The sequence below is a fragment of the Streptosporangium sp. NPDC002544 genome (genome assembly GCF_040295965.1).
Lineage (GTDB): Bacteria > Actinomycetota > Actinomycetes > Streptosporangiales > Streptosporangiaceae > Streptosporangium.
The window spans coordinates 1-56653 of sequence record NZ_JBEOWJ010000044.1 but is presented as its reverse complement, the minus strand read 5'-3'; the positions used below and the strand labels follow the sequence as shown (position 1 = coordinate 56653).

Annotated in this window: 51 protein-coding genes and 1 riboswitch (1 of these 52 cut by a window edge); of the genes, 21 read left to right on the top strand and 30 right to left on the bottom strand. The window is 70.3% G+C overall.

The window, feature by feature from the left end; genetic code table 11:
• The 6 genes from ABT061_RS42650 to ABT061_RS42625 form a co-directional block, all read right to left on the bottom strand.
• Nucleotides 1–407: the start of a DnaJ C-terminal domain-containing protein gene (locus ABT061_RS42650; protein WP_350929054.1), read on the bottom strand. It extends 559 nt beyond the left edge of the window; the window shows 407 of its 966 coding nt (coding positions 1–407); the start codon lies at nucleotides 405–407; the stop codon falls past the left edge of the window.
• The gene (locus tag ABT061_RS42645; protein ID WP_350929052.1) at nucleotides 404–1063 is read right to left on the bottom strand and encodes a nucleotide exchange factor GrpE; all 660 of its coding nucleotides are present in this window, start codon (nucleotides 1061–1063) and stop codon (nucleotides 404–406) included. Before ABT061_RS42645 ends, ABT061_RS42650 begins: the two co-directional genes overlap by 4 nt.
• Entirely contained in the window at nucleotides 1056–2963 is a 1908-nt protein-coding gene (gene dnaK / locus ABT061_RS42640; RefSeq protein ID WP_350929050.1) for a molecular chaperone DnaK, read from the bottom strand. The genes ABT061_RS42645 and dnaK overlap by 8 nt, the downstream gene beginning before the upstream one ends.
• A gap of 153 nt (nucleotides 2964–3116) precedes the next feature.
• The gene (locus ABT061_RS42635) at nucleotides 3117–3599 is read right to left on the bottom strand and encodes a YflT domain-containing protein (RefSeq protein WP_350929048.1); all 483 of its coding nucleotides are present in this window, start codon (nucleotides 3597–3599) and stop codon (nucleotides 3117–3119) included.
• 192 nt (nucleotides 3600–3791) lie between these two features.
• Complete coding sequence (locus tag ABT061_RS42630) at nucleotides 3792–4433, bottom strand: response regulator (RefSeq protein WP_350929046.1); 642 nt, start codon at nucleotides 4431–4433, stop codon at nucleotides 3792–3794.
• Between the two features lie 181 nt (nucleotides 4434–4614).
• Nucleotides 4615–5715: a sensor histidine kinase gene (locus tag ABT061_RS42625; protein WP_350929044.1), complete on the bottom strand. Its 1101-nt coding sequence runs from the start codon at nucleotides 5713–5715 to the stop codon at nucleotides 4615–4617.
• A 155-nt stretch (nucleotides 5716–5870) separates the two neighbouring features.
• Here ABT061_RS42625 and ABT061_RS42620 point away from each other — a divergent pair, with 155 nt between their 5' ends.
• Both ABT061_RS42620 and ABT061_RS42615 read left to right on the top strand, forming a co-directional pair.
• Nucleotides 5871–6557: an ATP-binding cassette domain-containing protein gene (locus tag ABT061_RS42620; RefSeq protein WP_350929042.1), complete on the top strand. Its 687-nt coding sequence runs from the start codon at nucleotides 5871–5873 to the stop codon at nucleotides 6555–6557.
• On the top strand, nucleotides 6554–7285 hold the full coding sequence (locus ABT061_RS42615) for an ABC transporter permease (protein WP_350929040.1): 732 nt from the start codon (nucleotides 6554–6556) through the stop codon (nucleotides 7283–7285). The genes ABT061_RS42620 and ABT061_RS42615 overlap by 4 nt, the downstream gene beginning before the upstream one ends.
• 48 nt (nucleotides 7286–7333) lie before the next feature.
• On the opposite strand, the gene menD is transcribed toward ABT061_RS42615, so the two are convergent.
• The 3 genes from menD to menB form a co-directional block, all read right to left on the bottom strand.
• On the bottom strand, nucleotides 7334–8992 hold the full coding sequence (menD, locus tag ABT061_RS42610) for a 2-succinyl-5-enolpyruvyl-6-hydroxy-3-cyclohexene-1-carboxylic-acid synthase (RefSeq protein ID WP_350929038.1): 1659 nt from the start codon (nucleotides 8990–8992) through the stop codon (nucleotides 7334–7336).
• A gap of 192 nt (nucleotides 8993–9184) precedes the next feature.
• Entirely contained in the window at nucleotides 9185–10492 is a 1308-nt protein-coding gene (gene iscB, locus ABT061_RS42605; RefSeq protein WP_350929036.1) for an RNA-guided endonuclease IscB, read from the bottom strand.
• Nucleotides 10493–10958: 466 nt separating this feature from the next.
• Nucleotides 10959–11813: a 1,4-dihydroxy-2-naphthoyl-CoA synthase gene (gene menB / locus ABT061_RS42600; protein WP_350929102.1), complete on the bottom strand. Its 855-nt coding sequence runs from the start codon at nucleotides 11811–11813 to the stop codon at nucleotides 10959–10961.
• Nucleotides 11814–11929: 116 nt separating this feature from the next.
• On the opposite strand from menB, the gene ABT061_RS42595 reads away from it, so the two are divergent.
• The 3 genes from ABT061_RS42595 (at nucleotide 11930) to ABT061_RS42585 (ending at nucleotide 15056) form a co-directional block, all read left to right on the top strand.
• Nucleotides 11930–13105, top strand: coding sequence for an AMP-binding protein (locus ABT061_RS42595; protein ID WP_350929034.1), 1176 nt, complete (start codon nucleotides 11930–11932; stop codon nucleotides 13103–13105).
• Between the two features lie 49 nt (nucleotides 13106–13154).
• Nucleotides 13155–13520, top strand: coding sequence for a hypothetical protein (locus ABT061_RS42590; protein WP_350929032.1), 366 nt, complete (start codon nucleotides 13155–13157; stop codon nucleotides 13518–13520).
• 192 nt (nucleotides 13521–13712) lie between these two features.
• Nucleotides 13713–15056, top strand: coding sequence for an RNA polymerase sigma factor (locus ABT061_RS42585; RefSeq protein ID WP_350929030.1), 1344 nt, complete (start codon nucleotides 13713–13715; stop codon nucleotides 15054–15056).
• A 122-nt stretch (nucleotides 15057–15178) separates the two neighbouring features.
• On the opposite strand, the gene ABT061_RS42580 is transcribed toward ABT061_RS42585, so the two are convergent.
• On the bottom strand, nucleotides 15179–15388 hold the full coding sequence (locus tag ABT061_RS42580; protein ID WP_350929028.1) for an MbtH family protein: 210 nt from the start codon (nucleotides 15386–15388) through the stop codon (nucleotides 15179–15181).
• Between the two features lie 391 nt (nucleotides 15389–15779).
• On the opposite strand from ABT061_RS42580, the gene ABT061_RS42575 reads away from it, so the two are divergent.
• The 3 genes from ABT061_RS42575 to ABT061_RS42565 all read left to right on the top strand — a co-directional run bounded on the left by ABT061_RS42575 (nucleotide 15780) and on the right by ABT061_RS42565 (nucleotide 18586).
• Entirely contained in the window at nucleotides 15780–16547 is a 768-nt protein-coding gene (locus ABT061_RS42575; protein WP_502991602.1) for a 2,3-dihydro-2,3-dihydroxybenzoate dehydrogenase, read from the top strand.
• Nucleotides 16548–16567: 20 nt separating this feature from the next.
• Complete coding sequence (locus ABT061_RS42570; protein WP_350929024.1) at nucleotides 16568–17734, top strand: isochorismate synthase; 1167 nt, start codon at nucleotides 16568–16570, stop codon at nucleotides 17732–17734.
• 192 nt (nucleotides 17735–17926) lie between these two features.
• Complete coding sequence (locus ABT061_RS42565) at nucleotides 17927–18586, top strand: isochorismatase family protein (RefSeq protein WP_350929022.1); 660 nt, start codon at nucleotides 17927–17929, stop codon at nucleotides 18584–18586.
• Nucleotides 18587–18605: 19 nt separating this feature from the next.
• Here ABT061_RS42565 and ABT061_RS42560 read toward each other — a convergent pair whose 3' ends face one another.
• Nucleotides 18606–19004 (bottom strand): hypothetical protein, encoded by a 399-nt coding sequence (locus tag ABT061_RS42560; protein ID WP_350929020.1) that lies wholly within the window; start codon nucleotides 19002–19004, stop codon nucleotides 18606–18608.
• Between the two features lie 213 nt (nucleotides 19005–19217).
• On the opposite strand from ABT061_RS42560, the gene ABT061_RS42555 reads away from it, so the two are divergent.
• A complete protein-coding gene (locus ABT061_RS42555) occupies nucleotides 19218–19805 on the top strand; it encodes a TetR/AcrR family transcriptional regulator C-terminal domain-containing protein (RefSeq protein ID WP_350929018.1) in 588 nt (195 codons plus the stop codon).
• A 405-nt stretch (nucleotides 19806–20210) separates the two neighbouring features.
• Nucleotides 20211–20402 (top strand): DUF5999 family protein, encoded by a 192-nt coding sequence (locus tag ABT061_RS42550; RefSeq protein ID WP_350929100.1) that lies wholly within the window; start codon nucleotides 20211–20213, stop codon nucleotides 20400–20402.
• A 17-nt stretch (nucleotides 20403–20419) separates the two neighbouring features.
• Here ABT061_RS42550 and ABT061_RS42545 read toward each other — a convergent pair whose 3' ends face one another.
• The gene (locus ABT061_RS42545) at nucleotides 20420–21034 is read right to left on the bottom strand and encodes an alpha/beta hydrolase family protein (protein WP_350929098.1); all 615 of its coding nucleotides are present in this window, start codon (nucleotides 21032–21034) and stop codon (nucleotides 20420–20422) included.
• Nucleotides 21035–21164: 130 nt separating this feature from the next.
• Here ABT061_RS42545 and ABT061_RS42540 point away from each other — a divergent pair, with 130 nt between their 5' ends.
• Entirely contained in the window at nucleotides 21165–21485 is a 321-nt protein-coding gene (locus ABT061_RS42540; RefSeq protein WP_350929016.1) for a hypothetical protein, read from the top strand.
• A gap of 117 nt (nucleotides 21486–21602) precedes the next feature.
• Here the strand turns inward: ABT061_RS42540 and ABT061_RS42535 are convergent, their stop codons facing one another.
• From ABT061_RS42535 to ABT061_RS42495, 9 genes are all read right to left on the bottom strand, one after another.
• Nucleotides 21603–22385, bottom strand: a complete 783-nt coding sequence (locus ABT061_RS42535) for a tetratricopeptide repeat protein (RefSeq protein ID WP_350929014.1) — start codon at nucleotides 22383–22385, stop codon at nucleotides 21603–21605.
• 115 nt (nucleotides 22386–22500) lie between these two features.
• The gene (gene gcvP / locus ABT061_RS42530; RefSeq protein ID WP_350929012.1) at nucleotides 22501–25356 is read right to left on the bottom strand and encodes an aminomethyl-transferring glycine dehydrogenase; all 2856 of its coding nucleotides are present in this window, start codon (nucleotides 25354–25356) and stop codon (nucleotides 22501–22503) included.
• A 170-nt stretch (nucleotides 25357–25526) separates the two neighbouring features.
• A riboswitch (glycine riboswitch) is annotated at nucleotides 25527–25619 on the bottom strand.
• A gap of 15 nt (nucleotides 25620–25634) precedes the next feature.
• Nucleotides 25635–26255: a MerR family transcriptional regulator gene (locus tag ABT061_RS42525; RefSeq protein WP_350929010.1), complete on the bottom strand. Its 621-nt coding sequence runs from the start codon at nucleotides 26253–26255 to the stop codon at nucleotides 25635–25637.
• A gap of 144 nt (nucleotides 26256–26399) precedes the next feature.
• Nucleotides 26400–26870 carry a bifunctional nuclease family protein gene (locus tag ABT061_RS42520; protein WP_157594447.1) on the bottom strand — a complete coding sequence of 157 codons (471 nt, stop codon included), beginning with the start codon at nucleotides 26868–26870 and terminating at the stop codon, nucleotides 26400–26402.
• Nucleotides 26871–26949: 79 nt separating this feature from the next.
• Nucleotides 26950–27600 (bottom strand): transcriptional regulator FtsR, encoded by a 651-nt coding sequence (ftsR, locus tag ABT061_RS42515; RefSeq protein ID WP_386271103.1) that lies wholly within the window; start codon nucleotides 27598–27600, stop codon nucleotides 26950–26952.
• 26 nt (nucleotides 27601–27626) lie between these two features.
• Nucleotides 27627–28139, bottom strand: a complete 513-nt coding sequence (locus ABT061_RS42510) for a double zinc ribbon and FHA domain-containing protein (RefSeq protein WP_343978377.1) — start codon at nucleotides 28137–28139, stop codon at nucleotides 27627–27629.
• 227 nt (nucleotides 28140–28366) lie between these two features.
• Nucleotides 28367–30868 carry a sugar phosphate nucleotidyltransferase gene (locus ABT061_RS42505; protein WP_350929008.1) on the bottom strand — a complete coding sequence of 834 codons (2502 nt, stop codon included), beginning with the start codon at nucleotides 30866–30868 and terminating at the stop codon, nucleotides 28367–28369.
• Nucleotides 30869–30871: 3 nt separating this feature from the next.
• Nucleotides 30872–31468, bottom strand: coding sequence for a cardiolipin synthase ClsA (clsA, locus tag ABT061_RS42500; protein ID WP_030915014.1), 597 nt, complete (start codon nucleotides 31466–31468; stop codon nucleotides 30872–30874).
• A 222-nt stretch (nucleotides 31469–31690) separates the two neighbouring features.
• A complete protein-coding gene (locus ABT061_RS42495) occupies nucleotides 31691–32110 on the bottom strand; it encodes a hypothetical protein (RefSeq protein WP_350929006.1) in 420 nt (139 codons plus the stop codon).
• A gap of 216 nt (nucleotides 32111–32326) precedes the next feature.
• Between ABT061_RS42495 and ABT061_RS42490 the strand changes: the two genes are divergently transcribed.
• Entirely contained in the window at nucleotides 32327–32935 is a 609-nt protein-coding gene (locus ABT061_RS42490; RefSeq protein ID WP_350929004.1) for a class I SAM-dependent methyltransferase, read from the top strand.
• 80 nt (nucleotides 32936–33015) lie between these two features.
• Nucleotides 33016–34197, top strand: coding sequence for an acyl-CoA dehydrogenase family protein (locus ABT061_RS42485; protein ID WP_350929002.1), 1182 nt, complete (start codon nucleotides 33016–33018; stop codon nucleotides 34195–34197).
• Between the two features lie 45 nt (nucleotides 34198–34242).
• Here ABT061_RS42485 and ABT061_RS42480 read toward each other — a convergent pair whose 3' ends face one another.
• The gene (locus ABT061_RS42480; RefSeq protein WP_350929000.1) at nucleotides 34243–35157 is read right to left on the bottom strand and encodes an alpha/beta hydrolase; all 915 of its coding nucleotides are present in this window, start codon (nucleotides 35155–35157) and stop codon (nucleotides 34243–34245) included.
• Between the two features lie 407 nt (nucleotides 35158–35564).
• Here ABT061_RS42480 and ABT061_RS42475 point away from each other — a divergent pair, with 407 nt between their 5' ends.
• Both ABT061_RS42475 and ABT061_RS42470 read left to right on the top strand, forming a co-directional pair.
• Nucleotides 35565–36680 (top strand): globin domain-containing protein, encoded by a 1116-nt coding sequence (locus tag ABT061_RS42475; RefSeq protein ID WP_350928998.1) that lies wholly within the window; start codon nucleotides 35565–35567, stop codon nucleotides 36678–36680.
• Between the two features lie 368 nt (nucleotides 36681–37048).
• Nucleotides 37049–37378, top strand: coding sequence for a ubiquitin family protein (locus ABT061_RS42470; protein ID WP_350928996.1), 330 nt, complete (start codon nucleotides 37049–37051; stop codon nucleotides 37376–37378).
• A 73-nt stretch (nucleotides 37379–37451) separates the two neighbouring features.
• Here the strand turns inward: ABT061_RS42470 and thyX are convergent, their stop codons facing one another.
• The 3 genes from thyX to ABT061_RS42455 all read right to left on the bottom strand — a co-directional run bounded on the left by thyX (nucleotide 37452) and on the right by ABT061_RS42455 (nucleotide 42003).
• Nucleotides 37452–38144, bottom strand: a complete 693-nt coding sequence (gene thyX, locus ABT061_RS42465; RefSeq protein ID WP_350928994.1) for an FAD-dependent thymidylate synthase — start codon at nucleotides 38142–38144, stop codon at nucleotides 37452–37454.
• 126 nt (nucleotides 38145–38270) lie between these two features.
• Nucleotides 38271–39590, bottom strand: a complete 1320-nt coding sequence (locus ABT061_RS42460) for an amidohydrolase family protein (RefSeq protein ID WP_350928992.1) — start codon at nucleotides 39588–39590, stop codon at nucleotides 38271–38273.
• A gap of 271 nt (nucleotides 39591–39861) precedes the next feature.
• Nucleotides 39862–42003, bottom strand: coding sequence for an anthranilate synthase component I (locus ABT061_RS42455; protein ID WP_350928990.1), 2142 nt, complete (start codon nucleotides 42001–42003; stop codon nucleotides 39862–39864).
• Nucleotides 42004–42330: 327 nt separating this feature from the next.
• On the opposite strand from ABT061_RS42455, the gene ABT061_RS42450 reads away from it, so the two are divergent.
• Together ABT061_RS42450 and ABT061_RS42445 are read left to right on the top strand one after the other, a co-directional pair.
• Nucleotides 42331–43953 carry a CocE/NonD family hydrolase gene (locus ABT061_RS42450; RefSeq protein ID WP_350928988.1) on the top strand — a complete coding sequence of 541 codons (1623 nt, stop codon included), beginning with the start codon at nucleotides 42331–42333 and terminating at the stop codon, nucleotides 43951–43953.
• A gap of 145 nt (nucleotides 43954–44098) precedes the next feature.
• Nucleotides 44099–45139: a helix-turn-helix transcriptional regulator gene (locus tag ABT061_RS42445; RefSeq protein WP_350928986.1), complete on the top strand. Its 1041-nt coding sequence runs from the start codon at nucleotides 44099–44101 to the stop codon at nucleotides 45137–45139.
• 16 nt (nucleotides 45140–45155) lie between these two features.
• On the opposite strand, the gene ABT061_RS42440 is transcribed toward ABT061_RS42445, so the two are convergent.
• Nucleotides 45156–46070, bottom strand: coding sequence for an SDR family oxidoreductase (locus tag ABT061_RS42440; RefSeq protein ID WP_350928984.1), 915 nt, complete (start codon nucleotides 46068–46070; stop codon nucleotides 45156–45158).
• Nucleotides 46071–46215: 145 nt separating this feature from the next.
• Complete coding sequence (locus ABT061_RS42435) at nucleotides 46216–47247, bottom strand: LacI family DNA-binding transcriptional regulator (RefSeq protein ID WP_350928982.1); 1032 nt, start codon at nucleotides 47245–47247, stop codon at nucleotides 46216–46218.
• Nucleotides 47248–47693: 446 nt separating this feature from the next.
• On the opposite strand from ABT061_RS42435, the gene ABT061_RS42430 reads away from it, so the two are divergent.
• From ABT061_RS42430 to mctP, 4 genes are all read left to right on the top strand, one after another.
• The gene (locus ABT061_RS42430; protein ID WP_350928980.1) at nucleotides 47694–48248 is read left to right on the top strand and encodes a VOC family protein; all 555 of its coding nucleotides are present in this window, start codon (nucleotides 47694–47696) and stop codon (nucleotides 48246–48248) included.
• Nucleotides 48248–48889 carry a carboxymuconolactone decarboxylase family protein gene (locus ABT061_RS42425; protein WP_350928978.1) on the top strand — a complete coding sequence of 214 codons (642 nt, stop codon included), beginning with the start codon at nucleotides 48248–48250 and terminating at the stop codon, nucleotides 48887–48889. Before ABT061_RS42430 ends, ABT061_RS42425 begins: the two co-directional genes overlap by 1 nt.
• Before the next feature lie 134 nt (nucleotides 48890–49023).
• Nucleotides 49024–49233: a DUF3311 domain-containing protein gene (locus ABT061_RS42420; RefSeq protein ID WP_350928976.1), complete on the top strand. Its 210-nt coding sequence runs from the start codon at nucleotides 49024–49026 to the stop codon at nucleotides 49231–49233.
• 4 nt (nucleotides 49234–49237) lie between these two features.
• Complete coding sequence (gene mctP / locus ABT061_RS42415) at nucleotides 49238–50845, top strand: monocarboxylate uptake permease MctP (RefSeq protein WP_350928974.1); 1608 nt, start codon at nucleotides 49238–49240, stop codon at nucleotides 50843–50845.
• A 56-nt stretch (nucleotides 50846–50901) separates the two neighbouring features.
• Here the strand turns inward: mctP and ABT061_RS42410 are convergent, their stop codons facing one another.
• The 3 genes from ABT061_RS42410 to ABT061_RS42400 form a co-directional block, all read right to left on the bottom strand.
• Nucleotides 50902–54222 (bottom strand): PQQ-dependent sugar dehydrogenase, encoded by a 3321-nt coding sequence (locus ABT061_RS42410; RefSeq protein ID WP_350928972.1) that lies wholly within the window; start codon nucleotides 54220–54222, stop codon nucleotides 50902–50904.
• A 118-nt stretch (nucleotides 54223–54340) separates the two neighbouring features.
• Nucleotides 54341–55519 carry a sugar phosphate isomerase/epimerase family protein gene (locus ABT061_RS42405; RefSeq protein WP_350928970.1) on the bottom strand — a complete coding sequence of 393 codons (1179 nt, stop codon included), beginning with the start codon at nucleotides 55517–55519 and terminating at the stop codon, nucleotides 54341–54343.
• Between the two features lie 621 nt (nucleotides 55520–56140).
• Complete coding sequence (locus ABT061_RS42400; RefSeq protein ID WP_350928968.1) at nucleotides 56141–56479, bottom strand: DUF6285 domain-containing protein; 339 nt, start codon at nucleotides 56477–56479, stop codon at nucleotides 56141–56143.
• Nucleotides 56480–56653 lie beyond the last annotated feature (174 nt).

Here is a 56653-nt window from a genome sequence, read left to right as displayed (position 1 = left end):
CGCGCTCCCCGTCCGGAGAACAGCCCTTCGAGAAGGTCGTCGAGGTCGATCCCCTCCCCGAAGCCGGCCTGCTCTCCGGCCCTGCCCCAGCCGGCACGGCCCGCCCCCGCCCCCGCGCCGGCACGCGCACGGCGGCCCTGGGCGCGCGCCCACGTCTCGGGGTCCACGTCCTCGGGCACCTGGCGGAAGTTCGGCCCGAACGCGTCGTAGCGGCGCCGGGTCGCGGGGTCGGACAGCACGCTGTAGGCCTCGGAGACCTCCTTGAAGCGGTCCTCGGCGGCCGGGTCCTTGTTGACGTCGGGGTGGTTGACCCGCGCCAGCTTGCGGTAGGCGCGCTGGATCTCCTCCTGGCTCGCGCCCCTCTGCACTCCGAGGATCTCGTAGAAGTCGCGGTCGGGGGGCATCATTCCCCCTTGGCCACCACGACCAGCGCGGGCCGTAGCTGTTGCTCGCCGTCTCCGTAGCCGGGCCGCACCACCTGCAGGACCGTGCCGTCGGGCACGCCCTCCTGCGGGAGCACGGCCACCGCCTCGTGCCTGGCCGGGTCGAACGTGGCGCCGGCGTCGTCGCGGCGTGGGTAGCCGAGGCGGGAGAGCACCTCCTGCGCCTGGTCCCTGATCGCCCGCATCCCGTCGACGATGGAGGCGGGGTCGGTCTCCGCGTGCTCCAGCGCGCGATCCAGGTTGTCCAGCACGGGCAGCCACTCGGCGGCGGCCCGTGCCCGCTCCTCCTCCCGCATCCGCCCGGTGTCCCTGCTGACGCGCTTGCGCAGGTTGTCGAGGTCGGCGAGGGCGCGCCGCCAGCGGTCCTGCAGGTCGGTCACCAGGGCCTGGAGCTCCTCGACCCGGGCCTGGAGGTCGGCCGGGGCGGCCCCTGCCTGCCCGCGCGCCTCCTGGGCATGCTGCTCTTGACCATGCGCTTCCTTGCCGCGCGTCCCTCGCGCATGGGCCTTCCTGCCGTGTTCCTCCTGGCCGTCGTGCCGGCCCTGGGCCCGTGGCTCCTGGCCACGCGGATCCGGCTCATGACCGGGGACGTGGCCGCCCTGCCCGGCTGCCTCACTCATCGGTCGTGAACTCCGCGTCGATGACGTCGTCGTCCCTGCCGCCACCCGCCTGGCCGCCCGGAGCCCCGGACGCGCCCTCCCCCCGGGCTCCCGGGCCGGAAGCACCGGAGGCCGACGCGCCGAGGCTGTGGTAGACCTGCTGGAGCTCGGCGGTGAGCGAGCGGACCCGGTCGAGCGGGGCCTCCTGCTTGATCGCCTCACGGGCGTCGTTCACCAGCATCTCGCCCCGCGCCTTCTCATGGACGGGCACCGACTCGCCCAGCTCGGCCAGGCGGTGCTCCACCTGGTAGGCGGCGCTGTCGAGCTCGTTGCGCGCGTCGATGACCTGCCGCATCCGCTGGTCCTCCTCGCGGTGCCGCTCGGCGTCGGCGACCATCCGCTCGACCTCGCCGGTGTCCAGGTTCGAGCTCTCACTGATCGTGATGCGCTGCTCGGCGCCGGTGTCCTTGTCCTTGGCGGAGACGTTCAGGATCCCGTTGGCGTCGATGTCGAAGGTCACATCGACCTGCGGCACGCCGCGCGGGGCGGGCCTGATGTTCTCCAGCCGGAACCGGCCGAGGGAACGGTTGTCGGCGGCGCGCTCGCGCTCGCCCTGCAGCACGGCGACGTCCACGGCGGTCTGGTTGTCCTCCGCGGTGCTGAACACCTCGGACCGGCGGGCCGGAATGGTGGTGTTGCGCTCGATGACCTTCGTCATGACCCCGCCGAGCGTCTCGATGCCCAGGGAGAGCGGCGTCACGTCCAGCAGCACGACGTCCTTCAGCTCGCCCTTGATGACGGCGGCCTGGACCGCCGCGCCCAGCGCCACGACCTCGTCGGGGTTGACCGTCATGTTCGGGTCCTTGCCACCCGTCATGCGGCGTACCAGGGTCTGCACCGCGGGCATCCTGGTCGAGCCGCCCACCAGGATCACCTCGTCGATGTCGTCGGCGGTGAGCTTGGCGTCGGCCATGGCCTGCTGGATGGGGGGCTTGCACCGTTCGAGCAGGTCGGCGGTGATCTCCTCGAAGGTGGAGCGCCGCAGCGTGGCGTTCAGGTGTTTGGGGCCCGAGGCGTCCGCCGTGATGAAGGGCAGGCTGACCTGCGTCTGGCTGACCGCCGACAGCTCGACCTTGGCCTTCTCCGCGGCCTCGAAGAGCCGCTGCAGGGCCTGGGGATCCTGGCGCAGGTCGATGCCGTTGTCCCGCTGGAACTCGTCGGCGAGGTGGTCGACGATGCGCCGGTCGAAGTCGTCACCGCCCAGATGGGTGTCGCCCGCGGTCGCCCGTACCTCGACGACGCCGTCGCCGATGGCGAGGATGCTGACGTCGAAGGTGCCGCCGCCCAGGTCGAAGACGAGCACGGTCTCGTTCTCCTTGCGGTCGAGGCCGTAGGCGAGAGCCGCCGCGGTCGGCTCGTTGACGATCCGCAGGACCTCCAGGCCGGCGATCTTCCCCGCGTCCTTGGTGGCCTGGCGCTGGGAGTCGTTGAAGTACGCGGGCACGGTGATGACCGCCTCGGTGATCTTCTCCCCCAGGAACTTCGAGGCGTCGTCCACCAGCTTGCGCAGCACGGCCGCGGCGATCTCCTCCGGCGCGTACAGCTTCTCGTGGATCTTGAAGCGGACGGCACCGTCCGGACCTGGGACGACGTCGAACGAGACGGCGTTCATCTCGCTGGTGACCTCGTCGTAGCGGCGGCCGATGAAGCGCTTGGCCGAGTAGATCGTTCCCTTGGGGTTCAGGATCGCCTGGCGGCGGGCAAGCTGCCCGACCAGGCGCTCACCGTTCTCGGTGAACGCCACGACCGACGGCGTCGTCCGCACCCCCTCGGCGTTGGGGATCACCGTGGGCTTGTCGCCCTCCATCGTGGCGATCACCGAGTTGGTGGTGCCGAGGTCGATTCCAACTGTTTTAGGCATGCTGAACTCCTGTGCGACATGACGGGAACGACACTCGCCGGACGGCATCGCCCGCCCCGACCCTCGGGCCTGATCACTCCACGCCCCGGTGAGGCCGGTGATCCAGCTGGCGGGCACGGCACGGCGGTGCGGGCCCTGCTCAGGGAGCGCCGATCAGATCTGCTGCGGCATCTGCGGGGACATGCCCACGTTGAGCAGCCTGCGCGCCTCGGCCGCGTACGGGGTCTCGACCAGTACCTCGTAGCGGTCGGCGACGATCGAGCTCGACGAAAGAAAGTCACGCTTGCCCCCGGTGAGCGCGTGGCCGATCAGTCCGAAGATCGCGCCGGCCACGGCACCCCAGATCAGGCCCCACAGGACCAGGACGAAGGGGAAGCGGCCCGGAGTGAAGATCGCGAAGAACAGGCCGATCAGCAGGCCGAACCAGGCACCGGCACCGGCTCCCATCCACGCGGCGCGAAGGTAGGTCAGCCGCCCGAGCACCCTCTCGACGAGCCGGAGTCCGACTCCGACGATCAGGGTGTGCTCGACCGGGAACTTCTGGTCGGAGAGCTGGTCCACGGCACGCTGGGCCTCGGCGTAGGTGCCGAAACCCGCCACCGCCTCGTGGGCCTTCAAGGTGATATCCGATGGCATGGCACTTCCCTTCAACGGGTACCCGCGAAGTGGATCCTTACCCGCTCACCGTGCCTCTCGGGACGGCGCCCCCACATCCCCAGATCTGACAGTCATCTCCGTCGTACCCCGCCCCGCCACCCTGCCGGCCATCCCATCCGTCACCGGTGCCCCACCTCCTCACCGTCGTCTCCGGCCCCCGCGCCGTCGCGGTCAGTCAGGTCCCAGACCGTGCCGGAAGGCGTACGTCACGGCCTGGGCACGGTCGCGCAGCCCCGCCTTGGCGAAGAGGTTGTTGATGTGGGTCTTGACCGTCGCCTCGGAGACGAACAGCTCTTCGGCGATCTCCGCGTTCGAGCGGCCCGCCGCTATCAGCCGCAGCACCTCGCTCTCCCGGCGGGTGAGCCCGTCGGGCAGGTCCGGCGCGCGGCGGTTCACGGTCACCGCCTCGGCCAGCCGCCGCTGGATACCCGGGTCGAACTGGGCCTGCCCCTCGACCACGGTCGCGATGGCCGAGGCCAGGGACTCGGCGTCGGTGTCCTTGGTCAGATAGCCCCGCGCCCCGGCGCCCAGCGCGGCGAAGACCGACTCGTCGTCGGAGTAGGTCGTCAGGACCACCACATGGACCTCCGGGTGAGCCGCCCTGATCCTGCGGGTCGCCTCCACCCCGTCCATGCGGGGCATCCGCAGGTCCATCAGGACCACGTCGGGCCTGAGCTCGCCGACGAGCCGGACCGCCTCCCCACCGTCGGCCGCCGCGCCGGCGACCTCGATACCGGGCAGCAGCCCCAGCAGCAGCACCAGCCCCTCGCGCACCACCGTCTGGTCGTCGGCCACCAGCACCCGCACGGTCACCTCGGCACCCCCGCGTCCCTCGAACCCGCTCGCGCTCCCCGGCACCTCTCCCGCCGGGGCGGGACCGGATCGCGGTCGCGTGCCGCCTCCCCCGTATCCGCCCCGGCACCGGCATCGGCACCGGCATGAGTCGTCCACGGCGCGGTGCCCGCCCCCGCGGCGGCGCCGCGCCGTGGGCGACTCATGCCGGGACCCGCAGGAGGACCCTGAAGCCCTCCGTACCCGGCCTCGCGGCCAGCGACCCGCCGATCAGCTCGGCCCGCTCGCGCATCCCCACCAGCCCGTATCCTCCTCCCGACGACGCCAGCCGGCCCGGCCGGCCACCGGTGTCGCACACCTCCAGCTCACACCAGCCCTCGACGCGGCGCAGCGCCACCGAGACCGCGGCGCCCGGCGCGTGCTTGCGCACGTTCGTCAACGCCTCCTGAGCGGTCCTGGCCACCGCCAGCCGGGCTCCGGCCTCCAGCGAGTCGAGGTTCCCGGTGACCGAGACCGTGCAGGACACCCCGGTCACCGACCGGAACTCCACAGCCAGCCGCTCCAGCCGCTCGGCCAGCGGCAGCTCCTCGCCGCGCAGCGCGTCGAGCGCCCGGCGGGTCTCCTCCAGCCCGGTCCGCGCCAGCCGCACCGCCCGCTCGACCCGGTCGAGCGCCGCCGCCGGATCGTCGCCCCGCTCCAGCAGCAGCCGCGCCCCCTCCAGATGGACGATCTGCGCCGACTGCGAGTGAGCCAGGATGTCGTGGACCTCCCTGGCCAGCCGCGCCCGCTCAGCGAGCACGGCCTCGCCCGCCCGCGCCTCGGCGAGTGCCGCTCCGTGCTCCCTGGTCGTCTTCACATGCCGCAGCAGGAAGACGAAGACCGCGGAGTAGGCGAGCCCGGCGGTGTTGCCCCAGACTTCCCCGGAAGGGATGCCCAGAGCGAAGGAGAGCGCCGTCGCGCCGACGAGGTCGGCCGTGACCAGCGTCGCCCCCGGCCAGAAACGAGTCTTGAACGGTGCGGCGAAGACGACGACGTACAGGAATCCCATCCCGCTGTAGAGGCTGATCGCGTGCAGGGCAAGCCCCCCGGCCAGGGTGAGGGCGAGCAGCGGGACGTTGCGCCGGAGGTCTTCACCGCACAGCGCCCACAGGCAACAGCCCACGGTGAGAGCGCCGATCGGGATCACCGCGAACAGCCCGGGCGGTCCCACCTCGACGGCGGCGGCCACCGGGCCGAAGAACAGGTATCCCACCAGCAGGACGGCGAGAAGCCTGCGCACGGGCGGGCTGCGGAGGATGGCCACGACGACAAGCTACCGGTGCCCGCCGGAAGGGACCATGGACCCCAGGGTGGAGATGCCTCCACCCGACCGCACGACGCTCCCCTCCCGGGTGGAGGTTGCCGGCTCCACCTCCGGAACCATGCGCCGGCACCTGCCGACGGGTCATTGTCGAGGCCATGTCAGCAATCAGCGTCACTCATCTCGGGAAGTCGTTCGGTGAGGTGCGCGCCGTGGACGATCTGTCCTTCACCGTGGAGCGAGGAACGCTCACGGCCTTTCTCGGCCCCAACGGGGCGGGCAAGACCACCACCCTGCGCATGATCCTCGGCCTGGTCGCGCCCACCGGCGGCACCGCCACGATCGGCGGCACGGCCTACCGTGACCTGGACCGGCCCGTCGCCACGGTCGGCGCGGTACTGGAGTCGACGGCCTTCCACCCCGGGCTGAGCGCCCGCGCGCACCTGGAGGCGCTCCGCCTCGCCGCGGGACTGGATCCCGCGTGCGTGGCGCACGCGCTGGAGCAGGTCGACCTCACCGCCGCGGCCGACCGCAGGGTACGGGGTTTCTCCCTGGGCATGCGCCAGCGGCTCGCCCTGGCCTCCGCCCTGCTGGGAGACCCGGAGATCCTCATCCTCGACGAGCCCGCCAATGGCCTGGACCCGGCGGGCATGCGCTGGCTACGGGGCTTCCTGCGGGCCTACACCCACCAGGGCCGCACGGTCCTGGTCTCCACACACGTGCTCGCCGAGATCCGGCAGATCGCCGACCACGTGATCATCCTTACCGCGGGCCGCCTCGCCTGGCAGGGCCCGCTGACCCCGCAGACCGACCTGGAGGAGCTGTACGTGAAGGTGACCGAATGAGCCGCCTGATCCGCGCCGAGCTGTTCAAGGCCCGCGCGAGCCGCGTCACCTGGATCCTCGTCGCCCTGGCACCCCCGCTGTGCGTGCTCTGGGCGGGGCTGATGGTCGCGCTGGCGGGATCGGGCGGCGCGACGGCGCCGCAGATCGAGAACGTCTACAACATGGCCCAGCAGTCCTATGTCTTCGCCCTGATCCTCGGTGTCCTGGGCATGGCCGGGGAGAACCGCCACCAGACGATCACCTGGCAGTTCCTGGTCACCCCTCGGCGGGAGCGGGTGGTGGGGGCGAAGCTGGCCGCGTACGGGATCGTCGGGCTGCTCGTCGGCGCCGTGTCGGCGCTGGTCACGCTGGCGGCGGGCCTGGTCATGCTCGGCCTGGCCGGTCATCCCGTGTGGACCCCCCGGGTGCCGGTGGTACTGCTCGGCTCGGTGCTCAGCGTCGTCCTGTACGGCCTGCTCGGAGTGGGCCTCGGAGCTCTGGTCCGCAACCAGGTCGCGGCGGTGGCGGTGGCGCTGGTCTGGTTCATGTACGCCGACTACCTGCTCACCATGCTCCTGCCCGGCCTGGGCCGGTGGCTGCCGACCGGGGCGGCCCGCGCCCTGGGCGGCATGCACATGCAGGGCGGTGAGCTGCTGCCCGCCTGGGGGGGCGGGCTGCTGTTCGCCGGCTATGTCGTGGTGATCGTGCTCGCCGCCCGCGCGCTGACGCTCCGCCGCGACATCACCTGACCTCGCCGCACACCGGCACCGGCACTGGCGCGGGGGCGGGGGCGGGCGTCAAGACATGACATCGCGGACGGCGGCGTGGGCCGCGTCACGCATCATGCCGTGCAGCGTCGCGTTGGACTCCCGCTCCGTCCGCACCTCGACGATGCGCAACCCCTCACCGCGCAGCGCCTTCACCAGCTGGCCCGGCTCGTTCACGAAGGTGTACGGCGTGCCGGTGGCGGCTGCCACGTAGCCCAGGTCCACCCCGTGCGCGGTGCCGAAGATCCGCTCGAAGGGGTCGCGGAGCGTGGCCTGGGGAAGCAGCGAGAAGATCCCGCCGCCGTCGTTGTTCACCACGACCAGACAGAGGTCGGGACGGGGCTCGCGAGGGCTGAGGACCAGCCCGTTCTGGTCGTGCAGGAAGGTCAGATCGCCCATCAGGGCGTAGGAGGGACCGTTGTGGGCGAGGGCCGCGCCCATCGCGGCCGACACCACGCCGTCGATTCCCGCCGCTCCCCGGTTGGCCAGGATCCGCAGTCCCCGCCGGGAGCGCATCGCCTGGTCGAGGTCGCGGATCGGCATGGAGGAGCCGGAGAACAGCAGGGACCCGTTGGGCAGCGCGTCCACCAGGTCGCGGGCCAGGCGTGGCTCGCTGAGCCCGGTCCCGTCCAGCACGTCGTCGATCGCGGTCCTGGCCGCCGTCTCGGCCCGGCGCCAGGAGTGCAGCCACGTGTCGTCGCCCGCCGGGATCGGGATCTCCACCACCTGGGCGGCCTGGGTGGCCGAGCGGGTCGGGTCGGGCCAGCGGGTCATGTCGGCGGCGACCACGATGTGCTCGTCCGCGTGCCTCAGCCAGTTGAGCAGCGGCCGTGACAGCCCGGGACGACCCAGGGTGACCACCACGTCCGGCCGGTGCCGGTCGGCGAACTCCGGGGTGCCCAGGAGGAAGTGGTAGGTGGACATCGCGTGGTCGCCGTAGCGGGCGCCGCCGTTGGGCTCCGACAGGACGGGCCACCCGGCCATGCCCGCCGCCGCCACGTATCGGCGCACGTTGGTCGCGCCGTCGCCGACGACGAGCACGCCCCGCCGGGTCGGCGGCAGGTGCAGCGCCACCGACGGGGAGCCCATCCTGGCGCGGATCCACGGTCCTGGCGCGTCGCTCTCCAGGGACTCGCACCAGGAGAGGTCGCCGTCAGGGATCAGTGGTTCCCGGAAGGCCACGTTGAGGTGGACCGGGCCTGGGTCGTACGGGCCCAGCGCGCGCTGGTAGGCGCGGCAGGCCAGCGACCGCCAGTAGGCGACCTGCCCCGGCCGTTCCTCGGGCACGCCGACCTCGCTGAACCAGCGGACGGCCGTGCCGTACAGCTTGATCTGGTCGACGGTCTGGCTCGCGCCGGTGTCGCGCAGCTCGGGCGGGCGGTCGGCGGTGAGCACCAGCAGCGGCACCCCCGATTCGTGCGCCTCGATGACGGCCGGATGGAAGTTGGCCGCTGCGGTGCCGGAGGTGCAGATCAGGACGACCGGCCGCTCGCTGCGGCGGGCCAGCCCCACCGCGAGGAAGGAGGCCGAGCGCTCGTCCACCCGCACGTGCAGCCGGATGCGGCTGTCGGCGTGCACGGCCAAGGCGAGCGGCGCCGAGCGCGACCCCGGCGCGAGCACCACGTCCGTGACACCGCAGCGGGCGAGCTCGTCGACCAGCACGGTCGCGAGCGCGGTCGCGGGATTCACCAGAACCTCCCGGGGATGCTCCGGCCTTCAGGATTCCGTTGCCCAATTCGTTTTCGATCTCCGCGACCTGCGTGCCCGGCACCGGATAACGACGCTAGACGTCGACCAGCGGCAATTAAGCGACGGAGTCCTTCAGGTCGGGGAGGAGTCGGGAGCGGGAGGGCCGTCAAGGCCCGAGCGTGCCCTGACCGGTCAGTCATGTCGATCGGCTTCTTTCCGGGTCGTGTAGCCGTAGCCGTCCGCGCGCTGAAGATGGCGGACATGCCGGTGGTTGATCCCGGTGATGCGACCGTGCCGGGTGGTGATGTCGAACGAGCCACAGGAGCGGACCAGGACTCGCCCGGCGTGAACCCCGGCTTTCTTGCCTGCCGGGACGTTCGCCCGGACCAGGTCGCCGGTTTGGAAGCCGTGGTGCAGTTTGCTCCGTGGCCGGGCAAGACGGGGGAACCCGTATCGGTCGGGGGTGGTGCGGGCGTAGGTGCCACGACCGGTCGCCTTGGCCACGAGGACCGTGGACGGCCAGGCGGTCACGCTTTCCAGTTCGCCGACGTGCAACGCGTCCAACGTGTGCGACTTGGCGGCGCCGGTGCGGGAGCGGTTCCACTTCGTGCGGCCGCCCGAGGTGGTGTGAACGGGCAGGCCGGTCGCTTCCAGGGCCCGCCACAGCGCCCACCGGGTGGCGTTGACGGCGGCGGCATCTCGCAGCGGAGCCTTCGCCTGCTTGAGGATCTTCGCCAGCAGGGCGGGCCTGCCTTTGAGGAATTCCTCGATCGGGGTGGCGTTCTTCGCCTGGTTACAGCCGATGCACGCCAGGGTCAGGTTGCTGATCCGGTCCGAGCCGCCCCGGGAACGCGGGTGGATGTGATCGATATTCAACGGCACGTCCTGCTTGCCGCAGTACGCGCACGCCCGCCCCCACTTGGTCAGCAGATATTCGCGGACCTCGTATCCGGCGAGGGTGCCCTGCTGATACTCAGCGCCTTCCAACGGCTTGCCCGCCGACAGGGCGTGGGTGTCGAAGGAGACCTTCTCCACGTGGACGGCGGTGACGGGTGCCCACCGGGTCAGCCGTGCCATCCACGACAGGGTGGTGTCGACGCGGTGTCGCAGGGACGGCGCGAGCCACCCTTTCGGCTTGGTGCGGTTGAGGAACCGGGGGGAGCGGTAGCGCAGGTTCGCGCCACGGCGTCGCCGTCGATACCGCGAGCGGGCGGTGAGCTTGTCGCGGATCGCTGCGCCCCGGTGGTCGAGCTGGATCGCATACCGTCCGGCCCGGCTCCCGGCCTGGCCGGTGAACACGGCCAGGCCGGTGTGCTTGCTGCCGGGGTCGATGCCCACGTGCACGCCCTCGACGGTCGAGGTCGCCGCGTCGCGGTCCTTGAGGCGGATGACGAACGGGGTGTGACGGTGAACCACCGCCCGCCCGGCCGCCAGCAGGCGACGGGCACGAGCGGGGTGACACGGGTCAAGCGGGTGGCCGTGGCGGTCGAGGACGAACACGGCCGGGGGAACCTCACGGTTCGCTCCCTCCGGCGCCGAAGCGCCCTCGGGGTGACGCCGGTCCGGCGGTGCGACCGGACCGATCTCCCCTCGCCCAGGTTGAACACCAGGTACCGCCTGGCGGCGGTGTCCGTGAGCCGTTTCGTGCCCACCCTCGGGCGTGTCTGCTCCCACGGATTCCAGAGCGGCAGGCTGAGGAAGCACCCGCCGGTGGGTCTGCGATCTCGTGTTCAACGTAGCCATCAAAACGCACCTCCTTGAGCTGACGGCCAGGGCTGGTCAACGCGGGGCTTCAAAGCGCGTTACCGCTCCTCAAGCCCCCTCCTTCAGGAGGGGGTCGTTGACCGCATCGCCTCCTTAACTCCGCACCCCGGGGGGGTAGGTCCATCCCGAGGCGCGCGAAACCGGCCTCGCCTACGCGGGACGGTGCGCCTCGGGACCGAACCCGTTCAGATCTTCGCTGCCCCTAGGGGCGGCGCGGGAACCTGCCGAAGTCGGGGGCGCGCTTCTCCTTGAACGCGTCGCGGCCCTCCTGCGCCTCCTCGCTCATGTAGTAGAGCAGGGTGGCGTCGCCGGCGAACTGCTGCATCCCGGCGGCACCGTCGGTCACCGCGTTCAGCGCGCCCTTGAGCATGCGCAGTGCCAGCGGCGACTTCTCCAGCATCTCCCTGGCCCATCTGACCGTCTCGGCCTCGAGCTCGGCGAGCGGAACGACCGCGTTGACCAGGCCCCAGTTCAGGGCGGTCTGCGCGTCGTACTGGCGGCAGAGGTACCAGATCTCGCGAGCCCGCTTCAGGCCCACGGTCTCGGCCAGCAGCCAGGAGCCGTAGCCGCCGTCGAAGGAACCGACCTTGGGACCGGTCTGGCCGAAGACCGCGTTGTCGGCGGCGATGGACAGGTCGCAGCACACGTGCAGCACGTGGCCGCCGCCGATGGCGTAACCGGCGATCATCGCGATGACCGGCTTGGGGCAGCGGCGGATCTGGACCTGCAGGTCCAGAACGTTGAGCCTGCCCACGTGCGGAGTGGACTTGTCGACGTAGCCGTCGTCACCGCGGATCTTCTGGTCGCCGCCGGAGCAGAAGGCCTTGTCGCCCGCACCGGTGAAGATGATCACACCGACCTCGGAGTCCTCCTGAGCGGTGTTGAAGGCCTCCTTGAGCTCGAAGAGCGTGGTCGGACGGAACGCGTTGTGCCGCTCCGGACGGTTGATCGTGATTTTGGCGATGCCCTCGCCGGTCTCGTAGACGATGTCCTCGTACTGGCCGGACCTCTTCCAGTCGACCGCACCATCCCGCTCGGGAGTCGTCTCCGCCGCCACCTGCTCGTTCGCGCCCGGCTCGACTCTCTCCGTGCCCACGATTGCTTCGCCCCCTCCGCTGCGCCGGGGCCGTCCCCGGCCGTTGTCCGGCTTTCGGCACTAACCTTACGACTGTGATGACCATTCCTGTGCACGAGGAGTGGCTTTCCGTGCAACGAGAACTGCACGCCGTGGTGTCCGCGGCGGGTCCGGAGCTGTTCCGGGCCGTCGGCTCGGCACTGGACGGCCAGGGCCCGGCCATCCTGCCCCTCTCCCCCTCCCTGCCCGCCCCCGCACTGCGGGCGACGCTGGAGGCGCTGCGCCCGACCCACGTCGACGGGGTCCGCCGCGAGGACGGCGTCGGCGTGCCCGCCGAGGTGGCGGTGGTCATCGCCACCAGCGGTTCGACCGGCACTCCGAAGGGCGTGCAACTGTCGGCCGAGGCGCTGAGGGCTTCGGCGTCGGCCTCGCTGCGGCGCCTGGACGCCGAGGCGGGTGAGCGCTGGCTCTGCTGCCTGCCCCCCTCCCACGTGTCCGGCCTGCAGGTTCTGGTCAGGTCGCTGCTGGGCGGGACCGAGCCGATCACGCACGAGGGGTTCTCCCCCGAGGCGGTGCTCGCCAGCGGTGCGGACCATGTCTCGCTGGTGCCCACCCAGCTGCGCCGCCTGCTCCACGCGGATCTGTCGGTGTTCAAAACGATCCTGCTCGGCGGTGCCGCCGCTCCCCCCGACCTGCTCGACGCGGCCCGCGCGGCCGGCGCACGGGTGGTCACCACGTACGGCATGAGCGAGACCTGCGGCGGGTGCGTCTACGACGGCGAGCCCCTCGACGGGGTGGGCATCGGCATCGGCGGCGACGGCCGGATCCGCCTGAGCGGGCCGGTGCTGTTCTCCGGCTACCGGCTCCAACGCGGCCTCACCGAGGCCGCGCGCGACGGCGACTGGTTCCTCACCTCGGATCTGGGCGCCCTGGACGACGGGCGGCTGCGCGTGCTGGGGCGGGCCGACGACGTCATCAACACCGGGGGCGAGAAGGTCGTCGCCGCGGCGGTGGCCGCCGCGGTGGCCGAGCATCCCGCGATCACCGACGTCGCCGTGGTCGGCCGCCCCGATCCCGAGTGGGGCGAGCGGGTGGTGGCCTTCGTCGTTTCGCAGGCCCCGCCGTCCCTGGCCGAGTTGCGCGCCTTCACCAAGGAGCGGCTACCCGCCTACGCGGCCCCCGCCGAGCTGATCGTAATGACCGAAATACCGCTTTTGGCCAACGGCAAGCCGGACCTGGAAACTCTCCGTTATGGTCGTGACCGGGAACCGTGAAGACGCTGTCACACGTCCAAGGGATAGCCGAAGCAGGAGGACAATCTCGATGAACGTCACCCGGAAGACATGGGTCTCGGCTGGAATCGTGAGCCTGGTCCTGGCCGGTGGCATCTCCGTCACGGCGGCCGCCGCGGCGGGAGGCATCGGGAAGACCGGGAGAACATCAGGCGAGCCGGTACCGGTCGCTCCGCACGACCCCGCCCCGTCCGGCCCGCCCTCGCAGGTGCCGTCGCCGACGGCACCGCCCCCGCCCTCGGAGGGCTATGTGATCTCCGAGAAGGTCAACCCGGATCCGGAGAAGGTCATCGGCTACTGGACGGAGCACCGCATGGAGGAGGCCGAACCCTTCCCGATGCCCATGGTCGAGGGCCCTCTGGACGTGATCGAGGATTCCTCGGACGTGACCGAATAGGGCCGTACCAGGCACTCATACATGGGTGGATCGCCGAGAGGACGGTCCACCCATCATATTTTCCGAGTCAAGTCGGGAACAGAAAGTTCTTGGCTGTGGTTATTGGTACTGGTGCGCCGAGCGGCCCCAGACCGCCCCACCCGACGACTGAAAACCGTAATCAGACGACTCCGTGATGGAGGAGGTGTCCTCATGCCCCCGACCGCCGTGGCGGCCTCATCTGAAGCCCCGACGACCCTCGAACAGCTCATTGACCGAGGGCGAGTTCAGGGCCACCTTTCACTCGCGGAGCTGCGTCACGCCTTCGCCGAGGCGGGCATCAGCCCCACCGAGGGCAGGGCGATCCTGCGAGAGCTCACCGAGGCCGGCGTCAGCCTGGCCGCCGAGAACGAGCCCGTGTCCCCCACTGCCACCGCCAAGGCGGCGAAGACCACCCGCAAGAGCACCGCCCGCAAGGCGAAGCCCGCACCCGCGAAGAAGGCGTCGGCCAAGACCGAGGCCGAGGCCAAGGACAGGGCCAAGGGCAAGGACGCCGCGGCGGAGGCGGACGACGAGTGGAACCCCCCGGAGGAGCCGGAGGCCGAGACGGAGGCCGAGTCGACCCTTGACCTGGACGACCACTCCTCCGTGATGGGCGACTCCGTGCACACCTATCTGAAGTCGATCGGCCGTCGCACCCTGCTCACCGCCGCCCAGGAGGTCGAGCTGGCCAAGCGCATCGAGGCCGGCCTGTACGCCGAGTCCAAGCTGGAGGCCGAGCCGGGCCTGTCCGCGGTCATGCGCGACGACCTGGAGTGGATCGCCGAGGACGGCCGCCGGGCCAAGGACCACATGCTGGAGGCCAACCTCCGCCTGGTCGTCTCCGTGGCGAAGAAGTACACGGACCGGGGCATGGCCCTGCTCGACGTGGTCCAGGAGGGCAACCTCGGCCTGATCCGCGCGGTGGAGAAGTTCGACTACACCAAGGGCTACAAGTTCTCCACCTACGCCATGTGGTGGATCCGCCAGGCCATCCAGCGCGGCTTCGCCGACTCGGCCCGCACCATCAGGCTGCCGGTGCACGTGCTGGAGATGCTCTCCAAGCTGTCGCGCATCGAGCGCGACATGCACCAGCGCCTGGGCCGCGAGCCCACGCCGGACGAGCTTGCCGTGGAGCTGGACAAGACTCCCGACCAGATCGAGGAGCTGCTGCGCACCAGCCGCCAGCCGATCAGCCTCAACGCCACCATCGGCGAGGACGGCGAGACCACCATCGGTGACCTCATCGAGGACATCGACTCGCCCGAGGCCTCGGAGGTCGTCGACCGCCAGCTGCTGGGCGAGCAGTTGCGCGGTGTGCTCGGCAACCTCTCCCCACGGGAAGCCAAGATCATGGCCTTGCGCTTCGGTCTCATCGACGGTAAGCCCCACACTCTCGACGAGATCGGCAAGCACCTCGGCCTGACCCGCGAGCGCATCCGCCAGCTGGAGAAGGAGTCGCTCTCCAAGCTCCGCCACCCCAGCAACACACGCCCGCTGCTCGACTGGGCCAGCTGACCCGCCTCGAAGGGCGCCCCGCGAGACCTCCCGGTCCGTGAGGGCGCCCTCCGCCGTCTCCTGGACCGCCGCGAGGGCCCTCGCGACCCCGAGGATCCACGGGGCCGCGAAGGGGCCGGAGCTCAGCCGCCCATCGCGCCGACAAGGCTCCTGGGGCGCATGTCGGTCCAGGAGCCTTCGACGTAGGCCAGGCACCCGGCGCGGGAGTCCTCACCGTGGGCGACCTCCCAGCCCCCGGGGACGTCGGCGAACGCGGGCCACAGCGAGTGCTGTCCCTCCGCGTTCACCAGCACCAGGAACGGCGCGCTCTCGTCGTCGAACGGATTGGTCATCGAATACCTCCAGCGGGAACATCCCGGGCAGCCGGCCCGGGGATCGGAATCGTGTGCCCCTCTCAGGGAGGGGAGGCGAGCGACGCGCACGGAGGTCACCTGCCGGATGGACACGTGACGACCGTCGCTCCCCTCCCGGATCCAGGCATCCGGGGGCGCGGATGAAGGATCACTCGGCACTCTCGGAGGAAGACCTGGCCACGGCGCCGAACGAGTGACCGGAGAGACCCCTGAGACAGGTTTTAATTAGGCAAGCCTCACCTAAGATTCCCCTTATTGACGCCGACGTCAAGAGGCATATCATCATGACCAGATCACCTTCCACTCTCACCTGACCCACTCCTGACACACGATGCAAGTAAGGTAAGCCTAACCTAAACATTTTAGTGAGGTGTATGTGACCAACAGGCAAGACCATCCCGGCCTCCCCGGGGCGGTGGCCCTTGTCACGGGCGCCGCGGGAGGCATCGGAGCCGCCGTCGCGACGGCTCTCGCCCGTGCCGGGATGATCGTGGCCGGAGTCGATGTGCGCGACGAGCCCTGGGAGAGCCGGCCAGAGCCGATCGCCCGCCACCTGGCCGACGTCAGGGACCCCGGCCAGGTTGACGCCGTCGTCAGCAGAGTCGAGAACGAACTGGGACCGATCGGCGTCCTGGTCAACGTCGCGGGCGTGCTGCGTACCGGCGCGGTGACCGATCTGAGCACCGATGACTGGGAGCACGTGTTCGCGGTGAACGCCGGCGGGGTCTTCCACGCCGTCCGCGCCGTGACCCGCCGCATGATCCCCCGCGGTCGCGGGACGGTCGTCACCGTGGCCTCCAACGCCGCAGGCGTGCCGCGCGTCGGCATGGCGGCATACGCGGCCTCCAAGGCCGCCGCGGTCATGTTCACCCGATGCGCCGGACTGGAACTCGCCCGCCACGGCATCCGCTGCAACGTGGTCTCACCCGGATCGACGGACACCGCGATGCAGGCGGGGCTCGACCCCCGCAGCGTGCTTGAGGGAGATCCGTCCTCCTACCGCGTGGGCATTCCGCTGGGCCGGCTGGCCGATCCCTCGGACATCGCCGAGGCGGTGCTGTTCCTCGCCTCGGACCGTGCCCGGCACATCACCATGCAAGACCTGTACGTGGACGGCGGCGCCACGCTCCGGGCATGAGATCCCCCGAAAGGTCAGCTTTGACTATCGCATACGAGGCGGTCAGCGCCACCGAGCTTCTCGACGAGTACCGGCCAGGCTCCTCATCGATCTTCTCCTCCCCCCGGCACACCCTCCTCGCCGGAGGCGTCGCCGCCGTACTGCCACCTGTGCGCACCCTGCGGGAACTGGCCCAGAGCGTACGCGGACACGGCGACCTGATCCTCGGTGCGGTCCCGTTCGACGACCCCGCCTCGGCGCACCTGGTCACTCCCCTGCGCACCCGCTGGGCCGACCCCTTCCTGCCCGGTGAGCCGCCACGCAGGGAGAGCACCCGGCCATGGCGGATCACCCCCGTCCCCACACCCGCGGGCCACCTGGAAGGCGTCCGGCGGGTGCTGGAACTGCTCCGCACCGGATCGGTGGAGAAGGTGGTGCTGGCCAGGTCCCTGGAGCTGACGAGGCCCGAGCCCGCCGACGTCGCCTCGATGGTCCGGCGCCTGGCGGTGCGCGATCCGCACGGCCACGTCTTCGCCATCGACCTGCCGGGCGGACGGACCCTGGTGGGCGCCAGCCCGGAACTACTGGTCTCCAGGGACGGTCCCGCCGTCGTCGCCAACCCGCTGGCCGGCTCGGCCGCGCGCAGCGCCGACCCCGCGGAGGACCGCCGCCGTGCGGCGGCGCTCCTCTGCTCGGCCAAGGACCAGCATGAGCACGCGGTCGTGGTCCAGGCCGTGGCCGCCGCGCTCGCCCCACACTGCCGGGCACTGAGCGTCCCGTCCGAGCCGTCACTGATCTGCACCTCGACCATGTGGCACCTGTCCAGCAGGATCACCGGCCGGCTCGCCGACCCCCGGACCACCGCGCTCGACCTGGCCGTCGCCCTGCACCCGACCCCCGCGGTCTGCGGCACCCCCACCGCCGCGGCGCGCGCCGCGATCACCGGTATCGAACCCTTCGACCGGGGCTTCTACAGCGGCATGGTCGGCTGGTGCGACACCTCGGGCAACGGCGAGTGGGCGGTGGCGATCCGCTGCGCCGAGGTGACCGCCGCGGGCATCCGGCTGTTCGCCGGCGGCGGGATCGTGGCGGGCTCGGTCCCCGAAGAGGAACTGGCCGAAACCTCCGCCAAGTTCCGTACCCTCCTGCACGCCCTCGGCCTGGACCTGGATGCCGACCCCCGCCCCGGAGAGAGACCGGAGACGTGACGGGGGCGGCCGGGCCGCGCCGAAGACCCCCCTCCGAGGCGGGACCGGCCGCAGGTGAGATCCCCGACCGGCTCCCGCTCGCGAAGACCCAGCCGAACCACCACCGCCAAGGCCCACAGGACGTACTCACGCCCCCGGCGACCCCCCGTACAGGCCGGGACGCCGAGCACAAGGTAAGAAGGAGAGGCAGCCGTGGCCATACCAACCATCACCCCCTATCCGATGCCCCGTGAGGACGAGATGCCGGTCAACCGCGTCTCCTGGACACCGGACGCCCGCCGGGCGGTGCTGCTCGTCCACGACATGCAGAACTACTTCGTCAACGCGTTCGCGCCGGGAACCTCGCCGATCGTGGAGCTGGTCTCGGCGATCATCGGTCTCCGCGAGACGGCCTGGCAGCTCGGTGTCCCGGTGGTCTACTCGGCCCAGCCGGGCGGACAGACCTCGGCACAGCGTGGTCTGCTGGAGGACTTCTGGGGAGCAGGAGTGGGTGCCGACCCCGGCGCCCAGGAGATCGTCACCGCGCTCGCCCCAGGCCCGGCCGACATCCGGCTCACCAAGTGGCGCTACAGCGCCTTCCACCGCACCCCGCTCCGTGATCTGCTCGCCGAACAGGGCCGCGACCAGCTCATCGTCACCGGTATCTACGCCCATATCGGCTGCCTGATGACGGCCTGCGATGCCTTCATGGGGGACGTGGAGGTGTTCTTCGTCGCCGACGGGGTGGCCGACTTCTCCGCCGAACACCACAGGATGGCCCAGACCTACGCGGCCGAGCGGTGCGCGGCGGTCCTGGCCGCCGTTCACGTCCGGCGGCTGCTCACCGCCTCCGCCGCGCACGCCGCCCGCTGAGCAGGGCGGTGCGCCCGGCTCAGCGGGCGGCGGCGACCGGGCGCGGGACCCGGGGGATGCCGGTCAGCCGGTTCTGCTCACGCAGGGTGCGCAGGCGGTCCACCTCGGCGGTCCACTCGGCACCCCGAGGGGTGGCCTTGCCCTTGCGGCGGCGGATCCGGTCGTCGTACGACTTGATGCCGAACGTCGCGCGCTGGTTGGCCTCGGCCGCGCGCAGAGCCTCGGTCAGCGCCCTGTCGAAGGCCAGCCCGGCGGCTCGCAGTTCCTGCACGGGAGCCAGATCGGCCTGCGCCCGGCGCAGGTCGGCCTCGGCCGCGCGCGCCTTCTCCAGAAGCTCGGGGAAGCCCTTCCCGACCTCCTGGTCAGCGTGGTAGCGAACCTCCGCCTCCCGGCTCACGCTCGGTCGGAAAAACGCCATCTTCTGCCCTCTCTCACCGGTCGCCGGGTCGCCTCCGGCAGGTCACCGGTCGTAGCCTACGCCGTTCACCCCCACCTCACGTACTCGGGATCAGCCGTACCGGGAGCCGGCTCGCGGTACCGGGCGTGCGCGGACCGGTGGTGAGCGGAGCGGATCGATCTGCCCGGCGCGCCCTCCTTTACGCAGTAAGGTCACCGGTGACAGGATGCCTCCATGCCTGCCAAGCGACCACCCGTCCCGCTCTCCAGGGAGCGCATCATCGACGCCGCCCTCCACATCGCCGACGGCCAGGGGCTCCGGCGCCTGACCATGCGACGGCTGGGCGACGCGCTCCAGGTGGAGGCGATGGCCATCTACCACCACCTGCCCCGCGGCAAGGACGCCCTCATGGACGCGCTGGCCGAGCATGTCACCACGGTCCACGTCGAGCCCGGCGAGAGCTGGCAGGAGAGCGCGAGGGCCTGGTGCCGGGCGAGCCGCGCCGCGCTCAGGGAGCACCCGGGGGTGCTGGCGCTGGCCCTGACCAAGCCCCCGAGGGGCCGGGCCGCGATCGCGATCAGGGAGCAGACCGACCAGCTGACCGACGCGGGGCTGACCGACGCGGCCGGAGCGGTGCGGGCGCTGAGGGCCTACGTCTTCGGCGCGGTGGCGGTGGAGGTGCAGCAGTCGGGCTGGGCCGAGCCCTCCGGCGACGAGAACGAGCCGTGGCGCCCCCCTTCGCAGGGAGGCGGCAGCCCCGGGGCGGACGCCGATTTCGAGTACGGGCTGGACGCACTCCTGGCCGGCCTGGGCGCGCGGTAACCGGTAGGACGCGGAGGCCCACATCGACGCACGTCAGGAAGTTGTAACCGATCGTTTACCTGACTCGCGGCGTGTCGCGCTTGGCCGAATATCCTTATATGAGGCATGCTGTGTTATAGGTCACATCCCCTGATAAAGCCCTGACGGACTGGCCCTCTATCAGTTCGTAAACAGTCCTAACGGGCTATGTCGCCGAGGTGCGATCGATCGCACACTTGATCTGCTTGATGTGCGAGCCTCGCTCTATCAGGGCTCGCATGGCCATATGTCAACATTCAGATGCTCGTCCCCCGTCATGCGTGGGAACGGAGACCCATCGGTGACGGTGCCCGCCGGATGTCCGATGCCCATCCCGTACCCGGCGTGACCAGGGCGAGCCGACACGAGAGATCCGGAGGCACGCCGATGTGCCCGCACGAGCCGTCCTGTCCGCCCGCTGAGGCGCTGGACCGCGAAGCCGCCCGCACCATGGCGGCCCACCCCGAGCAGGGCTGGAGCCTGCTCTGCAACGGTGTGGTGCTGTTCGAAGACACCGGCGAGCTCCTCCCCGACGGCGCCGTCATCGAGCCACACCGGCCACTGGCCGGCGTCGTCTGACGGCACCCACGCCGAACTCACACGGGCTCACACGGGCCCGGCCGCATCCTCGCGTCGAGCCATTCGGCGACCACCTCGCCCACCCTGGCGGGGTCCTTCCCGAGGTCATGGCCCTGTCCCGGCAGCACGACCAGGCGCGCGGCATCCGCCGCTTCGGGCACGCCGAACGGATCGCGGTCTCCGTTCACCACCAGCACATCCACACCCGCCGCGCGCAGCTCCCCGGCGCGTGACCGCTCCGGCTTGCCCGGCGGGTGCAGCGGGAAGGCCAGTGCGACGACCGCGCGGGCCTCGACCCGCCGGGCCGTACGGCAGGCGACCCTGGCCCCGTTGCTCCTCCCGCCCTGCGCGAGCGGCAGCCCCGGGTAGCGCTCGCGCAGGACGGCCACCAGCGTCTCCCACGCCTCGTCCTGTCTGGCCGCCGAGCCCGGCGCGCGGGCACCGCGCATCCGGAACGGCTGGAGCACCCGCGCGACGGTCCCGCCGGCCGCCGTCACGGCGTCCCGCACCGCCAGCAGGTCGGGGGCGTCCACTCCCCCGGCCGAGCCGTGGGTGAGCACCAGCAGGAAGCGCGGGGAGGCCACCTCGTCGATCTCCACCAGCGCCGGGCCGTGCGGGGTCGCGATCTCCAGTGACGGCACGGTCTCCGGGAGGGACACGGGCTCGGAGGGGGACACGGATCTCGTCCTAACGACTGATGCCTGACGGCCGGTGAAGGAGAACAATCGAAGGGTGCAGGACTACCAAGATATCCGCCAGGACATGCGGGCCACTCTCGAGGCCCGCCGTGATCTCGGGCCGGAGTACGAGACCGCCCTCATCGAGTCGTTCGTGTCGCGCCTGGACGCGACCATCACCCAGCGGGTGCGGGCCGAGATGCACGCCGCCGGGGTAGGCGGGACACCGCCGCGCAAGGCCGGGAACTCCTCGATCCCGATCGCGCTCGCCTCGATGGGCATGGGCATCCCGCTGACCGCCATCGCGGCGTCCGAGGCGGGCAGCGCCGGGTTGCTGCTGGCCTGGGGCGGCATCATCGCGATCAACGTCGCCCACGCCCTGAGCCGCCGGCGGGAGCGCGACTGACCGTTCCGGGCCCCGGAAGGAGCGGCGCGGGTTCCCGGAGCGACCGGCGTCCCGCCGGGTGCGCTCCGGTCACACCGGACACCGCCCCCGAAGCCCTGGTATGGACGTCCCAGGGGTTCAGACGTCGCGGCCCCGGCGGAGGCGGACCTCACCGGCGAGGTCGGCGTCGGCGCTGTCGAGGCCGTAGCGCCAAACGCGCTCGGCGTCCTCGCCGCGTCCTCTGAGCGGGAGCGTGCGGGCCAGGAGCTCGATGGCCAGCGCGCCGGTCTCGACGTCGCCGCCCTCCTCGATCGCACCGGAGAACTCGGCGCACGCCAGCTCCAGGTGGGCGATGCCGAGCATCACCCGCAGCCTCGGCACCTCGGCCGCGTCCGGCACCGAGAGCGCCTCCAGCAGCACCTGGGCGGCCTCCCCCGGTTCCCCCTCCTCGATGAGCGTCTCCGCCAGCCGCTGAGCGGCCCGAGGGGCGACCTCCGGGTCGCCGGTGGCCAGTGCGTCACGCAGCGACCGTTCGGCCTCCTCCGCGTCCGTGGCGAGCCTGGCGAGGGCCATGTGCGCCGACGGGACGTAGGCGGGGTGGCCGACGCCCAGCGCGGCCTGCCAGGCGGCGCGGGCCTGGTCGGCCATCCCCTCCCTTTCGAAGCTCCCCGCGAGCAGGCAGGCGGCCTGGGCGGCGAACTCCGGGTGCCCCGTCGCCAGTGCGGTGCGCGCGGCCGCGCGGGAGCCCGGCACGTCTCCGCGCTCCTGGAGCACCACGGCGAGGCCCACCGCCGCCTGTGCCCGATCGGGCTCGCCGGGGTCGGCGGCCAGCTCCGCGAAGATCACGGCGGCGCCGTCGAGGTCGCCGGACTCGGCCAGTCTTCGCGCGGTGTCCAAGGGACGGGTGTCCACCTCAGGCATGCAGGGTCCTTCCCGGATACGGAGACGCCCCGAGCCTAACGACTCGGGGCGCCGTCCGTCCTCCCGCATTCCCTACGGATACGTGGTTCTCGCGAGACGCGGGCCGCGGTGAGGATCAGTCTTCGTACGCCTCCAGGGGAGGGCAGGAGCACACCAGGTTGCGGTCTCCGTAGGCCTGGTCGATGCGGCGGACCGGCGACCAGTACTTGCCCTCGCGCAGCGAGGGCAGCGGGTAGGCCGCCTCGGTGCGGGTGTAGGGGTGCTCCCACTCGTCGGCGACGAGGCTGTCGGCCGTGTGCGGGGCGTTGCGCAGCGGGTTGTCGCCCCTGTCGTAGGCGCCGGAGGCGACCTTCTCGATCTCACCGCGAATCGCGATCATGGCCTCGCAGAACCGGTCGAGCTCGGCCAGGTCCTCGCTCTCGGTCGGCTCGATCATCAGCGTGCCGGCCACCGGGAAGGACATGGTCGGCGCGTGGAAACCGTAGTCGACGAGGCGCTTGGCCACGTCGTCGACCGTCACCCCGGTCTCCTTGGTGATCTGGCGCAGATCGATGATGCACTCGTGGGCGACGAGGCCGCCGCGGCCGGTGTAGAGAACCGGGTAGTGGGGATCGAGCCTGCGGGCCAGGTAGTTGGCCGACAGGATGGCCTGCTCGGTGGCCGCCTTCAGCCCGTCGGCACCCATCATCCGGATGTAGGCCCAGGAGATGGGCAGGATGCCCGCGGAGCCGTACGGGGCGGCCGAGACCGGGCCGACCGCCGAGCCGCCGCGCAGCGGGTGACCGGGCAGGTAGTCGGCCAGGTGGGCGCGGACCGCGACCGGGCCGACACCGGGGCCGCCGCCGCCGTGCGGGATGCAGAAGGTCTTGTGCAGGTTGAGGTGGGAGACGTCCGCCCCGAACTCGCCCGGCCTGGCCAGGCCGACCAGCGCGTTGAGGTTGGCGCCGTCGACGTAGACCTGCCCGCCGGCCTCGTGCACCAGCTCGCAGACATCGACGATCGTCTCCTCGTACACGCCGTGCGTGGACGGGTAGGTCACCATGATCGCGGCAAGCCGGTCGCGGTGCTTTTCGATCTTCGCGACGAGGTCGTCGAGGTCCACGTTGCCGTTGTCGTCGCAGGCGACCACGGCGACGCGCATGCCGGCCATCACGGCGCTGGCGGCGTTGGTACCGTGCGCGGACGAGGGGATCAGGCAGACGTCACGATCCGACTCGCCACGCGCCGTGTGGTAGGCGCGGATCGCCAGGAGGCCGGCGAACTCGCCCTGGGAGCCGGCGTTCGGCTGGATCGACACGGCGTCATAACCGGTGACCTCGGCCAGCCAGCGCTCCAGCTCCCCGATCAGCTCGGCGTAGCCCGCCGCCTGGTCCTCCGGCGCGTACGGGTGCAGCCCGGCGAACTCCGGCCAGGTGATCGGCTCCATCTCGGTGGTCGCGTTGAGCTTCATGGTGCAGGAGCCCAGCGGGATCATCGACCGGTCCAGCGCGACGTCCTTGTCCTGGAGCCTGCGCAGGTAGCGCAGCATGGCCGTCTCGGAGCGGTGGCTGTGGAAGACCGGATGGGTGAGGTAGTCGCCGACCCGCGCCAGCGCGCCTGGCAGCGCGTCGTGCGCGGCGGCGTCCAGGTCGGCCAGCACGGTGCCGCTGACCTCGAAGGCGGCCAGGACCTGCTCCAGATGGAGAACCTCGGTCCTCTCGTCGCAGGTGACGCCCACGTGGTCGGCGTCGACCAGGCGCAGGTTGACGCCGTTCTCCCGGGCCGCGGCGACGACCCCGGCGGCACGCCCGGGCACGCGGGCGAGCACGGTGTCGAAGAAGGTGTCGTGGACCACCTCGACACCGCCCTGGCGCAGCCCCTCGGCGAGCACGACGGCGTGCCGGTGGATGCGGCGGCCGATCCTGCGCAGCCCCTCGGGGCCGTGGTAGACGGCGTACATGCCGGCGATCACGGCGAGCAGCACCTGCGCGGTGCAGATGTTGCTGGTGGCCTTCTCCCGGCGGATGTGCTGCTCGCGGGTCTGGAGCGCGAGCCGGTAGGCGGGACGTCCCTCGACATCCTGGGAGACGCCGACCAGGCGGCCGGGCAGCTGGCGCTGGAGTCCGTCACGGACCGCCATGTAGGCGGCGTGCGGACCGCCGAAGCCGAGGGGGACGCCGAAGCGCTGCGAGGAGCCGACCGCGATGTCGGCGCCGAGCTCGCCCGGCGCGGCCAGGAGGGTGAGGGCGAGCAGGTCGGCGGCGGCGACCACCTGGGCACCGCACGCGTGGGCGGCGTCGGCGATGGCGCGGAAGTCGCGAATCCTGCCGCTGGCGCCGGGGTACTGCACGAGCACGCCGAAGCAGTCGGGAAGCCCTCCGGTGAAGTCGCTCTCGACCAGCTCGATGCCGAGCGGCTCGGCACGGGTGCGCAACACCGCCTTGGTCTGCGGCAGCGCGTCGGCGTCGACCACGAACACCTTCGACGAGGTGCGGCCCGCGCGGCGGGCCAGGGTCATCGCCTCGGCCGCGGCGGTGGCCTCGTCCAGCAGGGAGGCCCCCGCGACGTCGAGGGCGGTCAGGTCGGAGACGACGGTCTGGAAGTTGATCAGGGCCTCCAGCCGGCCCTGGGAGATCTCCGGCTGGTAGGGCGTGTACGCGGTGTACCAGCCCGGGTTCTCCAGGAGGTTGCGGCGGATGACACCCGGGGTGATCGTGTCGTGGTAGCCCAGGCCGATCATCGAGGTGAGCACGGTGTTACGCCCGGCGAGGACCCGCAGCTCGGCGAGGGCCTCGGACTCCCCTGCCGCCGGGGGCAGACCCAGCCGGGCGAAGGAGCGGATCGCCTCGGGCACGGCCACCGCGACCAGGTCGGCGACGGAGGCGAACCCGACCGCCTCCAGCATGCGGGTCTGGTCGGCGTCGTCGGGCCCGATGTGACGGGTCGCGAACGGCGGAGGGGCGAGTTCGCTGAGCGATGACAGATCGGTCATGAGAAGCCTCTCGGGCGGGGTGGAGACCGGTGCTGGGCGCGGGCATATGCCGGTTCTCCCCCTCTGTCATCGCGACGTGGTCGCTACCTGAGAGCTTCACCTGCCCTTGCCGGGAGGCTTGCACCGTCGGTGAGACGCACCTGGCGGGCGCGTCTGCTTTCCAGAGTTGCCTCGTCCGTGCGGTACAGGGTGCCTGAGAGATTCCGGGGAGGTTGCTCCTTCGGCGCCCCGATCGCGGTCGGGGTCTCTCCCGCACAGGGTCAATGGCGAGTCCGAGTTTACCCGGTTCGTCGTGCTCTGCGACGACGGGCCAACTCATCGGCCTGATGATCGCCTAAAGGGCCCCCGCCCGACTCCGCGCGTTCGCCGGGAAGATCCGCGAGAGAGCCCTCCACCTCCTGCCACACCCGTCCCAGCGCGATACCGAAGACTCCCTGGCCCCCCTGGAGCAGGTCGATGACCTCGTCCGGCGAGGTGCACTCGTAGACGCTCACCCCGTCGCTCATCAGAGTGATCTGGGCCAGGTCGTTGACGCCCCGCTCCCGCAGGTGCTGCACGGCGATGCGGATCTGCTGGAGGGAGACACCGGTGTCGAGAAGGCGCTTGACAACCTTGAGGACCAGAATGTCACGGAAGCCGTACAGCCGCTGGGAGCCGGAGCCGTGGGCGGCTCTCACGGTGGGCTCGACCAGGCCGGTGCGTGCCCAGTAGTCGAGTTGCCGGTAGGTGATTCCTGCCGCCGAACAGGCCGTCGGCCCCCTGTAGCCGATGTCGGCGGGCACTTTCACCGGTTGCCCGTCGAACAGCAGACCCTCTTCACCCGCGCGCTGACGTGCCGACTGGCGCCGTTCCGGGTCATCCTGGTCGGCGTTTCTACCCTCGCCGCTGCTGACCGCCACGCGGACCTCCGGCTTTCTCTCATCCCACGGCCTGATCTGGGGGTTTACGCACGACCGCAGGTTTCACTTGCACCGTAGGACTGGGGCCAAGTCCAGTCAACGACCCCACCCGGCGCGTCGTGAAGCGTAAATGCACCGAAATTCCTACCCCGCGCGGCCGAAGTCCTCGGGCGTGATCGTGTCAAGGAACTCCCTGAACTTCTCCACCTCGTCCTCCTGGTCGTCAGGGATGATCACCCCTGCCTCCCGTACCACATCCTCACTCGCGAAGATACGTGCACCGGTGCGAAGTGCCAAGGCGATCGAGTCGGAAGGGCGCGCGCTCACCTCGACCCCGTTGGAGAACACGAGATCCGCGAAGAAGATGCCGTCGCGTAAAGCGACGATGTTGACAGTGTTCAACCTGACTCCGAGCCCTTCGAGCACGTCCCGGAACAGGTCGTGGGTAAGTGGCCGGGGTGGTGGTTCCTCGGCCTGGGCCATGGCGATCGCCGTGGCTTCCGTCATGCCGATCCAGATAGGTAGGTAACGCTCCCCATGCGTCTCTTTCAGCAGGACGATCGGCTGGTTAGAGGGCATTTCAACTCGAACGCCCACGACCTCCATCTGCAACACGGGCTGCTCCGTCTTCGCTGGATTCCGACCGGTTTGTTCAACGTAACACTCGTGGGGGTACGAGTGCCTGGTCAGGCTCTCACCGGCCCAGTGCCCCACGGACTCCGGAACGCAGCAACGAGGCGTGCAATTCCAGCAGGAGACCGGAGATCTCCCTCGCCGTCTCGTCCGCCTGGTCGATCGCGCCGGGGCCGCGACGGCGCAGCAGCGGGGCGACGGCCTGTTCCACCAGCCCCGCCTCGCGTTCCGCGGCGGCCTTGACCGCCCGCAGGTGGCGGGCACGCAGGCCGAAGGCGGCCAGGGCGCCCACACTGCGGGCCACGACCAGTGCCTCGGCGTCGTAGTAGCGGGCCACGGCGGCCAGCAGACCGTAGTCCTCCAGCTCGGTGAGGGTCTCCTCGTCGAGCTCGGCGGCGGCGAGGAACTCCTCGCGGGTGAGGCGGACCTCGGGGGGCGCGTCGTCGGGGACGGCGCGCGGCCGGGCCGCCGGGCGCTCCTCGCGGTCGGCCGCCTCCAGATGATCCTTGATCACGCGCAGCGGCAGGTAGCGATCACGCTGCTCGCTGAGGATGTAGCGGAGCCGCTCGACGTCGGCGTAGGTGAACTTGCGATAGCCGGAGGGACTGCGCTCCGGCTCGATCAGCCCCTCGCCCTCCAGGAAGCGAATCTTGGAGATGCTGACGTCGGGGAACTCGCCCTGCAGGAGAGCGAGCACCTCCCCGATGCTCATGTGCGCACGAGCGGCCTGCGAGCTCATCATCCTCCAGCGGCGCCGCGGGTGAGGAAGACGAGGCGGAACTTACCGATCTGCACCTCGTCCCCGCCGTACAGCGGGACCTCCTCGATGCGCTCACGATTGACGTACGTGCCGTTCAGGCTACCAACGTCGCGGACAGTGAAGACACCGCCGCCGCGCCGGTAGAACTCCACGTGACGGCGCGAGACCGTGATGTCGTCGAGGAAGATGTCGCTCTCGGGGTGGCGGCCCACGGTGGTGAGGTCGCTGTCGAGCAGGAACCGACTGCCGGCGTTGGGGCCGCGCATCGCGACCAGCAACGCGGTGCCGGCGGGCAACTGCTCAACGGCCTGCCGCTCGGCGAGAAGCGTCTCACCGGTCTCCGCCTCATAGGCCTCGATCCCGGAGAGGGAGATCGTCGATGTGCTGTCTCCGGGGGTGTCGGACCTGGTAAGCGGCGACCCGCATCGTGAACAGAAACGGGCATCCTCAGGATTGGCATGACCGCACTGCGTGCAGTAGACGCTCGGCATCGATCGGCTCGGCCTCCTACCGCGAAGACGCGGCAACGGTGCTCAGTGATGCGCGCCTCGCTTCTTCGCTTCTCAAGTGTTTTCTCAGACTGCGAATGCCGCAACATACAGTGATGAGGCGCGAAGGTCAAGGTTGACGCTGAACCGCGGGTACGGTCGGTGACAAAGTTACAGGGGACGCTGCCCCTGGTCCATGGCGCCGCGCGGTATTTGTCGCGCGGGCCGCCTCAACCGCCGGCGGCCTCCTCCACCACCCGCGCCCAGCGCTCGATCAGGGTCTGGGCGGAGTCGACGTCGAACCCCTCGGCCCACAGGTGGGTCACCGCCTCGGTCGGGTCGGGCAGCACCAGGGTCCAGCTGCCGTCCTCCGCGACGACCCGCACCCCGTCGGTGGTGTCGATGCGGTGGTGCTCGGCGGCCTCGATGACCGAGCGCATCACCGCCCCCTTGGCCGCCCACGGAGTCGGCACGGTACGGCGCAGCAGCTTGGCCTCGGGTATCCTGGCGTCGATCTGGCTGAGCGAGAGCCGGGTCCTGGCGACCAGCCCGAGCAGGCGCAGGAACACCGCCAGGCCGTCCACCGTGGGGCCGAACTCGGGCACGATGAAACCACCGCGCCCGTCGGCCGCGAAGATCATCTCCGGACCCCTGGCGGCGGCGGTGAGCGCGTCGATCGCGGTGGACGTCCACTCGGCCTGGACCCCGTGGAACCTGCAGACCTGCTCGGCCACCCGGGTGGTGGTGACCGGCAGTGCCACCCTGCCGCCGCGGCGCTCGGCCGCGACCAGGTCGAGCACCACCAGCAGGGCGCGCTCCTCGCTGATCAGCTGGCCCATCTCGTCCACCAGCGCGACCCGCTCCCCCACCGGGTCGAAGCGCACGCCGAAGGCCGCCCTGGAGGAGCTGACGAGCTCTGACAGGCGCTGCAGGTCACGGCGGCGCTCGGCGAGGGTCTCGGTGGGCGAGGCGTCGTCCAGCCGGTTGTTGACGGTCAGCACGTCCACCCCGACCCGGCCGAGCAGGCTGGGCAGCACCAGCGAGGAGGTGCCTCCCGCGCAGTCGACCACGACCTTCATGTCGGCGTCGCGGACCCCGTTGATGTCGATCAGGCGTAGCAGCTCGTGCGTGTAGTCCTCCACCGCCCTGGCGGGGAAGCTCAGCTCGGCGATCTCGCCGGGGAAGGCGCGGCGGAACTCCTGCCGGGAGAAGACCCGGTCCAGCTTGCGCTGGGCCGGCGGCGACAGGTCCGCGCCGTGCTCGTCCATGAAGACGATGTCGACGCTCTGCGGGTCGCCGGGGGTGGTGCGCAGCGCGATGCCGCCTACCGCGTTCTCCCTGGCGGTGTGGAAGCGTGCCACGGGGAGCGGGGACGCCTCCAGGTCGAGCACGTTGATCGCGCTGGCGTTGAGGGCGCTGATCACGGCCCGCTTCAGCGCCCGCGCCGCGCGGGAGGAGTCGCGGGAGGTGATGACCGAGGCGCCCTTCTTCAGGGTGGTGGCGTAGGCGCTGGCGAGCCGCACGCACAGCTCGGGGGTGATCTCCACGTTGACCAGTCCCGAGACCCCCCGGGGGCCGAACAGGTTTCGCTGGGCGCGCGGCTCCCAGATGACGCTGTTGTTGATCACCGCCCCGGCCTCGATGGTCTTGAACGGGTAGATCTTGACGCCGGAGGAGATGTACGCCTCGGCCTCGATGATGCACTCGTCGCCGATGACGGCGCCCTCCTCGACCCTGGCCGCGGTCATCAGGTCGGTGTTCTTGCCGATCACGCAGCCGCGCAGGTGGGCGCTGGGCCCGATGTAGACGTTGTCGTGGACGACCGCGCGGTGCAGGAAGGCCCCCTCCCTGACCACCGCGTTGCTGCCCAGCACGGTGTACTCTCGCAGCTCGGCCCCCGCCTCGACCTTGGCGTAGTCGCCGACGTAGAGCGGGCCCTTGAGGATGGCGTCGGTGTCGACCGAGGCTCCCTCGGCCACCCAGACGCCCGGCGAGACCTCGAAGGCGTCGATGTCGACCTTGACCCGGCCCGACAGGACGTCGGCCTGGGCCTTGAGGTAGCTCTCGTGGGTGCCGACGTCCTCCCAGTAGCCGTCGGCCACGTAGCCGTACAGCGGGGCTCCGCGCTCCAGCAGCCGGGGGAACACGTCTCCCGACCAGTCGACGGACTCCCCCGCCGCGATCTCGTCGAGGACCTCGGGTTCCATCACGTAGATGCCGGTGTTGACGGTGTCGGAGAAGACCTGGCCCCAGGTGGGCTTCTCCAGGAAGCGCTCCACCCGCCCCTGGTCGTCGACGATGACGATGCCGAACTCCAGCGGGTTGGGAACGCGCTTGAGCCCGATCGTGACCATCGCGCCGTTCTCACGGTGGAAGCGGATCATGTCCGTCAGGTCGATGTCCGTCAGCGCGTCGCCGGAGATGACCAGGAAGCGGTCGTCGCGCAGCCGGTCCGCGGCGTTCTTGACGCTGCCCGCGGTGCCGAGCGGTGTGTCCTCGGTGGCGTAGTACAGGCTCATGCCGAGTTCGTCGCCGTCGCCGAAGTAGTTACGGACCAGGGCCGCCAGGAACTGCACGGTGACCACCGTCTCGGTGAAACCGTGCCGTTTCAGGAGGCGCAGCACGTGCTCCATGATCGGCCGATTGATCACGGGCAGGAGAGGCTTGGGCTGGTTCGCGGTCATCGGCCGGAGCCGTGTACCCTCCCCGCCCGCCATGACGACGGCCTTCACAGATCACCTCTTAAGGCGTTTGGCCTCGCTTGTCAGCTGACGCACCTGTACCCAATACAGCACTCCGGACCACCAGTACAGACCTGTGCCCCAGATGGCCAGGGACCAGCCGACGATCCGGGCGGGATCGGCGTACCAGGCGTCGTGGTGGGCGAGGAAGAGCAGAGGGAAGGCGTAGAGGAGGTTGGCGGTGGCGGCCTTGCCGAGGAAGTGCACGGGCAACGCCGGGCCGTAGCCGAGGCGGCGCAGGATGAGCGGGATGCCCAGCAGCATCACGTCGCGCAGCGGGATGGCCAGTGCCAGCCACCAGGGGATGATCTCGCGCATGGCGAGGCCGAACAGGGTGGCCAGGATGTAGAGCCGGTCGGCCAGCGGGTCGAGCAGGCGGCCGAGCCGGCTGGTCTGGTTCCAGGCGCGGGCGATCTTACCGTCGAGCCAGTCGGAGAACCCCGCCAGCATCAGCAGCGCGACGGCCCAGCCGTCGGCCTTCGGGCCCAGCACCAGCCAGAGGAAGACCGGCACCCCCAGAAGCCTGGCCAGGCTCAACGCGTTGGGAACCGTCCAGATTCGATCTTCGGCTCCCGATGCTTCCGGATTCACCGGTCTGTCTCCCTCCCCGTGCCTGATGCCGACCCTACCCGTGCGGAGCTCACACGGACCGTACGGCCGTCCGGCGGGGGCACGGGCGCCGGGCGTCAGGCGCGGGACCAGGGGGCGCCCAGGGGCGCGACAGGGCCCGGGGAGGAGGCGGGAGGAGTGCGGGGAACCACGCCGCCGCGGCCGCGCGGCGGCGTGGTTCCGATCCGGGCGGCGCCGTCCGGATCAGGAACGGCGCACGGCGGCGCCGGGGGACCAGGCCCAGACGAGCACGGCGACGGTCATCCCGAACAGGGCCAGCCCGCTGGGGACGTGGGTGCCGAGCGCCTCCCAGCTGAAGTGCTGTGCCATCCCGACCAGGAAGAGGCCGACGCTGACCAGCGCCGGCCAGCCGGCACCTCGCCCGGGACGCCAGACCATGGCGGCCACGACGATCTGCAGCAGTGCGATCAGATGCACCACCATCCCGGCCAGTACGTGGGTCTCGGCCAGCGCCTCCCCGCCGCGCACCGCCTGGCCGGCGAACGAGGCGGCGGCGATGAGGCCGGCCGCCTGGGCGACGACCAGGATGCGCAGGCCGTACAGCAGGCCCGCGGAGACCAGGCGATCCTCCGTCGGTTTCCGCGGGGAGATGACCTCCTGCATATTATGTGTCCTTACCTTGGATGACTGGTTCGGAACACATCGTGGCCGCGGGGTATCCATCCGGTCGTCACCCTGGGGGCTGACCTCGCCGTCCGCCTCTTGGCGGATTCTCCGTCCGGTGCGCGTTCACCCCTCGGGGGCACCGCCTCCCGCGCGGCCGAAAATCGTATCGGATGACGCGCGCGACGCCCCGGCGCACCCCTTACGCTTCACAGCATGACCAATGACACCACGCTCTTTCTTGGGCAGTGGATTCGCTCGCCGGGCACCGTCGGAGCGGTGGCGCCGAGCTCGCGGCGGCTTGCCGAGGCGGTGGCCTCGCCGGTCCCCCACCGGGGGGATCCGGTGATCGTCGAACTCGGCCCGGGCACCGGCGTGTTCACCGCGGAGATTCAGCGCAGGCTGGGAGGCCGGGGGCACCACATGGCCGTCGAGATCAACCCCAGGCTGGCCGATTTCCTCGCCGCCAGGAACCCCGGGGTGGACGTCGTGACCGATGACGCGGCACGGCTGCCTCAGTTGCTGCAGGAGCGTGGTCTCGCCAGGGCCGACGTGATCGTGAGTGGGCTCCCCTGGGCCGCGTTCTCCGAGGAGACACAGGGCCGCCTGCTGAACGCGGTCACCGCGATCATGGGTCCGCACACGGCCTTCACCACCTTCGCCTACAGCTTCGCCAAGCGCCTTCCTCCCGCGCGGCGTTTCAGGAAGCGCCTGATCGACACCTTCGAGGAGGTCGTCGTGGGCCGCACGGTGTGGGGCAACCTACCGCCTGCCTTCGTCTACCACACGCGCAGGCCGCGCCTGGACGCCGTCCAGCAGAACTGATCCCCGCGTCCCGGTGGCACTGGAGGCTTACCGAACTTCGTTCTACGATTGCGCGCGCAACTAGAATGGAGTTGGTCACCGTGGACTTCACACTTCCGGAGAGCGCCCTCGCCGTCCAACGCGGCGTCGGCGACATCTGCGCGCGCTACGACCTGGACTACTGGCAGCGGTGCGAGAGCGAGAAACGCTGGCCGGAGGAGGTCTGGCAGGATCTGGCCAAGGGCGGCTGGCTCGGCCTGGCCGTGCCCGAGGAGTACGGAGGCGGCGGTCAGGGCCTGCTGGAGCTGGCCGTGGCCACCGAGACCCTGTCGGCCTCCGGCTCGGCCGGCGGTTCGGCGTTCACCTACGTGCTCACCCCCGGGTTCGGCGCCATGACCCTGGCCAGGCACGGCAGCCCCTGGCAGCGCGACGAACTGCTGCCCAGGCTGGCCACCGGCGAGCTGGAGACCTGTTTCGCGCTGACCGAGCCCGACGCCGGGTCCAACGCCCTGGGCATCTCCACCTCCGCCCGTCACGACGGGGCGGAGTTCGTCGTCAACGGCCAGAAGATCTGGATCACCGGCGTGCAGCGCGCCACCTGGATGCTTCTGGTCACCCGGACCATCCCGGCCGCCGAGGCCAAGCCCCGCACCAACGGCCTGACCGTCCTGCTGGTGAACGTCCCCGAGGCCGTCGCGGCCGGCCGGCTCTCCTTCCAGCCGATCCCGAAGATGGGCGCCAACACCACCCCGTCCAACATGGTCTTCATAGACGACCTGCGGGTCCCGGAGAGGAACGTGGTCGGTGAGGTCGACCAGGGCGCGCTGGTGCTGTGGGACATCCTCAACCCCGAGCGCGTCCTGCTGGCCGCCTCCGCGCTCGGCGGCGCCGAGGTGGCGCTGCGGGTGGCCGTGCAGTACGCCAAGGAGCGCGAGGTGTTCGGCCGTCCGATCGGCGCCAACCAGGCCATCGCCTTCCCCCTCGCCCAGGTCAAGGCCAAGATCGAGCTGGCCAGGCTGATGCTGTACAAGGCCGCCTGGCTGTTCGACAGGCAGTTGCCCTGCGGCACCGAGGCCAACATCGCCAAGCTGACCGCCTCCCAGGCGGCCTGGGAGGCGGCCGACCACGCGTTCCAGACGCACGGCGGCATGGCCTACTCGCTGGAGTACCCGGTGGCCCGCCTGCTGGCCGACGCCCGCATCGGCAAGGTCGCCCCCGTCACCGAGGAGCTCCTGCTCAACTACCTGGCCACCCAGGTGCTCGGACTTCCCAGGAGCTTCTGACCTGATCGCCGGGTGCGCCCCGCCCGTCCGGAGCCGGGCGCACCCCTATTGGAAAGCCTCCGCGAGACGGGCCGCGGCGTACTCGCGCGCCTCGGTCGCCTGGTCGAAGAAGCCCGGCAGGCCGAAGAAGCCGTGGATCGCCCCCTCGTACCTCCTGACCTCGACCGGCACCCCGGCTGCGGCCAGCTGGGCGGCGTATTCCTCACCCTCGTCACAGAGCGGGTCGCACTCGGCGGTGATCACCGTCGCCGGGGCCAGACCGGCCTTGTCGGCCAGCCGGACGGGAGCCAGCCGGGGGTCGACCGGATCACCGCCGTACTGCGCGACGAACCAGGCCATCTCGTCGGCGCCGAGCCCGAAACCGCCGGCGTAGGCGCGGTAACTCCCGGTGTCCATGGCCACGTCGGCTATCGGGTAGACGAGCAGCTGGTGGGCCAGCCTGAGCCCGGCGTCCCTGGCCTGCCAGGCGGCCACGGCGGCCAGGTTGCCCCCGGCGCTGTCGCCGCAGACCGCGATGCGCTCGGGGTCGACCCCGTAGACGCCGGGGCGGCCGAAGACGTCCCGGACGACGCTCCAGGCGTCGTCGGCCGCCGCGGGGAAGGGGTGGTCGGGGGCGAGCCGGTAGTCGACCGAGATCACGACCGCCCCGTTGCGCACCGCGAGGTCACGGCCGAGGGCGTCGTTGCGGTCGACACTGCCGAAGACCCAGCCTCCACCGTGAAAGTAGACGATCCCCGGGAGGGGACGGTCGTCCTCCTCCGGCCGGTAGACGCGGACCGGCACGCCCGCGACGACGTCATCCCTGACCAGCGGGAGCGGGATGATCGGACCACGTTGCTCGGCGAAGGCGTCGAGGGCCCGCATCGCGACGATCGCCTCGGGGGTGAGTGTGGAGAGCGGGACACCGAGGTCCGTCTGGAAAGTCTTCAGGTAGGCCTCGGCCTGCGGGTGCAACGGCATGATCGGCACTTTACCCGCCGGGTCCGGTCGACCGCGGAAGGCGTCGAGGTGTCAGTGTCGCCCGGCCGCCACGGCGGAGAGGATCACACCTCCGGCGACCCGAAACTCCGGAATGACGGGAAATCTCTCGAACGGCGGGCCCACCACTCAGAACGAACGTGATTATTATTCGCTTACTTTCCTCGCACCATATTGTTCGGTCACACAAAATAACGCTCTAATTACGGATAGTTAGACTTCCCACCGTATTGTCGAGAAACGGTTGTGACGCCTACCTGGTGATGGAAGACTTAAATTTCGAGTGATCAGGTGAGCCGGGGCTACCGGTCGCTCGTCACCCGGAGCCGTCAGGGAGGTGGATCTGCGTGATCGGACTTTGAGCCGATCAATTAGGGTGGGTTCGTTAAATGTCTTTGAATCCGCGTCTCGTCAAGGAAAGCTTCGCCGTCGTCGAACCTGTCGCGGACAAGGCCGCGGCATACTTCTACGGACGTCTGTTCGCCGAGAGCCCGCACCTGCGGACGATGTTCCCTCCGGCGATGGACGTACAGCGCGACCGCCTGTTCGGCGCGCTGACCAGAATCGTCTGGAGCCTGGACAGTCCCGACAGCCTGGCCTCGTTCCTGAGTCAACTCGGCCGCGACCACCGGAAGTACGGCGTGCTCGCCGAGCACTACACCGCGATCGGCAACGCGCTCCTGGCCACGGTCAGGCGCTTCGCCGCCGAGATCTGGACCCCCGAGATAGAGGCGGCATGGACCGCCGCCTACACCGCCGCCGCCAATCTCATGATCGAATCGGCCGAGTCCGACGCGGGGGTGTCCCCCGCCTGGTGGCTGGCCGAGGTGATCGACCACGAAGTCCGCACCCCGGACATCGCGGTGATCACCTTACGGCTCGACCAGGACCTGCCCTACCTGCCCGGCCAGTACGTCAGCGTGCAGACCGCACGCTGGCCACGCGTCTGGCGCACGTTCTCCATCGCGAACGCACCCCGGGACGACAACACGATCCGCCTGCACGTCCGCGCGGTCTCCGGCGGCTGGGTCTCCACCACGCTGGTCCAGCGCACCCGGATCGGAGACAACCTGATGCTGGGGCCCCCGATCGGCACCATGGTTCCCACCGACTCCGGACGCGACATCCTGTGCGTGGCCGGCGGCACCGGCCTGGCACCGATCAAGGCCATCCTGGAGCATGTGATCGGCTCCGGTCGCCGCCCCAACATCCACCTGCTCCACGGCGCCCGCACCGCCGGGGAACTCTACGACCTGACCGACCTGCTCCGGATGGCGTCGGCCTTCCCGTGGCTGCGGGTGCTCCCCGTGGTCTCCGGACAACCGGGGTACGACGGCATGCGGGGCCAGGTGGCCGAGGTGATGGAGCGGTTCCACTCCTGGTCCGACCACGAGGCCTACGTCTGCGGCCCGACCGCCATGGTCAACGAGACGGTCCACCGGCTCCAGCAGGGCGGGATGCCCCTGGCCCACATCCACCGGGACATCGCGCAGGGCGAGCCTTGACCGACAATCAGGATTAATCCCCCAAAGTGATCACGCAAATTCCACAGAGCCCGGCGGGACACGGTATGGCATGGCAGCATGAGGCCCAATCCGAAAGGAGATGGTCATGCACGACTGCCCCCCTCACAGCCCGTGCCCCCCTCTCGACCGCCACCCCCGTTCCCCGCACGTCCCCGCCAGAGCCGTCCATCCGCACGAATCCGCCCCCGGTCCCCTCCACCGGCGGCGGACCCTCCGATGGGCCCTCCGGTGGGCCCTCCACGGCCAGGGCCACGCCCGCCTCCGGCATGCGGCCACCCCCGGCCGCGGCACCCGCCCCTCGGGCGCACCGGCCATGCCCGCCCCGCACCACACGGCGCTCTGAACCGATGGCCAGACCCGTCACGCTGGTGACCTTCATGCTTCCCGCCCCCCTGCGGCACTGGGCCGGCGAGAGCACCGAGGTCCGCGTCTTCGCCGTCGCCGACCATGAGGACGGCGACCCCACGCTGGGTTCCGCCCTCGACACGCTCCGCCGTACGCACCCGTCCCTGGAGCAGCGGCTCCGCGACGACTACGGGAGCATCCGCCGCCACATCAGCATGTTCGTCTGCGGCGAGAACGCCCGGCATCTCGGCGGCCTCGACTGCACGCTGCCCCCGGGGGCCGAGATCCTCGTCCTGCCCACCCTCTCGCGCCGCCAGGAGACCACGAGCTGACCCGCCCGCGTCCCGGACCACGGTCCATGCGAGACCTCGGAGAGCGGGCCGAAGACCCGGCGGGCGGCAGGACCTAGGGCGCGACCCTGCCGCCGGCCACGAAGGCCTCGTGCGTGAGGGGCATCAGCGCCGCCCAGGCGGCCTCCATCTTCTCCGCCACCATCTCGATCTCACGCTGCGGGAACGAGGGCACCTTGGCCTGCTCGTTCTTGGTGCGCAGGGAGAGGAAGTGCATGAGCGAACGGGCATTGCAGGTGGCGTACATCGAGGAGAACAGCCCGACGGGCAGCACCGCCCTGGCCACCTCGCGGGCGATGCCGGCCTCCAGCATCTCCTGGTAGGCGGCGTAGGACTGCCGGTAGGACGCCTCCATCACCTCGGTAACGACCTTGTGCTGCTCGGCACTGCCCTCGACGAAGACGTACTTACCCGGCCGGCCTTCCTGAACCAGCTTCCGCTCCATCCCCGGAACATAGAAATTGGGCTGAAGCTCACGATAACGCCCGCTTTCCTCGTTATACGACCATCCAACCCTATGGCGGTGAAATTCACGGAAGACGAAGATCGGCGCGCTGACCAGGAAGGTCATCGAGTTGTGCTCGAAGGGGCTGCCGTGCCGGTCGCGCATCAGGAAGTTGATCAGCCCCTTGGACCGCGCGGGATCCTTGCCGACCTCCTCCAGGGACTGTTCCCCCGCGGTCGAGACCCGCGCCGCCCAGAGCACGTCGGAGTCGGAGGCGCTGTGCTTGACCAACTCCACGGTCACGTCGTCAAGAAAACGTGCCTCTGCCTCATCGCCCGTCAACTGAATCCCCCTCATCGCCTCGCCGGTCGCGCATATCGTAGACCGTAACGGCATGGGGAGCCCCGCCGCCCCGAAGACGGGCACCGCTCACAGCCGGTAGATCCGGCGGGCGTTGCCTGAGCCGATCATCTGGGCCACCCGGACGGCGTCCGAGGCGCTCCACTCACCGTCCGCCAGTCGCGCGGCGAGCGCCCCGGCCAGTCCTCGCCGGTAGTGCAGGGCTCCAAGGTGGCAGGTCTCCGCCACGCCGTGGCCGCCGGAGCCGAACAACTGCTTGTGGAACGGTGCCAGTTCGAGCAGCTCCGCCATGACCGCGGCCGAGCCCGTGGCGCTGCGGGTCAGCGCCGCGCCCACGTCGACGTAGACATGCGGGAGCACACCGGCGAGGTAGGCCGCCCGGCGGTGGAACGGGTGACAGTGCAACAGGACGACGGGCACACCCACCGGCTGCACAGCCATGATGAAGCCGGTCATCGGTGCCGGACCCGTACCGTACCGGCCGGGGACCGCGCGGCCTTCGACGGCGTCGGGAGTCCCGAAAGCGCCGGCATCCACGCGACCGCCGTGAACCGCAGGACCGCCGCGACCGGCATGGGCCCCCTGGCGCGCGCCGCCGTAGTGGGGGTGACCGGTGTGGAACTGCAGCGGCCGCCCGTACTCCCTGGCCACGTCGACGGCCGTCCAGAGCAGGTGGCGCAGGAGCACCTGATCGATGAGCCGCTCACCCGGGCAGGCCAGCCGCCGAGTGGCCGCCGCGATCACCGCTCCCCGGCTCGGCCTGGCCGGGTCGAGATGGAGCCCGGATCTGTGGGCCGTGACCGACTTCAGCGCGACGGCGCGGACGGCCCGCGCGGCGAGGCTCTGGGCGAGGGCCGAGATGTAGGAGACCCCCGAGACCGCGGTCCTGGCCACCTCCTCCTCGGCCCGCTCGATGTGGACGACCCGCGCGGTGCCGGCGCCACCCGCCTGGCCCATCTCGGCCGGTGGCAGCACCTCGGGCCTGCCGAGGTCACCGTCGAGATCGCCGTCGAGATCACCGTCCAGGCCGTCGAAGCGGTCGAATCCGTCGAACAGGAAGGTGGCTATCCCCGCGGCGCCCAGCAGTCGCCGGTTCACCTCGGTGGCGCCCAACTCCGCCCTGCGGGCCAGGTACACGGCCGGCGGCACGTGCGGGGCGAGACCGAGGACGGGCGCGCACCAGCGACGGACCGCGGTGCCGACGGGGGTGTCGAAGTGGGTGGTGCCGGGGGGCGCCGGAGTTCCCGCGTCGCTGAGCAGCGTCTCGAACCGGGCCCTGGTCAGGTCGTCACGGCGCACGCCGTGACAGTTCTGGTCGACCAGCGGCGCCAGCAGCGCCTCCCGTACGGCGTCGGGCAGTTCGACGGGCAGCACACCGTCCGACCTCATGCCCGCTCCTCCCCCGGTCGCGGGGGCGGCGGCCAGGTCCGGCCGTCACCCCTGCGGTCCCTACGACGGGGAGAACTCTCTGACTCCTCCGCTTCCCGATGGGAGCGGCTCCTCGCCTCCCTCGGCCGAGGTGGGCGACGGCCAGGCTCTGGCCGTTTCGAACCCGAGAACCGTAGCGGAGAAGCGATTCACCTGCCGGGTGAACCCGGCGATCCCCTCGCTGAACATGATGGTCACCCGAGGTGAGGGCCGGGTTCGAAATACCGCTTCTTTACCCGGACGTGCGGCAGAGCCGGAGAACGTTGGCGATGATCTTCGCTCCCGCGCCTCCCTCCGCGGTGAGGATCGACTCGGGGTGGAACTGCACGGCGAAGCGGCGCCGCTGCACGTCCTCGATCGCCATCACCGCGCCGTCGGGGGTGAGCGCGGTGGCGGTGAAACCGGCGACACCCGGCTGCTTGACGTGGACCGAGTGGTAGCGCGCGGCGGTGAACTCCTCGGGGAGCCCGTCGAGCAGGGCGCTGTCGCCCAGCCGCCGGACCCGGCCACGCTTGCCGTGCTCGGGGTAGGACAGCAGCTCCAGTGTGCCGCCCGCCTGCTCCACCATGCCCTGCAGTCCGAGGCAGACGCCGAACACCGGCAGGTCGCGCTCGTAGAGGGCGTCGATCAGGGCGGGGAGCCCGAAGTCGGAGGGCCAGCCGGGGCCCGGCGACAGCACCACCAGGGACGGCGCGATCTCGTCGATCATCGTGACGGGGAAGCCGTGCCTGAGCGTGACGACCTCGGCGCCCTGCTGGCGGAAGTAGTCGGCGAGGGTGTTGACGAAGGAGTCCTCGCAGTCGACGAGCAGGATCTTCATCCCGCTTCCCGGCGGCGCCGCGGCCACCTGGGGCTCGGCCTGCTCCTGCGGGGTCACGCCGACCGCCGCCAGAGCGCCCAGCAGGGCGCTGGCCTTGAGCTCGGTCTCCCGCTCCTCGGAGGCGGGGTCGGAGTCGAACAGCAGCGTGGCCCCGGCTCTGACGGTGGCGACCCCGCCGCGGATCTGCGCGGTGCGCAGGGTCAGGCCGGTGTTCATCGAGCCGTCGAAGCCGATGTAGCCGACCGCTCCGCCGTACCAGCGGCGGGTGGTGGCCTCGTGGTCCTCGATGAACTGCATGGCCCAGGTCTTGGGGGCACCGGTGACGGTGACGGCCCACATGTGGGTGAGGAAGGCGTCGAGCGCGTCGAACTCCGGCCGCAGCCGGCCCTCGATGTGGTCGACGGTGTGGATCAGCCTGGAGTACATCTCGATCTGGCGCCGCCCGATGACCTGGACCGTCCCCGGCACGCAGATGCGCGACTTGTCGTTGCGGTCCACGTCCGTGCACATGGTCAGCTCCGACTCCTCCTTGACGCTGGACAGGAGGGTGCGGATCGCGTCGGCGTCCTCGACCGGGTTGCTGCCCCTGGCGATGGTGCCGGAGATGGGGCAGGTCTCGACACGGTCGCCGCTGACCCGGACGTACATCTCCGGGGAGGCGCCGACCAGGTGCTCGCCCTCACCGAGGTTGAACAGGAACTCGTACGGTGCCGGATTGACCTGGCGCAGTTCCCGGTAGAAGGCCGCCGGGTCGGCGCAGGGCGCGTGGAAGACCTGACCGGGAACGACCTCGAACAGGTCGCCCCGGACGAACTTCTCCTTGGCCGCGGCCACCACCTGGGCGTAGGAGCCCTTCTCGGGGTCGGCCGGGAGCTCGGACGGCGCGGGGGGCAGCGGTACGACCTCCCCCTCGCGGGCCAGCCCGTGGGTGGAGAGGCCGTCCACCGTGAACTCGTAGCGGAACTCCTTGCTGGTCTCCCGCTTGCGGTCGATCACCATCACCCGGTCGGGCAGGTGCAGCACGAGGTCGCGCTGGTCGGCGCCCCGCGGCAGGACCTGCTTGATCGGCTCGAACTGGAAGGCCAGGTCGTAGCCGAAGGAGCCGTACAGGCCCAGGTGCTCGTCCTCGCCCTTGAACACGGCGATGACCTCGCGGATCGCGGTGAAGACCGTGGGACGGCGGCTGCGCATCTCCTCGGGGAGGATGTCCTCGGACTCCGCCACGTGCACCTCGACGAAATCGCCTGTCGGCTCCTCGACGGGCTTGCCCGCCGCCAGCAGGCAGGACACGACGGCGGGCAGCACCACCCTGCCGCGGGCGTTCAGCGCGCGGGCGGAGATCCTGCGTCCCCTGGCCACGATCTCCAGGCAGGGATCGACGTAGGCGAGGTGCCATCGGCTGTAGCGGCCGGGATACTCCATCCCGGAGGAGAGCACTCCACCACGGCGCTCGCCGAGCGTCGTGACGACGTCCTCAAGCACCGTCTCCGGCACGTCGGACGCGGTGACCTCGATCCCCACGCCGCCGGCGGTGGTATATCGGCTCGTCTCCACTGCGTTATCGCCCCTTTGATTTCCCTGATGCCCAGAGGGAGCGGACGCAGAGAAGGCCGCCTCCCTGGGCGGCCGTCTGTCTGCTCGCGAATGCGAAACCTGCGCCGCCTAGAAGCGGCGCCACCACCGAAGGGCAACCGGGTATCGCATGTCGCCACAGTACCGGCGACGACCGTGATCATGCAACGTGGCCACGCGACGGCCTCGCCCCCGGGCCTCGAACCGGGGCCGAGCACGAGGATGGCGAGCCTCACAGCGATACACCCTGGCCGTCAGAGCCATGTTCTGTTACCAGTTAGTAGGTATGGAGCGGCGTGAGGAGAGCACATGTCGACGATCACATGGCCGCGGCCGGCCGTGCATCGGGTCGCGATCCAGCGCGACCTGCCGGTACCGATGCCCGACGGGGTCACGCTGCTGGCCGACCACTACGTTCCGACCGGCGCCGTACGGCCGCCCACGATCCTGATCCGCTCGCCGTACGGAAGGCGCGGCGTGTTCGGGCTGGCCTTCGGCCGCGGCTTCGCGCGGCGCGGATTCCAGGTCGTGATCCAGAGCTGCCGGGGCGGGTTCGGCTCCGGTGGCCTGCTCGACCCGCTCGGCGACGAGCACGACGACGGCCTGGCCACGCTGTCCTGGCTGCGCGGCCAGACCTGGTACGGCGGGAACCTGGCCATGCACGGCCCCTCCTACCTGGGCTACGCCCAGTGGGCGATCGCCCCTTTCGCCGGGCCCGACCTCAAGGCCATGGCCACCTCGGTGACCGCCTCCCAGTTCCGGGACGCCGCCTACGTGGGCGGGGCGTTCGCCCTGGAGTCGTCGCTGATGTGGACCACGCTGACCGCCGCCATCGACGGCCCTCTCGGTGGGGCGGGCGCGCTGCTCGCCCCGCGCAGGACTCGGCGCGCGGCCCTGTCGGGGCGCCCGCTCGGGGAGTTGGACAGGCTGTCCACGGGCAGGGGCATGCCGTTCTTCCAGGATCTGCTGGCCCACCACGCCGAGCCCGCGGCCTACTGGGGCAGGCGTGACTTCTCCGCCTCGGTGGGCGAGGTGGAGGCCGCGGTCACCATGGCCGGCGGCTGGTACGACGTCTTCCTGCCGTGGCAGATCAAGGATTACGCGGCGATGCGGGCCGCGGGGCGGCACCCGTACCTGACGATCGGCCCCTGGTATCACGCGGACGTGCGGCACAGCCGGGTGGCCAACGCCGAGGCGCTCGCCTGGTTTCGGGCGCACCTGCTTGGCGACCCTTCGGGGCTGCGCGAGCAACCGGTCCGGCTGTACGTGACGGGCGCGAACGAGTGGCGTGACTATCCCGACTGGCCGGTTCCCCGGATGCGGGAGCAGCGCTGGCACCTGCGGCCCGGCTTCGCCCTCTCCCCCGGCGGCTCCGGCGGCTCCGGCGACGCCGAACCCGGCCGTTTCCGCTACGACCCCGCGCACCCGACGCCCGCGCAGGGCGGCCCGGTCCTGCTCGGCAACTCCGAGCCGCGCGACAACCGCAGGCTGGAGGCCCGGCGCGACGTGCTCGTCTACACCGGCCCCGAGCTACGGCGGGACACCGAGATGATCGGCCCGGTCTCCGCCGAACTGTACGTCCGCACCGGCAGCGAGCACTGCGACGTGGTGGTCCGGGTCTGCGACGTGCATCCGGACGGTGCCTCCTACAACGTGTGCGAGGGCGTGCGCCGCCTGGTTCCCGGCGCTCCGGTCGCCGGGGATGACGGGATCCGCCGGGTCGGGGTGGACCTGTGGCCGATCGGCCACAGGTTCCGCCGCGGCCACCGGATCCGCCTGCACGTCGCCGGCGGCGCCTATCCCCGGATCGCCCGCAACCTCGGCACCGGCGAGCCCCTGGGCACGGGCAGCGCGATGGTCACGAACGACTACGAGATCTTCCACGACCCGGCCCACCCGTCCGCGGTCGTGCTCCCCCTCGTCCCGGACTGACCTCGCCCGGCCTCACATCACCCGCCGTCGCGGGCGTGCCGCGGCCAGGCTGGTGACCGCCCGCCTTCAACGGGTTCCGCGACGGGGCCCGGTTCCCCCCGAAAGGCCGGTGAGGATCCCCCGGCCCGCGCACTAGGGTCGGGGGATGCGCGCGGCCAGGTTGATGTCGTTGGTGCTGCTGCTCCAGGCTCGGGGCCGGATGACCGCGATGGAGCTCTCCCGGGAGCTGGAGATCTCCGAGCGGACCGTCCACCGTGACGTGCTCGCCCTGTCGGAGGCCGGCGTGCCGGTCTACGCCGACCGGGGGCGGGGCGGCGGCTACCGGCTGCTGGACGGATACCGCACCCGCCTCACCGGGCTGGACCGCGCCGAGGCCGAGGCGCTGTTCCTGTCGGGCGTGCCCGAGGCGCTGCGGGAGATGGGACTGGGCGAGGTGGCCGCCACGGCGCGGCTGAAGGCCTCGGCCGCGCTCTCCCCCGGCCTGCGGGACGCCCCCGCGACCGCCGCGCAACGCTTCCACCTGGACGCCCCCGGCTGGTTCGCGAACGAGCGGCCTCCCCCTACCGCACTGGCACCGCTGGCCAGGGCCGTATGGGGTGACCACCCGGTCACCGCCCGTTACCGGCGCGCCGCCCGTTCCCGCCCGGCCGAACAGACCGGGCAGACCGGGCAGACCGGAGGGGCCGGGGCCGCCCGGCGGCGTCTGGAGCCGTACGGGCTGGTGCTGAAGGCGGGGGTCTGGTACCTGGCGACCCGGTCCGCGATCTATCGGGTCGATCGCTTCGACGAGGTCGAGCTCCACCCCGCCCTGCGCTTCGAGCGGGACGGCGCCTTCGACCTGGCCGCGTTCTGGAGCGAGAAGTCGGCACGATTCGCGAACTCCCTGCTCACCACGGACGTCACCGTGAGGCTCAGCCCCGCCGCCCTTCGCCTGCTCCCCGTCATCGCCGATCGGGCGGCCCTCGACGACGCGCTGGCCTCCGCCGGCGAGCCCGACGGACAGGGGTGGGTCACGCTCCGCCTGCCCGTCGAGTCGCTGGAGGTCGCCTACGGCCAGGTCCTCCGCTTCGGCCCGGAGGCCGAGGTCCTCGACCCGCCCGACCTCCGTACCCGCGTCGCCGGTGCCGCCGCCCGCATGCATGACCTGTACGGCTCCTCGGGCGGCAGCGGCGGGTCAGCCGGGTGACCGCTCCCGGCGCCGGTCAGCGGTAGCCGGTGGCGTCGGCGGGCCTGCCCTTGCTCTCGACCTCCTCGATATAGCGCCAGGCGTCGGGCCTGCTGCCGTCGAGGTCGGTGAAGCCGTACACCTGGGCGAGCCGCCCGCTGGAGGTGGACTGCCCCGACCAGCGCATCCTGTCCTCGTCGGCGGCGAGGGCGACGACCGCGCGCCCGGTGTAGGAGGGCGACTCGGAGATCACGAAGTGCGGCTGCTTCGCCGTGGCGTCCCGCCAGTTCTCCTCGGTGACGCCGAAGTTCTCCAGCATGCTCTCCGAGCGGAGCCAGCCGGGGGTCAGCGAGACCGCGCAGCAGCCGTGCGGGCGCAGCTCGTGCGCCTGGGTGAAGGCCAGGCGGTTCACCGAGAGCTTGGCCAGGTCGTAGAAGGCCGAGAGCCGGTAGTTGGCCAGGTTGTACTCCAGGGTGCCGTCGGTCACCTCGACCACCAGGCCGCCGGGGTTCTCGATCAGCAGCGGCAGGGCGTGATGGCTGGTGATCAGGTGGGTGTCGATCGCCAGCCGGAGGATGCGCAGGCCGTCGTCGAGCGAGTGTTTCCAGACGGGGACGTTCCACTCCGCCAGCGGGTCGGCGCCCCAGATGTCGTTGACGAGGAGATCGAGCCTTCCCCGCTCGCGCCGGATCCGCTCCACCAGGGCGCGCACCCGCTCCGGCTCCAGGTGGTCCACCTCGACCGCGATGCCCTGCCCGCCGGCGCGGGTCACGCGCTCGGCCGTCTCCTCGACGGTCTCCGGCCGGTTCATCTCCGAGCGCCGCCGCCGCGTGCTCCTGCCCGTGCAGTAGACCGTGGCGCCCGCGGCGCCCAGTTCCACCGCGATCCCCCGGCCGGTTCCCCTCGTCGCCCCGGCGACCAGGGCGACCTTTCCTTCCAGCGTCCTGTTCATGGGACGAGCGTGGCGCGAAAACAGGACATCCTCTGTCGTGTTTTCGCCGCCTCGCCGTACGAGATCGTCAGCCGGTGACCAGCACCTCCTCCAGCCTGCCCATGAGGTGCGAGCGCCGGCCCCCGATACCGGTCGACTCCGACCGTCAACGCGGGCCGCGGACGGGGCCGGTGCTGCCGCGCGGGATCAGGGTGGCAGGGCGGTCCTCCACCGAGAGGTCGACCGGTTCTCCGGCGATCTGCGCGAGCAGCTGACGGGCGGCACAGGCTCCGTAGGCGGGGATGTCCCGGGTGAGCGCGGTCAGCGGCGGGCGCACGACCTGTGAGAGCGGAGAGTCGTCCCAGGCGACGATCGACAGGTCGGCCGGAACGTCCAGAACCATCTCCTGCGCCACCGACAACCCGGCCACGGCCATTATGTCGTTGTCGTAGACGATGGCGGTGGGCCGCCGGGGCGAGCTGAGCAGCCGCCTGGTCATCCTGGCCCCTTCCTCGCCGGTGTAGTCGGTGTGGACGATCAGATGCTCGACGCGCCCCGGGCCCGCGTCCTGGCACGCCTGAACGAAGGCCTGGTCGCGCAGCGTGGTGTGCACGAGCCTGGGCAGCCCCGCGACCCTGGCGATGCTCCGGTGCCCCAGCGCCACCAGATACTCCACGGTCTCCCTGATGGCCAGGCCGTCGTCCGACCAGACCGTGCTCAGCGGACCCGCCTGCGAGGGATGCCCGATCACCACGACCGGCATGTTCAGTGACCGCATCGCCTCCACCCGGGCGTCGTCGAGGTGCAGGTCCACCAGAAAGGCGCCGTCGACGCGCCCCTCCCCCCACCAGCGCCGGTACACCTCGATCTCCTGCGCGTGGTCGGTGACCACCTGCAGCATCAACGCGTAGGACCGGTCCGCGAGCTCGGCCTCGATACCGCTGATCAGCTCCATGAAGAACGGTTCCATGCCCAGGGTGCGGGCCGGGCGGAACAGCGCGAGGCCGATGGTGCGGGCGCGGGCACCGTTGAGGGCGCGCGCCGCGCTGTTGGGCTGCCAGCCGAGTTCCTTGGAGATCGCGAGGATGTTGGCGCGGGTGGCCTCCGAGACCCCTGGCTGCCCGTTGAGCGCGTAGGAGACGGCGCCCTTGGACACGCCGGCACGACGGGCGATGTCAGCGATCGTCGGACGTTTCACAGTTCCCCCTGATGAACCGGTTCTTATTCGGCCAAGGATAGCGGGTCGGCTCACTGGGGAGAGAAAGGGGACGCTCTTGCTCCCACCCCGGCGGGACGAGTCAACCCGCTGCTGCCAGCAGGTTCCATGAACGAACCGGAGCCGGGGGATCAAGGGGCAGCACGCCGGTAACGCGATGCCGGCACCACCGCCGCCTCACACGCAACCTCCCGGTAACTTGCTCGATTCAGTTCTCTGGCTCCGACATTCAGGATCACTCACGGACAGAGCCGCCTAACCATGAGATAACATCGCCCGCCTTTTAAATTAACCGGTTAATGGCAGTTGAAGCCCGTACGGAAAGATCCGGTCGGCGCGCGCTCCCCGGCCCCTCAGGAGTGCGCGCCGTCTGCCCGCCTCCACCCTCCTGTGATAAGTAATGAGTTACTCGAAGAGGCGAGGAGAACATGGCGGACAACAGCGAGTTCGAGCTACGTGGGATCAACCATCTCGCACTGGTGTGCTCGGACATGAAGCAGACGATCGACTTCTACTCCGGCGTCCTGGGCATGCCTCTGATCAAGACGATCGAGTTGCCGATGGGATGGGGACAGCACTTCTTCTTCGACTGCGGTGGGGGAAACGCGCTGGCGTTCTTCTGGTTCCCCGACGCACCCGAGGGGATCCCCGGCGTCTCGGCGCCGAAGAACCTGCCGGACCGGGGCGAGATGCTCTCCGCGGTCGGCTCGATGAACCACATCGCCCTCGATGTCGCCCCGGACAAGATAGAGGAGTACCGCGACAGGCTCATCGCCAAGGGCGTGGACGTCGGGGTGATCCTCAACCACGACGACAGCGAGTTCGGGGTGGCGCCCACCATGGGAGAGGGCGTGTTCGTCAGGTCGATCTACTTCAAGGATCCAGACGGCATCCTGGTGGAGTTCGCCGCCTGGACCAGGGAACTGGGCCTGCCCACCGACGTCCGGCACGAACCGAGAACCGCCGCGGAAAGGACCGTGTGATGCCACGCCTGCGCCAGGTCCCCCGCGCGGAGGCCACGGACCCGCTGACGCTCTTCTTCTACGACCGGCTGTTCGGCCCGGACCGGGACCCGGTGGCCGAACCGGGCACCGCGACCGGCTCCCCCGGCGACTGGTGGACCGTCTTCGCACTGGACCCGGTCATCCTGCGGCACTGCGTGAAGGGCTTCCAGCTGTACCGGGAGAGCAAGATAGACCCGGTGCTGCGCGAGCTCGGCCAGTCGCGGGCCGGCTGGGCCCGGGGCAGCCAGTTCGTCTTCTCACAGCACTGCAAGCAGATGCGGGCACTGGGGGTGCCCGAGGAGAAGGTCCAGGCGGTCGCGCACTGGCAGGTCAGCCCGCACTTCAACGAGCTGGAGCGGGCCGTGCTGGCCTACACCGACGGCCTGGTGCTCGACGGCGGCCGGGTGCACGACGAGATATTCGCGGTCCTGAAGGCGCACCTGCCGGACGAGCAGATCCTGGAGCTGACCTACATCACCTGCCTTTACGAAATGCACGCGACCATGTCAAGGGCACTCCGCCTGGAGTTCGACGACCGGCCGGAACCCGTCGTCGAAGCGGAGGCCCCCGAGGGGTACGGCGCCCGTGACATCGCCGACGACATCGCCGGGCCCGGCTGACCTACCGTTCGTCGCGCCAACCGTTCCACTCGGCGCTCGATGGCCCGCAAGAAACGTCCAGGTAATTACGCTGCCGGTCAACCGATGGGGATGATCCTGCTCGGGCGTCCCCTCTCCAGCCACAGGAGACCGCGTTGACCACACCGAACGGGGACCGAAGCGATCGCAGCCCGTGGAACTGGCTGCTTATCGTGCCGATCATCCTACCTTTACTTCCATTTCTCTACAATTCCGATGAACCCCGGCTTTTGGGCTTTCCGCTCTTCTACTGGCTCCAGCTCGCCTTCATCGCGGTCGGCGTGACCTGCACCTCGATCGTCTACCAGATGACCAAGCGGCGGTGACCGGATGGACGCGCACCTGACCGAGATCATCATCTTCACCGTACTGTTCCTGCTCGTCAGCGGCATGGGGTTCGTGGCGGCGCGCTGGCGCCGCCCGGACAGCCTGGCCAGCCTCGACGAGTGGGGCCTGGGCGGCCGCAGCTTCGGCTCGTGGGTCACCTGGTTCCTGGTCGGCGGCGACCTCTACACCGCCTACACCTTCGTGGCCGTGCCCGCCCTGCTCTGGGGCGCGGGCGCGACGGGCTTCTTCGCGGTGCCCTACACGATCGTGGTCTACCCGATCGTCTTCCTGGTACTGGTCCGCCTCTGGTCGGTCTCGCACGTACACGGCTTCGTGACCCCCGCCGACTTCGTCCGGGCCAGGTTCGGCTCGCCCACGCTGGCGCTGCTGGTCGCGATCACCGGCATCGTCGCGACGATGCCCTACATCGCGCTCCAGCTCGTCGGCATCGAGGCGGTGCTGAAGTCGATGGGTGTGACCGGCCACCTGCCGATCATCATCGCGTTCGCGATCCTGGCCGCGTACACCTACCAGTCGGGCCTGCGCGCCCCGGCGCTGATCGCGTTCGTCAAGGACACGCTGATCTACGTCGTGATCCTGGTGGCGATCATCGCGATCCCCGCCCAGCTGGAGGGCGGCTGGTCGGGGATCTTCGACGCCGCCCAGGCCAAGTTCGACGCCAGTCCCGCACCCGGCGACGGCACCCTGCTCAATGCCAACAACCAGCTGCAGTACGTCACGCTGGCCCTGGGGTCGGCGCTCGCGCTCTTCCTCTACCCGCACAGCATCACCGGCGTGCTCGCTTCCAGGAACCGCGGCGTGATCAAGCGGAACATGTCCGCGCTCCCGGCCTACAGCCTGCTGCTCGGCCTGATCGCGCTGCTCGGCTTCATGGCCATCGCGGCCGGGATCAAGCCCATCGGCACGGACAACAACACGATCGTGCCGCAGCTGTTCGACCGGATGTTCCCCGACTGGTTCACCGGCGTCGCCTACGCCGCGATCGGCATCGGCGCGCTGGTCCCCGCGGCGATCATGTCCATCGCCGCGGCGAACCTGTTCACCCGCAACATCTACAAGGAGTACCTGAAGCCGAACGCCACCGACGCCGACGAGGCCCGGGTTTCCAAGATCACCTCGCTGCTCGTCAAGGTCGGCGCGGTGCTGTGCATCCTGTTCCTGGACACCGGCTTCTCCATCGACCTGCAGCTCATCGGCGGCGTCATCATCCTGCAGACGCTCCCTTCCGTGGCGCTCGGCCTCTACACCCGCTGGTTCCACCGTGGCGGCCTGATCGCCGGATGGGTGGCCGGCATGGGGGCCGGGATGCTCATGCTCTACAACATCGGCAACCCGGTCACCGGCAAGCTGCACTTCGCCGGGTCGGCGTTCCCGCTGGAGAAGCTGGGTCTTGACACCAAGATGACGATCTACGCGGGCATCGTCGCGCTGGCGGTCAACCTGGCCGTCGCCGCACTTGGCACGGTCATCGCGCGTTCCACCAAGGTGGCCGAGGGCGATGACGCCACCCTGCCCGACCACTACCTCGCCGACGAGGGCGATCCCAGGATCAAGGACAAGGACAAGGACCTGGACCTCACCGCCCACTGACATCCCCACGCCGAGCGCGGGGGGAGAGCCGGTCAGGCCCTCCCCCCGCGCCCGCGTCATCCGCCGGCCGGGGCGCGAAGCTGCGCGATCAGCGCCTCCGCGTCTCGGACGAGCACGGCGCGCACCGCGGCGTCGGTCACCTTGCGCGGGTCGCGGGCGTGTTTCCCGAACTGCTCCAGGGACTTGACGGCGTTCTTCGTCTTGCCCTTGTCCGCGTGCTTCCTGGCCTCCTGGAGATGGTCGTTCAGCGAGCCGCCCGTCACCAGGCCGGCCGCCTTGAAACCGTCGAGGAGCTGCTGAAGGTCGGCGAAGGAGGTCGTGACCTCGAACGCGACGGTCTGTTTCGTGACGTGGCCCGCCTTGTCCTTCGCGGTGACGGTCAGCGTGTTCGCGCCGAGCGCCAGCCGCCACAGCTCGACCGGCTGGCCGGAGGTGACCTGCAGGTCACCGATGGCCGCCGTCACGCTCGCCACTCCCGAGGTCGCGTCCGACGCCGAGAAGACGGGGGTGAGGGACGCGGAGTCACCGTGCTTACCGGCCTCCACCCCGCTCACGGACAGGACCGGGGCGGTCTTGTCGATCCGCACCGTGACCTTGCCGACCTGCGAGACGTTGCCCGCGCTGTCGGTCGCCCGGTAGAACACCTCGACGGCACCCTCGGCACTCAGCGTGACCGGGTTGTTGGCGTTCGACCACGTGGTACCACCGTTGAGCGAGTACTGCCGGCTCGCCACCGTGCCGTTGTCGGTCGCGGTGACCGTCAGCGTGACGTTGCCGGTGTACCAGCCGTTCTCTCCGCCCGGCTGGGCAGGGGCGAGCGTGGCCGACACGGTCGGGGGCGTCTCGTCCCCGACCCCGGCGCCCTGGAAGGTGAACCCGTCGACCTCCACGCCGCCGGTCGAGGTGACGTAGAGCTTCCCACTGCCGGTCGGGGCACCGGTGAGCGCGGTGTCCACGTTCTGCCAGCCCGCCCCGGCGGGCACGGTCACGGTGGCGAACGGATCCGCCGTCGCCGAGTCCCACCGCAGGGACAACGTTCCCGCACCGGAGGCGCGGGTCCGCACACCGGTGATGCCGGCGAAGTTCACCGGGTCGTACGCGATCCAGTCCCCGGCGTCGAACGACGTGATCTTCGCCAGGCCGGACGCGCTCTCGTCCTCCACCCTCGTGACACCGCTGCTCGCGTCCGCGTGCTCGGCCTGCAGTTGCTTGGGGTTGAGGATGAGCGTGGCGTCGCCGAGCGCCCCGGGGATGTCACCGGCACCGTTGTCCCGGTAGCTCACCACCACGACGCCGAAGATGTTCTCGGTCTCACCGTGCTCGGGGGCGTCGGCCGGTGTCGGCCACGCGCCTGAGCATCCCGTGCCGAGGGTCTCCGGATGCGCGTGCACGTCGTGGCCGAGCCCGAAGGTCCACTGCACCCGGCTGCACACGGGGTTGTCTCCGTCCTCCTTGTCGGAGACCTTGATCTGGAAGGGCACCGCGTCGCCCCAGTCGAAGAAGGCGCCGTTGCCCGGCGTCTGGATGGTCACCTCGGGCGCGGTGTTGCCCACGGTGATCTCGGTCGAGGTGAGCCCGAACCTGCCCTGCGCGTCGGTCACCCGGAGCCGGGCGGCGTACTGCCCGAGCACGGTGTAGGTGTGCGAGGCCGTGACGCCGGTGGCGTCGAAGGTCCCGTTGCCGTCGAAGTCCCACTCGTAGCGCAGCGGGCCCGGCTCGGTGTCGGTCGACGACGCCGCGCTGAAGTCGACGGTGAGGGGCGCGGTACTGCTCGACGACGGCTTGGCGACGATCTTCGCCTGCGGGGTCTTGTTCCCCTCGGCGTAGTCGATGCGGTACAGGCCCGCGTCGGGGTTGGCGCGGAAGAAGCCGTCGCCGTAGTCGAGCACGTACAGCGATCCGTCGGGGCCGAACTCGATGTCCATCGGGCTGTCGGTGATCGGCATCGCCGCCGCGGTCAGCGCGCTGTTGGGCAGGAAGTGTTCGAGCTTGGTCACCGGCCCGTCCGGCGCCGTCACGGTGAACGCCGCGAGATAGTCCTGCGAGAACTCGGCGAAGAAGAACTTCTTGTCCCAGTACTCGGGGAACTTCGTCGTCGACGGGTTCGCCGCGTCGTAGTGGTAGACGGGGCCGCCCATCGGCCCCTGCCCGCCCGCCGCCTCGAAGTCGGTGAGCCCGGCCCACTCCGCCGGCTGGTGGGTGTTGTTGTCGCCGTAGTAGAGGTCCGCCGGGGTCGCGGGAGGCAGCGTGTCCAGCCCGGTGTTCCACCGCGAGGTGTTCGCCGGTCCGGCCGCGCAGTCGAACCACGCGCGCGGCGTCGAGGTCGCGAAGTTCCAGTCGTTGTAGTTGAAGTTGTCGCCGGTGCAGTACGGCCAGCCGCTGTTCATCGGCTTGTCGATGGGGGTGACGTTCCACTCGACGTAGCCCAGTGGGCCCCGGGCGGGGTCGGGTGCCCCGGCGTCGGGGCCGTAGTCAGCCCACGACACCGTGCCGGTCACGTCGTCGACGTCCATGCGGAAGGCGTTCCGCACACCCGTCACGAAGATCTCAGGACGGGTCTTGGCCGTTCCCGGCGGGAACAGGTTGCCGGCCGGGACCGTGTAGGAGCCGTCCTCCTGCACGGTGATCCGCAGGATCTTGCCGCGCAGGTCGTTGCTGTTGCCCGCGCCGCGCCGCGCGTCGAGCCCCGGATTCATCCCGGGGGCGTCGTTGTTGGGCGCCATGCCGTTGGCCCCGGGCGTGCCCGCGGGGGTGTTGTCGCCGGTGGCGAGGTAGAGGTTGCCCTCGGCGTCCCAGTCCATGTCGCCCGCGACATGGCAGCACTGCCCGCGCTGCGTCTCGATCTTGATGATGACCTGCTCGGTGGAGAGGTCCAGGGCGTCACCGGTCCATTTGAACCGGGACAGCTGGTTGTAGCCCTTCCACTGGTTCCAGTACGACTCGTCCGCGCCCGCGGGCAGCGAGTTGGGCGCCGACCCGGTGGGGGTCGTCTCCGGGTACGGCGCTGTCATCGTCTTCGGCGCGTAGTAGACGTAGACCCACTTGTTCTGGGCGAAGCCGGGGTCGATCGCGATCGTCTGGAGACCGTCCTCGGAGTTCGCGTAGACGGGGATCGTGTTGATGACCTTGGTGATGCCGGTGTCGCCGTCGGTCAGGCGGATGTCACCGTTGCGGGCGGTGTGCAGGACCCTCCTGTCCGGGAGGACCGCCATGTCGATCGGCTCGCCGACGTTCTTGGTCAGCGTGATCTTCTCGTAGTTCGACCAGTGCGTAGCGGCTTCATGGGCGTGTGCGGGTGCGGGCACGGCGACCAGCACCACCGAGGGGAGTAACAGAGCGGCGAGTGCCCTGCCGACCATCATGCGGGTACGCTTCAATTTCCTGAGCCTCTTCTTCAGGGGGGTGTCAGGACAGGGCGGACCGCCACTCGCGCCGCGGCAACGGCAGCGATCACGTGGCGGTCCGCCGAACCTCTCGGGTTCTTCAAGCGGGGCGTCAGTGGCGCCCGCGGCGCAGGGCGGCCATGTTCTTGTAGCTGAGATCCGCGTACTGCAGCGAGCGGCCCGGCTCCGCCGTTCCTCCGGGTGCGTTGTCCTGCTCGTACATCGGGTTGTGGCGCTTCTCTATGTCCAGCTTGGAGAAGAAGGCGCTGTAGTCGATGTCCCCGGTGCCGAACGGCACCATGTCGTAGCCGTTGGCGGTGGCCTCGTTGGCCTTGCCGTCCTTGGCGTGGAACAGCGGGAAGCGCTTCTCGTTCTGCCGTACCAGCTTCAGGGGGTCGAAGATGTCGGTCTTGGTGGAGCCGTTGCGCGCGGTGTAGGTGTGGTGCTTGAACTGGGCCACGTGCGCCCAGAAGATGTCCATCTCGAGATAGACGTGCCTGCGGCTGGTGATCTTGAGGAAGTACTCCAGCTTCCGGACGCCCGACGAGCGGGTGGGCCTGCCCAGCTCGTCGAGCGGGCCCTCGTCGAGAAGGAAGCCGTACGCCGCGTCGTGGTTGTGCGTGTACAACTTGAGGCCGGCGGCCGAGGCGATCGCGCCGAGGCCGTTCCATTTCTGGGCGGCGACGTCCCAGTCAGCCTTGTAGACGCTGTTGGTCGGGTCGCCGCCGGTGCCCACGTGCTCCATGCCGAGGATGTTGGCGATCTCCAGCGTCCGCTTGAAGCGATCGAGGTCGGCCTCGGTGAGTGGCCAGGAGCCGGGGATGAAGCCGTGGTTGCCCTGTGCCTTGAGCCCGTTGTCGTCGAGCCACCGGCGCAGCAGCCGGGCGCCCTCGACGGTCTCCAGGTCGGCCCCGCCCTCGGCGTTCGCGTGCTGGCGGTAGCCCGCGAACTCCACCTGCTTGTAGCCGATCCGGGAGAGCTCCTCGAACACGCGCCGGAAGCCGGCGGGCAGGTTCGTCGCCGGATCACGGGAGATCACGTCGCGGACGGTGTAGAGGATGATGCCCCGCTTGGCCTCCGGTACCAGCACGTTCTTGTCGCCGTGGCCATGGCCGCGTTCCTGCTCGTCGCCGGGGGACGCGTACGCGGCCGACGCGAGCGGGCCGACCGCCGACATGGCGGCCACCGCGGTGACTCCCGTCGTGGCCGCGAGGAACTGGCGACGGTTCAGCCCGAGCCTGCGGCGCAACGCGCCGGCGACCTCGTCGATCTCTTCTTCGTGTGCGCTCATCTTTTCCTACTTCCGTGTGGGTGGATGGAGCCCCGTGATCCCCGATGCCTCGACCGAGTGACCACCGACCCCTTTCCGCCGCAGGTCCGGCGGCATCGCCCGGCAGGTCATCTCCCTGCGGGGACCTGCCGTGGATGCCGCCGACCGACTCACTTCGCCCTCTCGATGCCGTGCAGAGAACTTGGCGTGGAAGTTACGCGTCTTTTACCCATTTAGGAAGCACTTTTGTCGCGATCTCTTGAACTTTCTGTCGCCCACGACCAAAGTCGCCCTAGTGTACGATCTTGGTCACCAGGCCACGGACGCCCCAACCTTGGGGAGTCTTCCCAGGTAGACCTGGATGTCCGCCCTCCAGGACGGCGAACCGGGCTCCGGTTCGCAGGAACCCGGGCAGGTCGATCCGGCAGGCGCCCACGACCGCTCACATCCACGACATGCGGATCGACCTGCGACGAAGCGTCGCGTAACCCGGTCGGACGAGAGATTTGGTTGAAAGCCTCGCGACTTTCGCCCATAATCGGCAGAAGCATCGGGCGACACGCGGCCGGCGGGCACCTTGCCGACGGGTCGGACCGGGGCACGACCAGGCCGAGTTCAGAACCGAGTAGACGAGACGGGCCGTCAGGGGCGGGGCGGGACGTCCGGGGCCGCGGTGTAGCCGGGGTTCGCCACGGCCAGCTTGTCCCGTACGGCCGCCGCCAAGGCGTCGAGAAGATCCGGGCCGTCCAGCCCCTCGCGGATCGCGGCGGCGAGCTCGGCATCCGAGGCGAAGCCGAGCTCGTCGAGGCGCACGCGGTGGGCGGCGTGCTGCGCGGGTCCGAGTTCGAGCTCCCGCTCGACCATGCTCAGCACGTTGACCGCCACCCGGGTGTGGAAACGGACCCGGTCCTCGACGACCGGGAGCACATCGCTCTCCAGAAAGTCACGGGCCGCGGCGACGAGCCGAGCCGCGGACGGCATGTCATGGGGCATACCCTGCGACACCCTCTGAGGGCACGAGGAGCCCTGGCCTTTCGGAACCCTTCCCGGAAAGCACGAGGGCCCCCACCAAAGGTGAGGGCCCTCATGAAAGATTGTCCGGCGGCGACCTACTCTCCCACACCGTCCCCGGTGCAGTACCATCGGCGCTGAAGA

Excerpts from the sequence above, each read along its gene's own strand:
- ABT061_RS42645 (WP_350929052.1), bottom strand. The coding sequence starts at position 1,063 with ATGAGTGAGGCAGCCGGGCAGGGCGGCCACGTCCCCGGTCATGAGCCG.
- dnaK (WP_350929050.1), bottom strand. The coding sequence starts at position 2,963 with ATGCCTAAAACAGTTGGAATCGACCTCGGCACCACCAACTCGGTGATC.
- ABT061_RS42635 (WP_350929048.1), bottom strand. The coding sequence starts at position 3,599 with ATGCCATCGGATATCACCTTGAAGGCCCACGAGGCGGTGGCGGGTTTC.
- ABT061_RS42620 (WP_350929042.1), top strand. The coding sequence starts at position 5,871 with ATGTCAGCAATCAGCGTCACTCATCTCGGGAAGTCGTTCGGTGAGGTG.
- ABT061_RS42615 (WP_350929040.1), top strand. The coding sequence starts at position 6,554 with ATGAGCCGCCTGATCCGCGCCGAGCTGTTCAAGGCCCGCGCGAGCCGC.
- ABT061_RS42595 (WP_350929034.1), top strand. The coding sequence starts at position 11,930 with ATGACCATTCCTGTGCACGAGGAGTGGCTTTCCGTGCAACGAGAACTG.
- ABT061_RS42590 (WP_350929032.1), top strand. The coding sequence starts at position 13,155 with ATGAACGTCACCCGGAAGACATGGGTCTCGGCTGGAATCGTGAGCCTG.
- ABT061_RS42585 (WP_350929030.1), top strand. The coding sequence starts at position 13,713 with ATGCCCCCGACCGCCGTGGCGGCCTCATCTGAAGCCCCGACGACCCTC.
- ABT061_RS42580 (WP_350929028.1), bottom strand. The coding sequence starts at position 15,388 with ATGACCAATCCGTTCGACGACGAGAGCGCGCCGTTCCTGGTGCTGGTG.
- ABT061_RS42560 (WP_350929020.1), bottom strand. The coding sequence starts at position 19,004 with ATGGCGTTTTTCCGACCGAGCGTGAGCCGGGAGGCGGAGGTTCGCTAC.
- ABT061_RS42555 (WP_350929018.1), top strand. The coding sequence starts at position 19,218 with ATGCCTGCCAAGCGACCACCCGTCCCGCTCTCCAGGGAGCGCATCATC.
- ABT061_RS42550 (WP_350929100.1), top strand. The coding sequence starts at position 20,211 with ATGTGCCCGCACGAGCCGTCCTGTCCGCCCGCTGAGGCGCTGGACCGC.
- ABT061_RS42540 (WP_350929016.1), top strand. The coding sequence starts at position 21,165 with ATGCGGGCCACTCTCGAGGCCCGCCGTGATCTCGGGCCGGAGTACGAG.
- ABT061_RS42535 (WP_350929014.1), bottom strand. The coding sequence starts at position 22,385 with ATGCCTGAGGTGGACACCCGTCCCTTGGACACCGCGCGAAGACTGGCC.
- gcvP (WP_350929012.1), bottom strand. The coding sequence starts at position 25,356 with ATGACCGATCTGTCATCGCTCAGCGAACTCGCCCCTCCGCCGTTCGCG.
- ftsR (WP_386271103.1), bottom strand. The coding sequence starts at position 27,600 with ATGAGCATCGGGGAGGTGCTCGCTCTCCTGCAGGGCGAGTTCCCCGAC.
- ABT061_RS42510 (WP_343978377.1), bottom strand. The coding sequence starts at position 28,139 with ATGCCGAGCGTCTACTGCACGCAGTGCGGTCATGCCAATCCTGAGGAT.
- ABT061_RS42495 (WP_350929006.1), bottom strand. The coding sequence starts at position 32,110 with ATGCAGGAGGTCATCTCCCCGCGGAAACCGACGGAGGATCGCCTGGTC.
- ABT061_RS42490 (WP_350929004.1), top strand. The coding sequence starts at position 32,327 with ATGACCAATGACACCACGCTCTTTCTTGGGCAGTGGATTCGCTCGCCG.
- ABT061_RS42480 (WP_350929000.1), bottom strand. The coding sequence starts at position 35,157 with ATGCCGTTGCACCCGCAGGCCGAGGCCTACCTGAAGACTTTCCAGACG.
- ABT061_RS42475 (WP_350928998.1), top strand. The coding sequence starts at position 35,565 with ATGTCTTTGAATCCGCGTCTCGTCAAGGAAAGCTTCGCCGTCGTCGAA.
- ABT061_RS42470 (WP_350928996.1), top strand. The coding sequence starts at position 37,049 with ATGGCCAGACCCGTCACGCTGGTGACCTTCATGCTTCCCGCCCCCCTG.
- ABT061_RS42460 (WP_350928992.1), bottom strand. The coding sequence starts at position 39,590 with ATGAGGTCGGACGGTGTGCTGCCCGTCGAACTGCCCGACGCCGTACGG.
- ABT061_RS42450 (WP_350928988.1), top strand. The coding sequence starts at position 42,331 with ATGTCGACGATCACATGGCCGCGGCCGGCCGTGCATCGGGTCGCGATC.
- ABT061_RS42445 (WP_350928986.1), top strand. The coding sequence starts at position 44,099 with ATGCGCGCGGCCAGGTTGATGTCGTTGGTGCTGCTGCTCCAGGCTCGG.
- ABT061_RS42440 (WP_350928984.1), bottom strand. The coding sequence starts at position 46,070 with ATGAACAGGACGCTGGAAGGAAAGGTCGCCCTGGTCGCCGGGGCGACG.
- ABT061_RS42430 (WP_350928980.1), top strand. The coding sequence starts at position 47,694 with ATGGCGGACAACAGCGAGTTCGAGCTACGTGGGATCAACCATCTCGCA.
- ABT061_RS42425 (WP_350928978.1), top strand. The coding sequence starts at position 48,248 with ATGCCACGCCTGCGCCAGGTCCCCCGCGCGGAGGCCACGGACCCGCTG.
- mctP (WP_350928974.1), top strand. The coding sequence starts at position 49,238 with ATGGACGCGCACCTGACCGAGATCATCATCTTCACCGTACTGTTCCTG.
- ABT061_RS42405 (WP_350928970.1), bottom strand. The coding sequence starts at position 55,519 with ATGAGCGCACACGAAGAAGAGATCGACGAGGTCGCCGGCGCGTTGCGC.
- ABT061_RS42400 (WP_350928968.1), bottom strand. The coding sequence starts at position 56,479 with ATGCCGTCCGCGGCTCGGCTCGTCGCCGCGGCCCGTGACTTTCTGGAG.